Below are 57671 nucleotides of genomic sequence, written 5' to 3'. Positions count from 1 at the left end.
TGGTTTACAACCGTCTGAAGGTTCAAACATTGCCGGTATTCGCCGTTGGCCACAAGAATATCTTCCTACGATTTTTGACCCTTCACGTGTTGATCGCATTATGGATATTCCGCAAATTGAAGCGGAAAAAACAGCTCGTCGTTTAGCACGTACAGAAGGTATCAGTGCAGGTACCTCATCGGGTGGTGCGGTATGGGCTTCAGTTAAATTGGCTGAAGAAAATCCGGATGCCGTGATTGTTTGCATCGTATGTGACCGTGGTGACCGATACTTGTCTACTGGTCTATTCTCTGTTGTTGATCCTGAATAATTACAGTGGCCGATCGGCACTGGTGAGTACTTATGCGTTTACCTGTTTTAATTTTTGATATCGAAACACTGACAGATTTGAAGTCAGGTGCGCATTTGTATGGACTGGATCTGCCTGAGGTGGATCTAGATGCTGCGCTGACTAAACTGCGTCGCCAAGAGGCGGGCACGGATTTTCAGCGTTTGGCCTTGCATGAAATTGTCTGTATCTCTGGACTATGGATTGATGAAAAGGGCATGAAGTTGTTTTCATTTAGCCGTGAAGACAATAGCGAAGCTGAAATTTTAAAAAAATTCGTTTCTATTTTTGAAAAGCGTCATCCGACCTTGGTCAGTTGGAACGGTTCACAGTTTGATTTGCCTGTGATTTTGTTCCGTGCCATGTATCACGGACTATCTGCACCAAGTTTGTTCGATCAGGGCGAGATTGATACGCAAAAGCGCTATAATAACTACCAGAATCGTTATCATCATCGTCATGTAGATTTGATGGATGTCATAGCCATGTTCCATGGTCGTCATTTTCAAAAGCTCGACGATGCAGCACATTTACTTGGTTTCCCCGGTAAACGTGGTGATGGTGGCTACCATGTGCCTGAATATGTGCGTGAACAACAGTGGATGGAACTGACCAGCTACTGTGAAGGTGATGTGCTCAATACATGGTTGATTTATTTACGCTGGCTGTTGCTGAAAGGGCAGTTATTGTTGAATGATCATCAGCACTTGATTCAAAGTACGATTCAATATTTACAAACTCAGCCGCAACACGCTGACTTTTTATTGGTATGGCAGCAAACCTCGCAACGTACCGAATTCACCCAATCTGATTTCCCATCTTCCACACATTAGGTACGCATGAAACACAAAGCCAAACCCCAAAAAGCCCAACAACCCATTTATACATTTCAGGTTGAATCGCTTTCACATGAGGGGCGAGGCATAGCGCACTTTGGGACGCATCCAGATCATCCTGCGGAAAAACACGGTAAGAAAGTATTTATTCGTTATGCATTGCCAGGTGAAACGGTGCATGCGCGTATTACTAATGTCGTTAAGCGTCTCGAAGAAGCAGATAGTCTGGAATTGCTGAGTGAAGAGTCTGCTCTACGGGTTAAACCGGCCTGCCCACATTATGGGGTCTGTGGTGGGTGTAGCATGCAGCATATTCATCCCGACGAGCAAATTCGTTTAAAACAAGATGTTTTACAATCACATTTGCAACATTTTGCTGGGATACAACCTGATCAATGGTTAGCTCCTTTACGTTCATTGCGTGAAGATTACCGTCGTAAAGCGCGTATCGGTGTGCGTTACTTACCTGCAAAAGATAAGCTCGTGGTCGGCTTTCGTGAAAGCCAGTCAAATAAACTGACTTCGATTGACCGTTGTATGGTGTTGGATCGTGAGTTTGGCTCAATCACCACACTCAAACAACTGTTACAAGGTTTGCAAGGTAAAGCAGATATTGGGCATATGGAACTGGCCATGGGAGATCAAGAAATTGCCCTCCTGATTCGTCATACGGCGGAACTTTGCGCGGAAGATGTCAACCAATTAGTAAAATTTACGTTACATAAAGAGTGGCAACTGTACTTACAACCTGAAGGGCCAGACAGCTTACATCGCGTGGATCATCCCGATGCACCGATGCGTCTGCACTATGGTCTAAGTGACTTTGCTGTGGAATTTGGCTTTAATCCTCAGGACTTCACGCAAGTGAATTCCACGATTAATCCGCAAATGGTGAAACTGGCATGTGAATTGCTTCAGTTACAACAGGGTGAGCGAGTTCTAGATCTGTTTTGTGGCTTAGGAAACTTTTCTTTACCACTTGCTCAATGTGTGGGTTCAACGGGTCAAGTCGTTGCAGTTGAAGGGAGTGAAGAAATGGTTCAGCGTGGTGCAGAAAATGCACAAAACAATGGCCTTTCGCAACTGAAATTTTATTCACAAGATTTAACAAAAGATTTTTCGCATCATTCTTGGGCAAAACAAGGATTTGATGCATTATTGATAGACCCTCCACGTTCTGGTGCAGAAGAAATAATGCGTTATGTGCCCAAATTTAGTGCAAAAAGAATCGTTTATGTGTCATGTAATCCTGCAACACTAGCACGCGATGCTGGAATGCTGGTACAACAAGGCTACCGTTTGAAAAAAGCGGGTGTCATGGACATGTTTACCCATACAGGGCATGTCGAATCGATTGCTTTGTTCGAAAAAGAAAATCAGATAAACGATTAAAAGTTATGAAGCGTAGAAAACTAGGAGTAGGGTATGGTCACAGTACGTGAACAATTACCTGGACGTCTCAATGAGCTGTCTCAGGAAACGACTGTAGAACATGCCGAGCAAGCACAGCATGATTTGGCTGAATGGCTAGAGCGTGTGAGTGGCATGTTTGACGGGGCTCCTCTAAAGCAACTCGAAGAAGTTGCACATCTGACCTTACAGAATGAACTTGAAACAACGGTCAACCATCGCTCGAATACCTTCTATACGGGTATTGAAATGGCGGATATTCTTGCTCATCTGTATGCGGATGAAGATACGTTATCAGCAGCCATGCTGTATCGAAGTGTTCGTGAAGGCGTAACCAGTTTAGAAGAAGTCCAAAGCAAATTTGGCGATCAAGTGCATGCTTTGGTGAAAGGCACGCTTGCCATGGGTAAGTTGTCTGACCTGATTGAGCAAAATAAACGTTTAGAAGATCATTTTAATAATAACCAGCGTGAACATTTGACCGGCATTTATAAAATGCTGATTTCGGTGACCGAAGATGTTCGCGTTGTATTAATCAAACTTTCTGAACGTACCTATGCATTACGTGAGTTAGCGCATTCAACCAAAGAGCGTCAAGAGCGTGTCGCACGAGAAATTTTAACCATTTACTCGCCGCTCGCGCACCGTTTAGGGATTGCACAGTTAAAGTGGGAACTGGAAGATTTAGCGTTCCGCTATTTAGCGCCTGAACGTTATAAGGAAATTGCATCTTTATTAAATGAAAAACGTCTAGAGCGTGAGCAATATATTCAGTTTGTAACCGATAAATTACGCAAAGAATTGCTTGATCATGACATCGTGGCCGAAATTAATGGTCGGGTGAAACACATTTATTCGATTTATCGAAAAATGAAAAGTAAGAACCTGAGTTTTGATCAGCTTTACGATATTCGTGCAGTTCGTGTATTAGTGGATAGCGTACCTGAGTGTTATCACACATTGGGTATTGTGCATCAAATTTGGCGTCACATCCCGCATCAGTTTGACGACTATATTACTAACCCTAAAGCTAATGGCTATCGTTCGCTTCATACCGCAGTCATTGCAGAAAATAAATCGCTAGAAGTGCAGATTCGTACCAAGAACATGCATGAAGAAGCTGAGCTAGGGGTATGTTCGCACTTTAACTATAAAGAAGGTTCGAAGACGACCGATTATTCATTTAATCATCGTCTACACTCGCTTCGTGCGGTACTTGAACATTATCAAGAACGTAATGATGCCAGTGCACATAAGGATGAAGAAGACTCGGAAAACTTTGAACAAATACAAGAGTTCGAAGATTTTGAGAAAATCTATGTGTTTAGTCGTGATGGTGATATTAAAGAACTACCACGTGGCTCAACTGTTTTAGATTTTGCATATCATGTACATACTGAAGTGGGTAACAAGTGCTATGCAGCACGTGTAAACCAACGCTATGTTCCTTTGACTTATACGCTAAAAACTGGCGAGCAAGTTGAGATTTTAACCAAGAAAGACCGTGAGCCGAACCGTGATTGGTTGGTGAATTCACTGGGTTATATCAAGACAGCACGTGCTCGTGACAAGTTACGCCATTGGTTCCGTCAGCAAGACCGTAGCAAGAATTTGGAAGTGGGGCGTGAAATTCTAAATAAAGAATTATCACGTCTTGCGATTCATCCAAAAAGCATTGATTTGAATGATTACTGCAACCATTTCAATGTGAAATTAGGCGAGGATATCTTAATTGGTTTGGTGAATGGTGATATTAGCCTGCATGCCTTAATCAATCAGGTAAACCGTCATATGCATCTGGATCAGGATGAACCTGAGCTGGTGCTTAAACCAACATTGAATCCGCGTGCGAGTCATACCTTATCTGCGCATGGTATTTTGATTGATGGACTGGATAACGTGGAATTACACGTTGCACAGTGCTGTCAGCCCGTACATGGGGAGTCGATTGCGGGATACATTACTTTGAATCGTGGTGTGAGTATTCATAAAGTCGCTTGTCCTGACTATGTGCGTATGATTGGTCAAGAACCCGAACGCGCTGTCGAAGCCGATTGGGAAATGCAGCCAACCCGTGGTCAAAGTGTACAAATTGTGGTTGAAGCTTATGACCGCCGTGGTTTGTTAAAAGACTTAACCCAAGTTATTTTCTCTGATCAAATCAACATTCGTCAGGTGAATACAATCTCTGAAAGTGATGGTATTGCTAATATGAAGCTGTTGATTGAAGTAAAAGGTTTGGCACAGTTGTCTAAGTTGTTAGCACGTCTTGAACAGCAACCAGGCATTATCAGTGCACGCCGTTTGGTGCAGGGCAGTTGATCAAGCATTTTGTTTATAAGTAAAAAGATTGAATAAAAAACCCGCGGCATGCGGGTTTTTTATTATATTGGAGCAAGGCTAAAATAAAACTCGAATGCTTATGTTGCCAACAGAACTTTTTGAAAAACGTCGACAGAATTTATCTCATGCAATCGATCGATGGGTCGCAACTGGCCAATTTAAAAATGGCAAAGCGGTTTGTGAACATCATGATTTAGACATCCCTTTAATTACTCAATTGTTGAATAGTCACCGCCAAATTGGTGAGAAATTTGCCCGTGAATTAGAGTCACAATTGGGACTCATTAAGGGAAGTTTGGATGATGAGGTTCAGTTTATAGAACAAGACAAGTGCACTGAGGAGCAAGCAAGCTTGGTCCTTTTTGAAATGCAGGTGGTTGAGACACAGGCATTTTCTTTAAAACCGATTTCAAATGATTCATCTCAATATTCAGCATTATTTAAAAACACTCAAGACCTGTATTTGATTCGCATCACAGCATCGTATTATGCCCCTGTATTACAAGAGGGTTGGCTTGTGGTCTGTGATGAACGGCGAGGGGTAGAGAGATCGGATCTAGCCTGTGTATATTTGCGAAATGGCTTAAATTTAATTTTAAACGTGATACAGCAAACAGATGATACATGGCAATTTGCAAGTCTAGACCAAAAACGACAGGTAGAATTCCTGCAATCCGATATTAAAAAGTTACATCCTATTATTGCGATTTTGCCTAGCTCATTTATTTAAGGTAGTCGCATAAAAAAACCCATCCGAAGATGGGTTTTGATCTGAACTATAAGTTGAAAAGCTTAAGGAATCTCTTCTTCTTCAAACTCAGGCTTCACTTGAACAATGAAGTCCTGACGGTTCAGACCACGCCATAACGCGAAAGCCGTACCAATATAGATAGATGAGTAAGTACCCACAAACACACCCACAAACATTGCAACAGAGAACCATTTCAGACCATCACCGCCCAATACCATCATTGCTACGACAACAAGTAATAGTGTCATAGAGGTATGAATGGTACGGCGTAAAGTTTCTGTTAATGCGCTGTTTACAACTTCAACAGGTTCAGCCCCGCGAATCTTACGGAAGTTTTCACGAATACGGTCAGAGACCACGATGTTATCGTTCAGTGAGAAGCCGATAATTGCCAATAATGCAGCCAAGACAGTTAAGTCAAATGGCCATTGCATCATGGCAAAAATACCAATCGTTACCACGATATCGTGGAATAACGAAAGTACTGCACCTATCGCAAGTTTAAATTCGAAACGGATGGTCACATAGACCAACATGAGTAGTAGGGCAAGGCCGACAGCACCAGCTGAACGCACATAGAGTTCATTACCGACTTGACCACCAACCACATCAACTTTATGTACTTCTGCTTTATTGCCTGGCAATTGAGCAGCAGTCGTAATGGCTTTGGTTAAGTCTTCAGCTTCAATGTCTTTTTGAACTGGCATACGAACCATCAGGTCGCGGTCAGATCCTAAGGTTTGTACTACAGGATCTTTAAAACCAGCTTTTGTCAGCGCTGAGCTCACATCGGTAGATTTTACTGGTTGACTATAGTTCAACTCTGCTGCTATACCGCCAGTAAAGTCCAAACCGAGGTTTAGACCTTTGGTGCAAATAAAAAAGATACTTGCGAGCGTTAAGACAATCGATATCAAGGCTGCCGGTTTGGCAATCTTCATAAACGGAATAATGCGCTCGTTGTCCGGACGGCCGTATTGTTTCGGTTGAGTATTTTCAGTCATCTTCGATCTCCTAAATGCTCAACTTCTTCAGGTTACGTTTTTTACCATAAATGATTTGTACGATTGCACGTGTCACGGTAATCGCTGTGAACATCGAGCACACAATACCAATCATTAGGGTAACCGCGAAGCCTTTAATCGGGCCTGTACCAATTGCAAACAGAATGAAAGCAACCAAGAATGTGGTTAAGTTGGAGTCAAAGATGGTGTTATACGCACGATCATAACCCGCAACAATCGCCTGTTTCGGCGAGGCACCCCATTTAATTTCTTCTCGTATCCGCTCACAGATCAGTACGTTGGCGTCGACCGCCATACCAATGGTAATCACGATACCTGCAATACCCGGAAGGGTGAGGGACGCGCCAATCCAAGACATGATGGTTAAAATCATGGCAAGGTTAACCACGAGAGCAAAGTTGGCAATCAAACCGAACACACGGAAGAAGACCACCATCCAAATCGCAACCAATAAGAAACCGATTTGAGTTGATAATACGCCTTTGTCGATGTTTTCTTGGCCGAGACTCGGACCAATTACACGTTCTTCAACGAAGTACATTGGCGCTGCCAATGCACCAGCACGTAACATCAATGCAAGTTCAGATGCTTCTTGAGGTGAATCCAGACCAGTAATACGGAACTGAGAACCCAATACCGCTTGAATAGTTGCAGCATTGATGACCACAGACTCTGTATAAGGCGTACGAACTTCAGTTTGTGTACCTGTTGCAGGATCTGCAACATAACTAATTTTTTGTTTGTTCTCGATGAACAAAACTGCCATTCGTTTGCCTACAGCATTACGAGTAGCTTCAGACATCAACTTACCGCCCGCAGTGTCCAAAGTAATATTTACTTCAGCACCACCTGTATCTTGGCTAAAGCCTGATGATGCGTTTTGTACACGTTCACCCGTTAAGATACGGTTACGGTTAAGCAATAATTGACGACCACTGTCCAAAGATTCATAAGCAAAAGCTTCTGTACCCGGCGGTAATGAGCCTTTGGCTTGGCCTGTGTATGGATCGATGTATTGATCATTTAAGTCAGAAACCAAGCGGAACTCTAGGTTTGCCGTACGACCAAGTACACGTTTTGCTTCAGCAGTATCTTGCACACCCGGTAATTCAACCACAATACGGTTGCTACCTTGGGTTTGTACTAATGCTTCCGCTACACCTAACTCGTTAATACGGTTACGTAAAGTTGTTAAGTTTTGGTTGACAGCATAAGACTGAATTTCTTGTTTACGTGTATCTGTGTAGCTTAAACGTAGTGTTGAACCTTCAGTTGTTGCAACCGCTTGTTGAGTATATTCATTGCCGTTACGACGAAGGAAATCCATAGCTGCAGAACGATCATCATTATTTGCAAATTGCATCGTAATGGTGTTGTTGCTCAAAGATAAGCTATTGAATTTTAATTTATTGTCACGAAGTTGGCGACGTAAGTCAGCCGCAGACGTTTCCATACGTTGTGAAATGGCTTTATCCATATCCACTTCAAGTAGGAAATGTACACCACCACGTAAATCCAGACCCAGCTTCATTGGTTTAGCACCAATTTTTTGTAGCCATTCTGGGGTAGTAGGCGCAAGGTTCAGTGCGACGACATAATTTTCACCGAGCCCACGACGCAGTGCTTCTTTCGCTTTTAATTGTTGTTCGCTCGAATCAACACGTAATAAAGCGGCATTATTGGTGAAGCTATTGTCATGGCTGGCAATATTTTCAGATTTTAAAATCTGCTCTGCTTTTTGTACGATGCTTTGGTCAATCTGGGTACCGGCTTTGGCACCTGAAATTTGAACAGCAGGTTCATCAGGATACAAACTTGGCAGGGCATATAATGTACTGATGACTAGTACCACTAGAATCAGTAGATATTTCCATGCTGGGTAACGCATTCGTTTTCTTCTTAAAATGAAAAAAGCCGTGCGAGTGCACGACTTATTTTTTGATTAAAGGTTATTTAGAGTGCCTTCAGGCAGAACTGAAATCACACTTGCGCGTTGTACTTTTACTTCTACGCCACGGTTCAGTTCAACAACTGCAAAATCACCTTCGATTTTTGTGATTTTACCCATTAAACCGCCCGCAAAAACAACTTCACTACCAACACCTAGGCTTTCAATCAGTGCACGATGTTCTTTTGCACGTTTTGATTGAGGGCGCCAGATCAAGAAGTAGAAGATTGCGACAAATACCGCAATCATCAACAGGTTTGCCATCATGCTTGGTTGCTGTGCAGCTTCACCTGCCGCGTGAGCAGTAGAAATAAAAAGGCTCATTTCATTTTCCTAAACTAAAAAAACTGGTTATCAATACTTTGATAAATAAATTGGACTTGTTCAGCAATTTACCTTGTCTTTTTCTTCAGCGCAAATGCTGAAAGAATTAATCTTGAGGACAAGGTGGCACTTCCATGCCGCGACGACGATAAAAGTCTTCAACAAACTCATCAAAAGTGCCATGATCGAGAGCATCACGCATCGCTTCAGTCAGACGCAGGTAATAACGTAAGTTATGAATAGTACCGAGCATCGAACCGAGCATTTCGCCGCACTTCTCAAGATGGAAGAGATAAGATTTGGTGAAGTTTGTACATGTATAACAGTCGCAATGTGGGTCAAGCGGACTTTGATCATGACGATATTTGGCATTGCGAATACGCACTAAACCGTCGGTCACAAAATAATGACCATTACGTGCATTTCGAGTTGGCATCACACAGTCAAACATATCGACACCGCGACGAACCGCTTCTACGATATCTTCTGGTTTACCGACACCCATCAAGTAACGTGGTTTATCCGCAGGCATTTTCTCTGGAAGATAATCCAATACTTTGATCATTTCTTCTTTTGGTTCGCCAACGGACAAGCCGCCAATCGCATAACCATCAAAATCAATTTCTTTCAGACCATTTAAAGATTCATCACGTAAATCTTCGTACATGCCGCCTTGGATAATACCAAACAGGGCATTACGGTTTTTCAGCACGTCATGATGTTGAGTTTTACAGCGTTTTGCCCAACGCAAAGAAAGCTGCAATGATTTTTGCGCTTCTTCATGTGTCGCAGGATAAGGCGTACATTCATCAAAAATCATCACGATGTCTGAATTCAGCGTGTGCTGAATATCCATCGAAATTTCAGGAGATAAAAAGACTTTAGAGCCGTCAATCGGAGAGCGGAAAGTTACGCCATCTTCTTTAATTTTGCGCATAGCGCCAAGGCTGAAGACTTGGAAACCGCCTGAATCTGTTAAAATCGGGTTATTCCATTTCATGAATTGGTGTAAGCCACCATGTTCACGAATAACATCTAGGCCTGGGCGTAGATATAAATGGAAGGTATTGCCCAAAATAACTTGGGATTTAATTTCTTTAATGTCACGTGGGAGCATGCCTTTTACAGTACCGTAAGTACCGACAGGCATGAACATAGGTGTTTCAACAACACCATGTTCAAGGGTTAAACGGCCGCGACGAGCACGGCCCGATTGCGCCAATTTTTCAAACTTCATACAAGGTCCAGATCAAGGCGAAAAAACAGTTCGCTGATGGTAAGAGTGCTAAAAGTGCTCTATTTTCCTTGATTCTGCGGTTAAACGCTAGCTTTGTCGGGTGTTAAGTCTGTAAATTTATAGATCGCATCTTGTGACAAGGCTTCATCTGAACTCTTGGCATTAAAATAGAACTGGTTAATTCGCTGCAAAATTTCTTCTTTTTCCATCGCAAATGTGCCTTTCGGGTCCGATGTCATGGCCACGATGCTGTCAATGAGTTTTTGAATATAGGGGTTCGTGCTTGCATAGCTTTTTTCTAAGCTTAAAAGATAGACTTCATTGGCTACATGTAAATAGTTATAAGGTTGTATTTCAACGATTTGAGCCAAATCAATCAACAGGTCTTTATCATACTGAGACAACTTCATACGCTTGGGTAAGCTGTCGAGTTGGAAGGGTTGTTTGGATTTAAGAAAATCTTCAAGTTGTGTACTTGGTGTATTTAAAACCTGAGCTGAATAAATCTCTATTTCGGGCTGTGTAGGCAACGTGATAAAAAATAGGATGTTGTCCAATTCAATGCCGTAGGACTGAGCCAAGTCGACTTTTGTTTGTTGTATGGCATTGAGCAAGATTGAAAGATGGTTAGTTGACTCAGACTTCATTGAGCTTTCGATCGAAGATGGATCAAGGTCTAAAAGACCCACTTCATTTACCGATGTCAGTTTGAACTGCGCCAAGTCTTGACTTAAAGCCAGTAGGCTACGATAGCGCCATTTCGACACATTCCATCGATCATGCGCTGCAAGATATTGAGCAGAATCTTCATCTTCGGCAAAAATACTACGCTGCGTAGAGACTGCGATATAGTCTATGGATAAATAGGGATTGAACGCCAATGTACATGCGTAAATATGGTCGTCTTGGTGCTGCTCATAGAGTTTGAAAAACGCCTGAATCAGCACATTTTTCAGTGCATTAATTTGATTTTGCATATTTTATTTTTCTTTCTAGTTTTGGAGGTGCTTGATCACCTCATCATTATTTTTTTTACTTTTGTGCATTAAAGCCCGAACTTAAAAGTTCGGACGATAATCAAAATTTTGGCTGGCAGCTTGATCGCGGAAAGGGCGAACCGCTTTTTTACTCAGCAATAGCGTATTAATAATATTGTTAGGAAACACTTGAATGTGGTTGTTGAACAACTCAACGTTGCGGTTAAAAATAGTAATCGCCGCACCGACATTTTCGTTTTGTTCTTCAATTTCATTCATCATTTTCAGATAAATTTCATTGGCTTTGAGCTCTGGATAGTTTTCAACCACAACATTCAGGCTGCGCATTAGATCTTGATTTAAGGCTTCAATACGCTGTAATTGGCTGACATCAGTACTGTTTACGTTCAAATTCATAATATTTTGACGGAGTTCAGTGACTTTTGCCAAAGTCCCTTGTTCAAAATTGGAATATTGCTCAACCAAAGGCTGTAATCCATCTAAAATTTTGATTTTTTGACGTTCATAGCTAGCTACATCTGACCATGCACGAATGGTTGCATTGTGATGTCGGACAATGTTGTTGCGAATCATGATTGCGCCAATCACCAATGCAATGATGATTAAAACAAAGATCAAAAGCCCCATAAAATTTTATCCTCAAGATAAAAGGTCGTAATTTAAAGCATTATTGTATGAAATCTATTTTAAAAACTGCGTTAAGTCGTTTTTCAAATTTTCTAAAGCATTTAATTTAAAGGTTCTGAGATGTCCACGCAATGCAGAAACATCCTGAATTCGTTTTGCTTTACTACTGACTTTAAATAAATCTGTAGAGCCAAGATAGCACATTATTCGGTGGCTCGGATGAAATAGCAGATCACCTTCACGGTTTTGAAAAAAATCCGCCAGTCGGAGGACAAAGCCCGGGCTGAGCAATTTAGCGATTTCCATTTGGTTATCTCCATAAAATTTTAATTTTTGATTGGTTTGAATATCGCTGCTGTGCCAAGGAAAACTATAGGGATAGCCAAAGTTTTTGCCTGTTGCAGATACGGCAAGTCCATGGATGCCAATATCAAAAACGAAGACGCCCCACAGGTCTTTATGAATTTCTTTCACCGTGACTTCATCACCGTCTTTGTCACGTACTTTCAGTTCATTCACATAGTGATAATGAAAGATCATGACCTGATGCTGTTGCTGATTTTCATCTTCCCAAACGGTGCTTGCAAAGGTCTGAATGTCATTCGAAAGGCTGCCTTGCTTAAACAAGGGAAACATGCGTTTAAGATTGCCAATAAATTGCAGATTATTCAGCGGCATCGAAATGTATTGAGGCTGTCGGTTAAAAGCCAGTTGGTATTTTCTAGCAATGCATTCAGTTTCTAAAAACGCAATAACTTCTTTGAGCGGATCATCTTTTTCATAGCTGATATAGGCCCAGAACACCATGGCCAACCCAGCAGCAAAGCAGAGCTGTGCCCAGCCATGATCGGGCTGAATTACAATAAACAGCATGAATCCGATACCCAGTGCGGCTAAAGCTAGGGGGAGTAAATTTTCAAATTTGAGCGTAATGGGAGCATTCCATGGATGCAGTCCATCGAGGAGTTCTTGGTGAGTTTTTGCGTTTCGGCCTATATCCCAAAGCCGAGCGATATTCTGAAAAACCACAGCATTCTTTTTTCGACGAATATGGATGGAGTGCTTTACAGAATCTATCGGCATAGGGATGATTTCGGCGTAATTTTATTTGTGGTTAATATTATCAATTAACATTGCATCACCATAACTAAAGAAGCGATATTGGCTTTCGACGGCATGGTGATAAGCATTCAAAATATTGTCTCGATTAGACAATGCTGAAACTAACATGAGCAGGGTAGACTCAGGTAAATGGAAGTTGGTAATTAAACGATCGACCACTTTGAACTCATAACCAGGGTAGATAAAGATTTGTGTATCACCTGTCCAACCCTTGAGTTCGCCGCCATTGGCTTGAGCTGCACTTTCAGTCGCGCGAGTCGCTGTAGTACCGACAGCAATGACTTTATTGCCACGTGCTTTTGTCTCACGGATTAAAGCCATAGATTCTTCTGATACGTCACACCATTCGCTGTGCATGATGTGATTTTCAATGTCATTGGTGCGCACGGGTAAGAATGTACCAGCACCCACATGCAAGGTAACAAAGGTTTTATTTACGCCTTTGTCTGCCAATTTTTTGAGTAGCGCTTCATCAAAATGTAAGCTTGCTGTTGGTGCTGCAACTGAAGCCAATTTGGTTGGGTCATTAAACACGGTTTGATAACGTTCGGTATCAATCGCTTCTGCTTCACGGTTAAAGTAAGGCGGAATCGGTAAAGCACCGTATAAATCTAAAACTTGTAAAATAGGCTGTGAAAATTCCACAACAAATAAGTTTTCATGACGGCCTTGAACGGTCACTTTAACTTCGTCTGGACCAATAAATAATTCCGCACCTTCTTTAGGCGTATTGCTGGCTTTAATGTGGCAATGTGCGGTTTTTGGGTCAAGAATACGTTCAACCAAGACTTCAACTGCACCACCTGTAGCGCGTTTGCCTTTCAAGCGGGCTTTCATCACTTTGGTATCGTTCAGTACCAATAAGTCACCTTCATTGAGCAAGTCTAAAATGTCAGTGAAATGATGGTCGTGATATTCGCCATTTAGATCGAGATGGAGCAGGCGTGATGCACTACGTGTTTCAAGCGGATAGCGGGCAATGAGTTCGTCAGGGAGATTGAAGTTAAAGTCAGAAAGTTGCATGTTAAGAAATCTGAAAAGGGGATAATGAAATTTGGCTTAGTATAAGCTTTTTTAGGTTTTAACGCTGAAATTGATGGATTATCCATCTAAAAATTCTTATACGGTTTATTTTTAATCAAATGAGAACATCATGCGTTGACAAGTTTTTGAAACAGTTTATTATACGTTTCAACACCTTCCCGAGGTGGTGAAATTGGTAGACGCGGTGGATTCAAAATCCACTATCAGAGATGATGTGTCGGTTCGAGTCCGACCCTCGGGACCAAAATTCTAAAAAACCCCCAAGCTTATTAAGACTTGGGGTTTTTTATGTCTAAAAGTAATGAATTATATAAAATTCCTAGAAAATTTCCAATGATTTCACTAGCCACGTTTCAGGTGGTCACTTCGTAAAATGAGTACCTGAATTTTGTTTGGGTACTCATGGTGGAATCAGATGCTAAGCTTAAATTATTAGATCAATACAATAATCAAATGTGATTGATCGGGTGTATTATAGGGCTTGTAGTATTTAAAAGATTTATTAACTATCTAAAGCTACTTTGAGGACATCTGCAATTGTCTCAGTGTTGACACCTCTTTTTCGAGCATTCTCAGAGTGGAACCAAGTTGCTAAGTCTTTATTGCCTTTAGATGCATTGCAGCCAACACAGCACAATGCAATATTGGTTAAGGTTGTAATTCTTATATCGTTGATAATGTGTTCCCAAGACTTCTTGTTGGCTCTTTCAGTGCCAAACTTTTTGCCGCAATATACACAGCACAGGTCTCGCTCCGAGACCGCATCTTCTATGTGCTTTGGTATTCCCCATGAATTTGCCATTTTAGGTTTTCCTTATTTTAGGGCTGTAGTTGAATGAAAAATCCTAACCTTTGATAAATCACATTCATAAAATTTAGAGCAAAGTATTAAATGAAAGAGTTGTCATAACACTATATAAATGAGGGTATAAAAAAACCAGCGCCGAAGCGCTGGTTTTTTACATCACTAACTTAAGTTAGTTTTGCATCAACTTATTGAGCAGCCTCAAGAGCAGCATTTAAAGTTGCGCTTGGACGCATTACAGCATTTACTTTTGCTGTATCTACAGCGTAGTAACCACCGATGTCCGCGGCTTTACCTTGAACTTCAGCAAGTTCTGCAACGATTTTTTCTTCGTTTTCAGCAAGTGCTTGAGCAAGAGGAGCGAATTTTGCTTTAAGCTCTGCATCTTCGTCTTGCGCAGCAAGTTCTTCAGCCCAGTATTTAGCAAGGTAGAAGTGGCTGCCACGGTTGTCAAGTTCGCCAGTACGACGTGATGGAGACTTGTCGTTATCAAGTAATTTGCTGGTCGCTTGATCAAGAGTTGATGCAAGTAATTTCGCACGAGTATTATCTTCTTTAATACCCATTTCTTCTAAAGAAGCAGCAAGCGCAAGGAATTCACCTAATGAATCCCAACGTAAGTGGTTTTCTTCTACAAGTTGTTGTACGTGTTTAGGCGCAGAACCACCCGCACCAGTTTCGTACATGCCGCCACCAGCCATTAGAGGCACGATAGAAAGCATTTTCGCAGAAGTACCCAATTCCATAATCGGGAACAAGTCTGTGAGGTAGTCACGTAGGATGTTACCAGTTACAGAAATTGTATCTAGGCCACGAGCAACACGTTCAAGTGTATAACGCATTGCACGGACTTGTGACATGATCTGAATGTCTAAACCGTCTGTATCGTGATCTTTCAAGTAAGTTTGAACTTTCTTGATGAGTTCGTTTTCGTGTGGACGGTACGGGTCAAGCCAGAAGATCGCAGGCATTCCTGAGTTGCGTGCACGAGTCACAGCAAGTTTCACCCAGTCACGGATTGGAGCGTCTTTCACTTGGCACATACGCCAGATATCGCCTTCTTCCACGTTTTGTGACATCAACACTTCACCAGTTTCTAGGTCGGTGATGTTTGCAACACCCGCTTCAGCGATTTCGAAAGTTTTGTCGTGTGAGCCGTATTCTTCAGCTTTTTGCGCCATCAAACCAACGTTAGGTACAGTACCCATAGTGCGTGGGTCAAAGTTACCATTCCATTTACAGAAATTGATCATTTCTTGGTAGATACGCGCGAAAGTAGATTCAGGCATTACAGCTTTACAGTCGTACTGTTTGCCGTCAGCACCCCACATTTTACCGCCACCACGGATCATTGCGGGCATAGATGCATCTACAATTACGTCATTAGGTGAGTGGAAGTTAGTGATGCCTTTTGCAGAATCAACCATTGCAAGTGCAGGACGGTGTTCTTGGCAAGCATGTAAGTCAGCAATGATTTCTTCACGAAGAGAAGTCGGAAGAGTTTCAATTTTTTCGTAAAGACCAGACATACCGTTGTTGATGTTAATACCTAACTCATCAAACAATTTGCCGTGTTTTTCGAATGCATCTTTGTAGTAAATCTTCACACAGTGACCGAAAACGATTGGGTGAGACACCTTCATCATGGTCGCTTTTACGTGTAGAGAGAACAAAATGCCTGCTTCTTTACAATCATCTAATTCTTTTTCATAGAAGTCGCAAAGTGCTTTTTTGCTCATGAACATTGAGTCGATGATTTCGCCGTCTTGAAGCGCAACTTTAGGCTTAAGAACAATAGTTTCACCAGACTTAGTGATCAATTCCATTTTTACATTGCGAGCGCGGTCTAAAGTCATAGACTTTTCGCCGTGGTAGAAGTCACCTTCGTCCATGTGAGAAACGTGAGTTTGTGACCACTGTTTCCATTCGCTCATAGAGTGCGGATGTTTCTTCGCGTAATTTTTTACTGCAGTAGGCGCACGACGGTCAGAGTTACCTTCACGAAGTACAGGATTTACAGCAGAACCTAGGCATTTGCTATAACGTGCCTTGATTTCTTTTTCTTCCTCAGTCGCTGGATTTTCTGGGTAGTTCGGAATTGCAAAACCTTTAGACTGTAATTCTTTAATGCAAGCAGTTAATTGGCCAACTGAAGCACTGATGTTCGGAAGTTTGATAATGTTTGTGCTTGGATCTTGGGTTAATTGTCCAAGCTCTGCCAAGTTATTTGGCACCTTTTGTTCTTCGCTTAGATAGTCTGAAAATTCAGCGAGTACACGTGCTGCAACTGAGATATCGCGTTTAACGATTTCAACGCCAGCAGGTTTAGTAAAGGTTTCAATGATCGGCAGCAGAGAGTAAGTCGCCAATAATGGCGCCTCGTCGGTCAGTGTGTAGATGATAGTTGACTTTCCACCAGCCATATATAGCCCCTTGCTTTAGATTGTGTCTTTGAGGTCCGAGCTTGTGGCTCGCCTCTATGAACCGATTTGCTTAAATAAAACTATGAAAGTATCGGGGTTCATTGCTTTTCAGTCAACGCAAGATCCTGTGATGTGGTCATTTCGTAGAAAAATGATACAAAAGAAGTGCAGTTTGACGCCCAATTTTAGCGCAAAACCGAGAAGGGAAATATTGAAAGCTTGTTATTCATAGCTTAAAGCTATTGAACAATTAAATTTATATCATTTTTTTGGGGCTGATCTGTTCTTTATGGCTCGTTCAAGTTTTAGTTGTAAAGCAAAGCGTTTGATAGGTCAAACCGAATGCCTTAACTTTTAGGTGTAGATTTGGTGCGGAAGTTCGAAAATTAGTCAGGATTGGGGACTTTATTAAAGAACGACGTGAGTTTGATGCCCCGTTTGACTTTGAAAGGTCGCGGAATGTTTATGCGATAACTTATATATCTGATGAATAAGGCATGGCACTTTTTCAGCTTCAGTCATTTGGGTGAATGAGTTCATGTGCATTAGAAGCATGAAACGAATCTTTAGCTCAGTTTAATAAAGTAAAAGCGAGCAAGTATGGTTTAATGCTCAAATGACACACACAACTGATAAAAACTAATAAATTAGTCTAATAGAAAGGATTAATAATAGATTCATTTAGTGTAGCTGACTGAAACGAGCATCCTGATGAGTAATCTGGTCATAGAATAGTCATAAAACTCACTATTTTTTGTGATGTATTTAAAGAAAATTAAACCCAGTTTTTTAGGTCTTATGTAAATGAATATTTCTTTTGGTCATGTTTTTAGTTTGAATAAAACGCGAAAAGTGCGATTTAAAATAAACAGTCAATAAAATTTAAATTAATTTAAGTTTCTAATTTTATTGTTTTAATTTTTGTTTTACCTTTAATGTTATGTTCTTTATAGATATTTTTATTTTCTAATTGGATGAAAGTTCGATTAAATAGCGTATTCGTAAATAATGTTTGTTTTTTTGTTGGGTTTTGTTATTGAGTGTTTGGGCTATTTTTGCTATTAATCTTGAACATAACAGTTGGTTTTTATCTTTAAGATAAACCCTGAGGAGAGCAACGGGATGGCTTTACGTTTACTGGATATTGGTACACAAACCGAATTATTAACTTCCTGTCGTTTGTCTTTATTGATGGGGGTTTATACGGACGACAACCGCATTGCAGAATTTTTAAAGTTCGCGCGTGGTATTGTGCAAGTCGATAATGCTGTCCTCGCATTTAAAAATGAACCTTATATATGGTATGCGTCAGAGCACATATTTAAGGCCTTTATGGCCGAAGCTGATGATGATCGTCTAGATCAGTTTTTTGCTGAACATTCCCGTATAGATCGCGACACTGAAAATTACCAAGCTTACTGCGACTATATGCAGGAACTGGGTTTAGGGCATCAGCGTTTAGTCGCTTTCGATTTAAAATATGATCAAGACTCTATTGGTAAAGTGATTTTGTTTGATGATCAAGTCACTGCATTTGAAGCCAAACAATTAAAGATCGTTGAAGAATTTGTACAAAGTCTAGTCAACATCATTCAACTCCGTGTTGAAAATGCCGAATTAAAAGAAGCCTATGAACAGCAGTCGGCACTGAATTTTAGTAAGACTAAATTTTTCCAAATTATTGCTCATGATTTAAGAGCACCTTTTCATGGTCTATTAGGTTTTTCTGAAGTTTTGGCGCAGGAGCGCAGTACCTTAGATGATTCAAGTGTGCAAAATATTGCAGACTATTTATATGACACCACACAGTCGACGTATAACCTCTTAGAAAGCTTATTGAACTGGGCTATGGCAGAAGGTGGTCGCTTTGTTTATCACCCGATTAATTTTGATTTGCATCAGTCTGCAAAAATTGTGAGTGATGTCTTAAATAGCTTGGCCGTGAAGAAAAATATCCGACTGATCAATGCCGTGCCTGAAGGCATTAAAGTCAATGCAGATATCAATATGATCACATCAGTGATGCAAAATTTGGTGTCAAATGCATTGAAATTTACTCATACCGATGGACGAGGTGTGGTGACGATTTCTGCCGAACAAGATGGTGAACGGATTTTATTCACCATTCAGGATACTGGATTGGGCATGACCCAAGCTCAGATTGACGATTTATTTCAGCAAAAACTGACGGTTAGTATTAAAGGTACGGCAGGAGAACGTGGTACGGGGTTGGGTTTAGTCCTTTGTAAGCGCTTTGTGGACTTAAATCAGGGTGAAATTGTGGTGAACTCGAAAGAAGGTGAAGGCACACAATTTAAAGTCTGGTTGCCAAAGGCGACGAGTCTGCATCAAACCTTAAGTACCGAGAGTAGCAGTGCACAGAAAGATGCGACCTTAAGCGAACTTTAAAGTCCGTCTATTGGTATAAAAGCCTAAAAATACTTTTCCCTAAGCGTTATCAACTGTTATAACTAGAAAAAAATCACGCTAGGGTTTGTGAAATGAATGCGGAGCAATTGCAGAAAACATTACGTGCCAGTCAATATGCTGAACAGGTGCTCGGAATCCATCAGGCCAGTTTAGAACAAGACTATGCAATTGATCAGTTTCAAACCTCGCTCAGTACAGCACAAATTCAACATTTTGTCGCAAGCAGCCTTGCCGATATCCAAGATGAAAATAGTTGGATGCGTGCAATTCGTGTGCTGCGCGCACGCCTCATGTTCCGTTGGATTTGGCAAGATGCCAATCAACTCACCGATGTCGTCACCTTAACTCGAGAGCTTTCAGACTTTGCCGATGCGTCCATCTGTGCGGCAAAAGATTTTGCACTGAATCCGTTGATTGCGAAATATGGCGAACCGCTAGGCTATAAGGGGAAAGTTCAAGACCTGATTGTGGTTGCCATGGGAAAACTTGGCGCACAGGAACTTAATCTTTCAAGTGATATTGATCTTATTTTTGCCTTTGATGAACAGGGCGAAACCAATGGTCGAAAATGTATCGATGTACAGCAGTTCTGTATTTTGTGGGGACAAAAATTAATTTACCTGCTTGACCATATTACTGCAGACGGCTTTGTCTTCCGTGTAGATATGCGTCTACGCCCATGGGGTGATGGTTCTGCCTTGGCAATCAGTCATGCTGCATTAGAAAAATACTTAAGCCAACATGGCCGAGAATGGGAACGCTATGCCTGGATTAAGGCACGTATCGTCACGGGGGGTAAAGAAGGCGCTGAGTTGCTGGAAATGACCCGACCTTTCGTCTTCCGCAAATATGTCGATTACACTGCTTTCGAAGCTATGCGTGAAATGAAAGCCATGATCGAACGTGAAGTGCTGCGTCGTAATATCGAAGATGACATTAAACTCGGTGCAGGCGGAATTCGTGAAGTAGAATTTATTGTTCAAGTCTTTCAGCTCATCTATGGCGGTTCAAAACTCGAGTTGCAAGACCGTCAATGTTTAGTGAGTCTGCATCATTTAGGTGAAGTTGGATTATTAGAAAAAACCGCAGTTGCTGATCTAGAAGATGCATATTTATTTTTACGTCGCATTGAACATGCGATACAAGCGCTCAATGATCAGCAAACCCAATCGTTGCCACATGAGCCTGAACCACGCCAACGTATTTTAGATACTTTAGGTTTTGCATCTTGGGTTGACTTTTTGCATGTACTCAATCAGAAGCGTGCCAAAGTCATTTACCAATTTGAACATCTTATTAAAGAAAAAGAACCCGATCCGTTATTGGAAAGTTATAGTCATTTAGAAGCCCAGTTGAACGATGTTCTAGATGATGATGCCAAAAATTTAATTCACGAATTTTGGTATGGACATGCGCTGAAAAAATTACCTGCCAAAGCTGTACAGCGCTTAAAAACCTTTTGGCCACATCTCATTGAGGCGATATTACAGTCAGATAAACCTCAGGTGGCCTTACTACGTCTCATGCCTTTGGTGGAGTCGGTGCTGCGCCGTACGGTCTATTTGGTGATGCTGATTGAGAGCAAAGGGGCATTACAACGATTAGTGAAAATGGCAACAGTGAGTCCGTGGATCTGCGAAGAATTGACGCATTATCCCGTGCTGTTGGACGAGTTTTTGTCGATGGATTTTGAGCTGCCAAAGCGTAAAGATTTAGAAGACTCTCTACGTCAGCAACTGCTTCGAATTGAAATTGATCAAGTCGAAGACCAAATGCGTGTTCTTCGATTATTTAAAAAATCCAATGTCTTAGCAGTAGCTGCTAGTGATGTTTTGGCAGAAAGTCCGTTGATGAAAGTGTCGGATGCATTGACCGATATTGCTGAAGTGTCGGTGAATGCAACCTTGCATTTGGCATATCAAATTGTTGCCAAAAAACATGGCTATCCAATTGATGCAGAAGGGCAGCGTTGTTCGATTGATCACATGGCTTTTGCGGTGATTGGCTATGGCAAGGTGGGTGGCATCGAGCTGGGTTATGGTTCGGACTTGGATTTGGTGTTTATTCACTATATGGACGAACAAGCCGATACGGATGGACAGAAACCAATTAGTGGCTTTGAATTTGCTATGCGGGTGGCACAAAAATTTATGTCCTTAATGACTACGCAAACCCTAGATGGTCGAGTGTATGAGGTGGATACACGTTTACGACCTTCGGGAGAGGCGGGGTTATTGGTGACCAGCTTAAAAGCCTTTGAGCAATATCAACATAAAAATGCTTGGGTCTGGGAGCATCAAGCTTTAGTACGTGCCAGAACCATTGCAGGCGAGCACAGTTTACGGATTGAAATTGAAAACTTGCGCTGCAATATTTTGACGCAGCCACGAGATGAGAACAATGTTCGTGCAGAAGTGCTAAAAATGCGCCAAAAAATGAAAGACCATCTAGGTTCTTCTAAAGAGCAGCAAAAAGATGGAATTTTTCATTTAAAACAAGATGCAGGTGGTATCGTTGACATCGAATTTATGGCACAGTATGCAGTATTAGCATGGAGTGGGTCGAATCCCGATCTCGCCCATTACTCTGACAACGTACGAATCCTTGAGGATGCCGCAAGAACGGATTGCTTATCCAGCGCCGATGCGACAGCATTGATTCAAGCTTATCTCCGTGAACGAGCCGAGAGCCACCGTTTAGCACTTGCGAATCAATCCATGCAAGTTTCAGCTGACGATTGGCACGATACCCGAGTGGTCGTTTGCAAGCTATGGCAAAGATTAATTGATCCAACTGCAACGTTTGCATTGGATAAAAATGACTGTGTGTAAAAATTTGGAGTGTGTGCCATGAACTTGGCTGATCGTGATGGTTTTATTTGGCAAGATGGACAATTGGTTGACTGGCGTGAGGCGAAAACTCACGTATTAACACATACATTGCATTACAGCATGGGTGTGTTTGAAGGCGTCCGTGCTTATGAAACTCCGAATGGAACGGCTATTTTCCGTTTAAAAGAACACACTAAGCGTTTATTAAATTCTGCAAAAATTTATCAAATGAAAGTCCCATTTGATCATGCAGCATTAGAACAAGCTCAAATTGATGTGGTTCGTGAAAACAAATTGGCTTCTTGCTACCTACGTCCAATTATTTTTATTGGTTCAGAAAAATTAGGTATTGCAGCAACTGACAATACCATTCATGCCGTTGTTGCTGCATGGAGCTGGGGTGCTTACCTTGGTGATGAAGCGATGGCGAAGGGTATCCGTGTTAAAACGTCTTCATTTACGCACCATCATCCAAACGTGACCATGTGTAAAGCAAAAGCATCTGGTAACTATACTTTGTCCATTCTTGCACACCAAGAAGTGGCACATGCTGGCTATGACGAAGCAATGTTACTCGACCCACAAGGTTATGTATGTCAAGGTTCAGGCGAAAACGTATTCTTAGTTCGTGATGGCGTGATTCATACTCCTGACATCGCGGGTGGTGCACTTGATGGTATTACCCGTCAAACCATTATTACGATTGCGAAAGACCTTGGTTTTGAAGTGGTTGAACGTCGTATTACACGTGACGAATTCTATATCGCTGATGAAGCATTCTTTACAGGTACTGCTGCTGAAGTGACGCCAATCCGTGAATATGATGACCGTCAAATTGGTGAAGGTTGTCGTGGTCCAATCACTGAGCAAATCCAAACTGCATTCTTTAATGCGGTTCAGGGTAAAGACCCTAAATATGCGCACTGGTTAACTTACGTAAAATAAGCTGATCGGTTAAGATGAAAAGGCGAAACTAAGTTTCGCCTTTTTTATTGGCTTGAAGACATTGAATTTTTGGGAAAGTGACTATGCATATTGTTTATGTCAGTGATGGTAAAGCAGGACATCGCTCACAAGCTTTGGGTTTATTTAAAGCCATGCAGCGCCAATCTCAGGAAGCAGTCACTTTTCAAGAAATTTCAATTGATGATTTGCCTATAGTGACACTTATTTCTGCGCTATTTAGCCATCAGCTTCATGCCGTAGAACACGAGCCAACTTATATTTTTGGCGTCGGCAGCCATACTCATTTTCGTGTATGGTTATTCGGACAAGTTTATCGACAAGCTAAAACCGTTATTTTAATGAAACCAAGTCTACCTTTTGCTTTGTTTGATTATGCGGTGATTCCAGAACATGATGGGGTTACTGCATCCAAAAAAGTGTTGGTCACTCAAGGTGCATTAAATCCAATTGTGAATGAACAGCGCCATCAGCAAGGGCGAATTTTGATTGCCTTAGGTGGCTCGTCGAAACGCCATCAATGGAATGATGCAAAAGTACTTAACTCAATCCAACACATAACCGCAGATAACCCAGAAGCAGAAATTATATTAACCACCTCTCGTCGTACACCGAAGGCATTTTTGAACGTATTGGAACAACAAAATTTTTCTGCGCAACTTCAGATTTATCCAGTGGAACAAACGCCGCAAGGTTGGATTTTTAAGGAAATGCAAAAAGCCGAAGCCGTCTGGGTGACAGGGGATAGTGTGTCGATGATTTATGAGGCACTGACTGCGGGGTGTAAAGTCGGGGTGATTGAAGTGGATCGTTTGAAAGAGGACCGTATTACAGGTTCGGTGGATTTGATTTTGCAAAAGGGTTTGGTTTCTTTATCAACTTCAAGTTCGGAATTGACTGAACCTAGTGCTTTTAAAGAAGCGGATCGTGTGGCAACATATCTTTTGACAAAATAACTGGTCGTAACCGTGATTTATATATTCATTTTTCTGTTGGTTTTGATGATTGCATTTAGTCTTAAATATGCATGGTGGAAACCAGCGGTAGATTGGAAAAGACCGCGCGTCTTAATGTATCACATGGTACGCGAACACATTGATGGTGCAAAATTTAATAAGTTGAGGGTGAAACCTGAAGAGTTTGAGAAGCAAGTGGCTTGGATGAAAGCCGAGGGTTTTTATTTTGTGACGATGCATGAGTTGCAACAAAACTGGGGACAGCATCCGGAAAAAACTGTTGCCATCACATTTGATGACGGTTATCTGGATAATTTGGAAAATGCTTATCCAATCTTAGAAAAATATCAAGCTAAAGCGACGATCTATGTAGTGGTGGATCGTCATGACCGAGACTGGTCAACCTATAAAAAAGCTCATCACAATAGCGGTGAGTTAGCGCGAGAACCTAAACTGAATGATGAGCAAGTTCAGTATCTGGCACATAGTGGTCTTGTTGAAATTGGTTCGCATACTTTGACACATGCCAATTTGGATAAATTGGATGATGCAGGATGCGTGTTTGAACTTACAGAATCTAAAAAACAATTAGAGCAATTAATTGGTACGTCTGTGAGTAGTTTTGCTTATCCTTTTGGTATTTATTCGAATCGTGATGTATGTCTGGCAAAGGAAGCAGGTTATAGTAATGCTGTGACCACCAAAGAGGGGATTGATGGTCTCAGTCCTGACTTTATGCAATTACAACGGATCAAAATTAGTGGTAAAGATTCGATGTTGGCAGTGAAATGCCGTTTGAAACTTGGTCAGCGTGGATTATAACAGAGAGAAGAATCATGCATATTTGTTTGGTCATGGCCGGTGATGAAGAGGGTGGTTTAGAAAAACATGTAGTTGAATTGGCACAGGGCTTAACTCAACATGGACATGTTGTTACAGTAATTGCGCATGAAAAATACCGAGCACGTTTGGTGCCGCTTAATTTTATTGCAGTTGATCTGAGCAAAAGTCGCCGTAATCTGTGGGTTTTATATCAACTATATCAAGCCTTAAAAACATTAAATCCCGATATCGTTCATGTGCATGGTAACAAGGCAGCTGTCATGGTTGGGGGATTGTTGCCATTCCTTAAACAAAAAAGTGTTGCAACGCTGCATAGCCGTAAGAAAAACACAAAAATGTTTAAGAATTTTGATGCGGTGATTGCCGTTAGCCCAAATGCAGCAGAAGTATTAAATCATCCAAATAAATGTGTTGTCCTGAATGGGATTGTTCCGCCTATTTTAAATCCTACGATCAAAAAACCTGCACAGCCGATTGTTTTGGCTGTGGGACGATTGGTGCCTGTTAAAGGTTTTGATATTTTAATTCAGGCGTGGAAAGGTATCGAAAATGCTGAATTATGGATTGCTGGAGAAGGTTTTGAGCAGGAAAAACTGGAACGGCTCATCAGTGATAATCATTTGAATGATACTGTTAAATTATTAGGTTATCGAACGGATATCACCAGCTTAATGCAACAGGCTTCGCTTTATGTTATGTCTTCTCATTATGAAGGTTGTCCTTATACCATGGTGGAAGCGTTATTGTGTGAAACACCCATGATTTCAACTGCAGTTGGAGCAATGGCTGTTATTTTACCGCAGCAATATTTATGTCCTGAAAATGACGTCCCGGCATTGCATTTGTTAATACAGAAAGCTTTGAATGATTTTGGACAAATTCAAATGGATCACCAGCCTGTATTTGAATTTGCTAAAGAGCAATTGGTACTGGATGGTATGATTGATAATATTGAAAAAGTTTATGGATCAGTACTTGATGAATGAAGTGAAGCCATTCATATTGGCGATCTCTGATGGTAAAGCGGGTCATGAAACACAGACGCAGGGTTTGGTACAGTTGCTTAATGCATCCAATGAATTCGAAGTAAAATGGATTACAATTAAACTTCCTGATAAATGGCTTTACCGTTATTTAAGATTTTTACTCAAATTTTCCTGTAATACTGCTTGGCTCAAATACTTTATAACTCAGGAAGAATGGTCTCGGCTTCATAATCGAACGATACGTTATATTGTTTCATCGGGTGGAAACACGCTTGTGGTAAATGCTTTATTGAAACAGTATTTCTGTGAACAGAATAAAACTCAAAATATTGTTGCAAGTTCTTTACATGGGATCCCAGCACGATTGTTTGATGTTGTATTTACTATTCATAAAGAACAAAAACAATTTCCTCATTATGTTTATTATCCGATTGCGCCCAACAAAATGACAGCATTGCCATTAACACAAACTCAGTCACGTCAGCACCTGGGGATTGAGGAAAATGAACAGGTAATTACTGTTTTACTGGGGGCAGATACAAAAACTGTAAAAATAGGATCGGTGGAAAAATGGGGACAGGCTTTATTGGAAATTCGCGCACAATATCCACAGGCAAGAATTTTATTGAGCTCCTCCCGGCGTACTCCAATCGTCTTTGAAAAATCTTTGGAACAAGTATTGCAGCAAGCAAACATTATCCATAAGAATGATCAATTTGTATGGGTCGCACAAGGGCAGAGCTGTGATGTAAAAGACTTTATTAAAGCCGCAGACTGGGTTTTGGCAAGCCCTGATTCAACTTCCATGGTCGCTGAGGTGATTATGGCTGAACAAAATTTGATTGTTATGGAAGCCGAGAGCATATCAGATGCAGATATTCAGCAGCAACTGGATTTTTTGCAACAACAGAAGCAACTTATTTTATGGCATTTAGCCTCTCCGGTTGTACTACGTGATTTGCTTAAACAGCTGGATTTAAAATCACATACCCAATTATTCAGTCAAATTTTAAAAAATGGCTTAAAATAATCAATAAAATAAATTAATTCTTCTGAATGTGAGTGATTTATGCAGGAGCCTGCGATGCTCGACCATGTAAATGAAAATACGATCGTTTTCGTAGTGGGGTCCCCGCTACAGTTATTAAATGCAATAGAAGCAAGAGATCGTTTTCATTTACAGGATAAAACACATATTTTTGTGATTTGGGCAAAATCGGTTGAATATCAGCAAATGTGTCAGATGCTTGATGCCGAATGGTCTGAAACCTATATTTATCAGCACACCAAGGCTTTTAAATTATTTTACTCATGGATGTTGTCATCTGTACTGACTACGTTGGGAAGTGTTCATCGTTTATATTTGGGCTACCCATTTAAAATACGGGCACACTTTGCCAATCAGTTGAAAGCGGAAAAAACTATCTTTCTTGATGATGGTAATGCATCATTGATTCTAGCTCAGGAACTCAGTGGTCAGGTGCTTTATCAAAAGCATCAGCCACAATGGTACGACCACGTATTGCTTAGAAAGATTGATTTGCAGTATGCAAAAAATGCTTATTTCTTTACAGCATATACAGAAATGCAATGGCCATTAGAAAAAGTCATTCCGAATGATTATCGTTGTATTAAACAGCATGTAGATAGTGTTAATTGTGGTGTGAATACTGAGGTGATGTTTATTGGTTCAGCAATAGCTGGTGCCGTTGTCAACACAGAACAAGAAAAACATCTGATTCGGGCTATGGCTAATTATTATCAGGAAAGTCAGGTTTTATATGTTCTACACCGGTTTGAAGATTTTGCATATTTTCAGTCAGAATTTAAAGAATTGAACATCACATTTGTGCAATTTGACAGTGCAGTGGAACTCGCTTTATTTCAGAATAAAATTTATCCAAAAAAGATATCGAGTTTCTGTTCTTCTGCTTTAAACACCTTGGCAATGCTGTATGATTGTCACTTTGAAGTCTTGGCAATTCCTCAGCCCTGGATGGAAACGAGTGTGGCTAAACGATTAGAAATCATTTATGAGGACTTTGCTCAACGGGGAATTTTCATTCAGGATATTACTAAGGAAATTAACAATGTCGCTTAATGCGAAATCTATTTTAATCACAGGTGGTACAGGTTCATTTGGTAAAGCGTTTGTGAAGCGTATTCTTACGGACTATCCAGAAATCAAACGTGTTGTCATCTTTAGCCGCGATGAGCTCAAACAATTTGAAATGAGCCAGACTTTTAGTGAAGCTGAATATCCAATGATTCGTTATTTCATTGGTGATATTCGTGATGAGGCCAGAATTCGCCGAGCATTGGAAGGCATTGATATTGTTGTGCATGCAGCTGCTTTGAAGCAGGTTCCTGCTGCTGAATACAATCCATTTGAATGTATTAAAACAAACATTCTTGGCGCTCAGAATCTGATTGAAGCCTGTCTAGATTCCAACGTAAAAAATGTTGTTGCACTCTCTACAGATAAAGCCGCAGCACCAATTAACTTATATGGTGCAACAAAGTTGTGTTCAGATAAGTTATTTGTAGCAGCAAATAATATTAAAGGCCCACGTGAAATGCGTTTCAGCGTTGTTCGTTATGGCAATGTTATGGGCAGTCGTGGTTCTGTTATTCCATTTTTCCTCGGTAAGAAGAAAAGTGGGGTGTTACCGATTACAGATACAGCAATGACACGTTTTAACATCTCTCTAGATGATGGTGTGGATATGGTGTTGTGGGCAATTCAACATGCATTGGGCGGCGAGGTTTTAGTACCCAAAATTCCATCTTACCGAATTACTGATGTCGCAGAAGCCATTGCACCTGAAGCAGAACATCCTGTTGTTGGTATTCGACCTGGTGAAAAAGTACATGAAGAAATGATCACTGAAAGTGACAGTTTCAATACTTATGATTTGGGACGTTACTTTGCAATTTTACCTTCTGCTGATCAAGTGCTAGGGAAAAAATATGCAGAGAAAGAAGGTGTGGTCAAAGTTCCTGAGGGCTTCTGCTATAACTCTGGCACCAATACTGAGTTTTTAAGTGTAGAGGAAATTCGTGAATTAATTGTTCAACATGTTGATTCATCATTTAAAATTTAAAATTTATTCGCCTGATTTCATGTGCTGAGTCAGGCACCATTTAGAGTCCAGAACATGATACCTTATGGTCGCCAAACCATTTCTGATGAAGATATTGCGGCGGTTGTCGCTGTTTTAAAATCTGATTTTCTGACGCAGGGCCCAGCTGTTCCACAGTTTGAGCAAAGTATTGCAAATTATTGTGGTGCCAAATATGCGGTTGCAGTCAATAGTGCAACCTCAGCATTGCATATTGCCTGCCTAGCATTAGGTGTCAAGGAAGGAGATTATGTTTGGACGACACCAAATACATTCGTTGCAAGTGCAAATTGTGCCCGTTATTGTGGGGCAAAAATCGATTTTGTTGATATAGATCCACTGACATTTAACTTGTCGCCTGAAAAACTTGAAGAAAAATTAAAGCAGGCAGAACAGAAAGGTTGTTTACCCAAGGTGGTGATTCCTGTCCATTTTTCAGGCTTATCCTGTGATATGGAAAAAATATACGCATTATCAAAACAATATAATTTTAAAATTATTGAAGACGCATCTCATGCGATTGGTGGTCGATATCAGGACACAATCATAGGGTGCGGAAAATATAGTGATATTACAGTCTTCAGCTTCCATCCTGTTAAAATTATTACCACCGCAGAAGGTGGGATGGCAGTCACCAATGATCCGGAACTCGCCACACAGATGCAACTGTATCGTTCACATGGCATCACCCGTGATGCAGATCAATTGCTTGAAGAGAGTCATGGTCCCTGGTACTACGAACAACAGCAACTGGGTTTTAATTATCGTATGACCGAATTGCAGGCTGCTTTGGGTACAACACAATTGACTCATTTGGATGAGTGGGTTGCACGTCGCCATGAACTCGCGCACAGATATGATGCGTTGTTGGCAGATTTACCGGTCATTTTACCGCAGCATTCTGGGCGTGATTATTCGGGATTACATTTATATGTGATTCAATTGGATGAATCCAGGACATCATTGGACCGTAAATTTATCTTTGGTGAATTACGACGTTTGGGAATAGGGGTAAATGTACATTATATTCCTGTACATACCCAACCTGATTTCCAGGCGCTTGGTTTTAAATGGGGAGATTTTCCTCATAGTGAATATTATTACAAACGCTGTATTTCACTACCTTTGTATGCAACTTTGACAGATGCTCAGCAAGACCAGGTGGTGAATACCTTATCTCAGATTTTGACAGGAATTGCTCAATGAAACTGGGGTTGGGAACTGTTCAGTTTGGTTTGAGTTATGGCGTTGCCAATGCTTCTGGACAGGTCAGTCTGACTGAAGTTAAAAATATTTTAGCTTTGGCTCATACAGTGGGTATTCGAACTTTGGATACAGCAATTGCCTATGGCAACAGTGAAGCGTGCCTAGGGCAGGCAGGGGTAGAACAGTTTAATATTGTTTCCAAACTCCCTCCATTACCTGAAAATGTAGACGTAAATGAATGGGTGGAGACACAAATTCAGGCCTCTTTACAGCGACTAAACTTAAAACAGCTTGATGCATTATTATTACATCGCTCATTAGACATTGTTGAGTCACAAGGTGTGGTGTTGCAGCAGGCTCTGCAGCATGCTGTTGATCGAGGTTGGCTAAAAGCAGTGGGTATTTCGATCTATAATCCTGTCGAACTTGAGCAGATTATTCCAATATGGAAGCCCGATTTAATTCAAAGCCCTTTGAATATTTTTGATCAGCGTTTGATTCAGTCTGGCTGGTTACAAAAGCTTAATGAGCTGGGTATTCGGGTACATACTCGTTCGGTTTTTTTACAAGGTTTGTTGTTGATGCCTGAGGAAAATATTCCTGCATATTTTCAACCGTGGACTAAATATTTGTCTGCATGGCATAAATGGTGTAATGAAAAGAATATTGAGCCGATTGCGGCTGCAATTGCATTTTTGAATGGAATTACAGAAGTTGAAAACATTATTGTTGGAGTGGACAGCGAAGCTCAGCTGCAACAAATTGTGGAAAGTGCCCGCGTACAGATCGATACCGATTGGCAACACTGGGCAATTTCAGATAAGGCACTGATAGAGCCTTCACGTTGGCAACTGAATAAATAAGTTGGAAAATATGTCACAGGTTCACTCATTACGTATTATCGCAATTGTACAGGCCCGTATGGGTTCCACCCGTTTACCCAATAAAGTGATGTGCCCGATTCAGGGTGTTCCAATGATTGAAATACTTTTGAAGCGTTTGTCAGCATCAAAATATATTAATCAAATATGGCTTGCCACTGCACAAAATCAAATAAATGTGCCCTTGGCGGAACATGTGATGGGGATGGGATATTCGGTATATCAAGGCGATGAAAATAATGTCCTTGATCGCTTTTATCAGACAGCTGTGCAAGCTCAGGCAGATGTTGTTATCCGGATTACAGGTGATTGTCCTTTAATTGATGCACAACTTGTCGATCAGGTGATTGATAAATATCTGTCAAGTCATGCCGACTATGTGAGTAACTGTTCACCTGCAAGTTTTCCTGATGGACTTGATACAGAAGTATTTTCATTTCAGGCACTTGAAAAAGCATGGCGACAGGCTGAAAGCCCGTTTGACCAAGAACATGTTACTCCGTTTTTACGTAATTCAGGCTTATTTAAAGTTGATAGTTATTGCTCTACAACAGATTATTCTGATGAGCGTTGGACAGTCGATGAACAAACCGATTTTGATGTTGTAGAAAAAGTTTTTCAGCATTTTCATCCTCGTATTGAATTCAGTTGGACTGAAGTATTGGAACTGCGCCAGACTCAGCCTCAAATTTTCGCAGCAAACCAGCATTTGATTCGAAATGAAGGAGCAACGATGAGCACAGGTCAAAAACTTTGGAAGCGTGCTAAAAGTGTCATTGCAGGGGGCAATATGTTGCTCTCTAAGCGACCAGAAATGTTTTTGCCAGAACAATGGCCAGCATATTTCAGTCGGGCCGAAGGTTGTACAGTATGGGATCTTGATGGTATAGCCTATACGGATATGACCATTATGGGTGTAGGGACCAACACCTTAGGTTATGGTGATCCTGAGGTGGATGAGGCAGTGCGTCAAACCGTAGCAGCAGGAAATATGTCTACTTTAAACTGTCCTGAGGAAGTGTATCTCGCGGAAAAGTTAATCGAGTTACATCCTTGGGCTGATATGGTACGTTTCGCCCGTTCAGGCGGTGAGGCCAATGCATTGGCGATTCGTATTGCCCGTGCAGCAAGCGGCAAAAGTAAAGTTGCTATTTGTGGCTATCATGGCTGGCATGATTGGTATCTTGCCGCAAACCTGGGTGATGAAAAAAATCTGGCGGGGCATTTATTACCAGGCTTGGAGCCTAATGGTGTGCCTGAAAATTTACGCGGTACTGTTTTTCCTTTTAATTATAACCGTTATGATGAGTTGGAAGCCTTGGTGAACCAGCATGATATTGGTGTGATAAAAATGGAAGTATCACGTAATCATGGTCCTGAAGATGGCTTTTTACAAAAAGTTCGGGATTTAGCGACAGCAAAAGGAATTGTACTAATTTTTGATGAATGTACTTCAGGATTTAGACAAACCTTTGGTGGATTACATAAACTATATGGCGTAGAGCCTGACATGGCCATGTTTGGTAAAGCGTTGGGTAATGGTTATGCAATTACCGCAACCATTGGTCGTAAAGAAATTATGGAAGCTGCACAGACTACATTTATCAGTAGTACCTTCTGGACAGAACGTATAGGACCAAGTGCTGCGTTAAAAACATTGGAAGTCATGGAAAAAAACCATTCGTGGGATATGATTACTCAGACAGGCTTAAAAATTAATGAGCGATGGAAGCAGTTGGGTCAAAAGCATGGCTTAAATGTTTTAACAAGCGGTTTACCTGCATTGACGAGCTTTTCCTTAAATAGTGATAATATGCTTGCCTATAAGACGCTGATTACTCAGGAAATGTTGAAAAAAGGGTATTTGGCTAGCAATGCCATTTATGTTTGTACCAAACATACTGATGATATTGTAAATGGCTATTTTGAGGCATTGGATCCAGTGTTTGCATTAATCAAAGAGTGTGAAGATGGTCGTGATGTACATTCTTTATTGAATGGCCCTATTTGTCATGCTGGTTTTAAACGATTAAATTAATAGGTTGATTATGCAGGTCGTATTTCGTGCTGATGCTTCAGTGCATATTGGTTCTGGGCATATCATACGGTGTCTGTGTCTGGCCGATGCTTTGGCACAGCATGGTGCACAAATACGATTTGTCGTCAGACATATTACCGATTATTTAAAAAAACTGATTGTGGACAGAGGATTTCAGCTGAGTATGCTGAAAGAACAGTCTGCAGCCAGTGATGAATTATTTCATAGTGCCTGGTTGGGGGTATCTCAACAGGATGATGCTGAGAAAACACTACAGATCCTTCAGGATTATCATCAAACAATAGAATGGTTGATCGTTGATCATTATGCATTGGACCAGCGCTGGGAGAGAATACTACGTCCAGCCGTGGATAAGATCATGGTGATTGATGACCTTGCAGATCGTATTCACGATTGTGATCTTTTATTGGATCAGAACCAATATCTGGATTTAGCAAATCGCTATCACAATAAAGTTCCGGTAAAAACCCAATTATTATTGGGTGCGCGCTATGCATTATTAAGAGATGAATTCCGAATTGCTCGTCACAAAAAACAGCTAGCTTTTACAGTGAAAGTCAAAAAAATCATGGTTTTTTTTGGAGGGATGGATAAGGATAATTACACCGGAAAATTATTAAGAAGCCTTGATCATTCAAATTTTTCCTTACAATATCAATTGATTGTTGTCGTGGGGGCACAGCATCCTGATTTATTGTATATTCAGGGCGTGTGTAAACAGTACCATTATGAGTGTCATATCAATAGCACTGAGATGGCGACATTAATGCTACAGGCCGATATGGCGATTGGAGCAGGAGGTTCAGCAAGTTGGGAACGTTGTGCTTTGGGACTGCCTAGCCTAGCCATAGCAGTGGCAACAAATCAGCAATTGTTGACTAAACATGCAGCATTACAGAGCCTAATTGATTCGCCTATTATTGACTGGAATAATGTAGTATCCATTCGTCAGGCTGTTATGGGAATGATTGATAATCCATTGGCACGCCAACGTATAGCCCAAACATCATGGCAAACAGTAGATGGGCGTGGTGTACAACGGGTGTTACGTGCCATGGGAATATATTCCGTTCAGGTGCGCAAGGCTGAGTTATCTGATAGCCATTCGCTTTGGATGTGGCGCAATCATGATTCAATACGATTGGTTTCACGTCATACTGAGATTATTCCACTAGAAAGTCATCAGCAGTGGTTTGAACAGACTTTGCTGAGTACGGATCGGATTATTCTGATTGCAGAATTAGCTTCTGAACCTGTGGGTGTGATTCGATTTGATTTTAGTGGAATAAGTGCAGAAATTTCCATTTATTGTGTTCCCGATGCTAAAGGTAGTGGAAATGCACTTGAAATGCTGCAGCAAGCTGAGCATTATCTTCAGTATAACCATATACAAATCAAGCTGATCAATGCGGTAGTACTTGCTGAAAATCAGTCATCCCATCATTTGTTTATCAATGCGGGCTATCAAAAAAAATCAACGACTTATTTGAAAAATATAGAGAGATCTTGATGAATTCAGTGATTCATATTGGACACCGTGCAATTGGTGCTGATCATACACCATTTATTATTGCTGAAATGTCTGGCAATCATAATCAATCATTGGAACGGGCATTTGAAATTGTGGATGCAGCCGCCGAGGCAGGCGCACATGCATTAAAATTGCAGACCTATACCGCAGATACAATTACTTTGAATGTCCGCAATAAAGATTTTTTAATAGAAGATAAAAATAGTCTGTGGGATGGCAGTAATCTGCATGATTTATATCAAAAAGCATATACGCCATGGGAATGGCACAAGCCAATTATGGAGCGTGCTGAAAAGCATGGCATGCTGTGTTTCAGTTCGCCGTTTGATGAGAGTGCTGTTGATTTCCTTGAAAGCTTGAATGTTCCTGCATATAAAATTGCATCATTTGAAAATAATCATTTGCCGTTGATTGAAAAAGTGGCGAAAACAGGTAAACCAATGATTATTTCCACGGGTATGGCAACTTTATCCGATATTGAGGAAGCAGTGAAAACAGCGCGAGCTGCGGGCTGTAAAGATTTGATTTTACTCAAATGTACAAGTACTTATCCTGCTTCTCCAAACAATACCAATGTCTTGACGATTCCACATTTAAAACAAATGTTCGATTGCCAAATTGGTTTATCTGATCATACGATGGGGGTTGGAGTATCTGTTGCAGCAGTTGCACATGGTGCTACAGTTGTTGAAAAGCATTTTACTTTAAATCGTGCAGATGGCGGTGTAGACAGTGCATTTTCGCTTGAACCCGCTGAGTTAAAATCGTTGGTGGTTGAGTCTGAACGTGCTTGGCAAAGTCTGGGGTCTGTTCAATATGGACCTACAGCAGCTGAACAAAAATCTTTAATGTTTAAGCGTTCTGTATATTTTTCGGAAGATGTTAAGGCAGGTGAAGTGCTGACAGTAGACAATCTACGTGTAGTACGTCCAGGTTTTGGTTTGCACCCGCGGTTTTATCAGAACCTGATTGGCAAAAAAGCACGCATTGCTATTGAGAAGGGAACACCAGCAGCTTGGGCTTTGATTGAATAATATTGAATTTACAATTTGATAGGGGGAATAAGAAAAATTTCTTTTTCCCTCAATATTACATACAGAATTCGATATTTTAGTTTATTCAGCTTTATCCGCATTACCTTTCAATACCATATAAATCAAACCAACAAAGATCAACAAGGCGCCAGCAAGACTACTCACGCAGAACAAAACAATACGGTTATAAGTAGTTAAGTTAAATAATTCGTTGGCTAAAATGTAGCGCATGAACAGCCATTGTACGACAGAAAAAACAATCAATACGATTGCACGACGACGGACTTCAGGACGCATAGCCATAGGAGAATCACTTAAAGTGGAAATTGAGGCTATTATGCCACTGTCGATAATCGATCTCAATTGAATAAGATTAATCCAAGCGCGTGATACACAAATCTTAAGGTTGAGTTCTGTTTAGATCGCCTTTATTTGCGGTACATATTGATGTTGCCAAAGCAGACCCGAAAGCGTTTATAAGACCAGATATACTGTTCTGGTGCTTGGTTAATGATGTCTTGCATCGCGATGTTCAGCGCGTCGACAGACGATTGTAAATCTTTAGATAAAATCTCGTCTGCTAAGGGGTGGCAATGCACATCAAAGTGCCTTAAGTTGGGTTGTCGGATACAACTTAAGCCGATGACATTACATTGTATTTTTGCAGCAAGTTTGGAAACCAGCGTGATCGATAAAGTATTTTGCCCAAAAAAATTGGAATAAATACCGCTAGAAGACTTCGGTAAATGGTCTGGTAAAATGACCGTTAGGCCACCTTGTTTCAAATGTTTAAAAATGGCACGGACCCCCGTTTCATCTGTCGGGACTAAGGTTGCATTGAACTTCTCTCGTGCTTCTAACAGATAACGATTGATCCCTTTATTTTTATTCGGTTTATACATAATCATCGGTTCTGTATACAAGTTCAGCCATGCATTGAGTAGTTCCCAACAGCCAAAATGCGGAACCACAACAATGACACCTTTTTTATTTGCCAGTGCTTCCGTGAGGATATTTTCACCATAAATATTTTTCAATAAGCTCAGGCTATAACTCGGCGGCATACCCCAACATTTAATAAATTCAATATAGGTCAGGCATTGGCTACGGATACTTTGACTGACGAGCTGTCTCTGAGCTGTCTCTGACAAATCTGGGTAGGCCAGTTGAATATTGATGCTAGTGATACGTTTGATCGATGAATTAAACAGATCAAGAATACACGCAATCATCAAAGCCAAGTTTTGTAACAGCCAAAGCGGCAGTAATGCGATGATTTTGAATAGAAAGTACATGGATCACAAGGTCTCAAAATTTACAGCATGGAATAAAATAAATTTTGTCAAGAGACCGGACTTATTCAGTGAAAAAGTACAAAATGATCTGAATCTAAAAACAAAATAATCGGAAGTAGAAAATTGAGCTATCCATCGCTCAAAGGATGTGGTGCAACATCATAACGCAGTTGAAGCATTTTGATATTAGCAAAGTCAATCAAATCTTTAATTTATGTTTTGTAGGTTTTCCACGACTTTTTGTTGGTCGAAATAAAAAACCCTGCATAGAGCAGGGTTTTTTGAACCTTAAAATCTAAATCTTAAAATATAAGATTATTTAGATTCTTCAGCTTTTGGTTTTTCACGTAAGCGAATACCTAAGTCACGTAATTGGTTCGCTTCAACTGGCGCAGGCGCTTGAGTTAAAGGACATTCTGCAGTCTTAGTTTTCGGGAATGCAATCACATCACGGATAGAAGATGCACCAGTCATCAACATCACTAAACGGTCAAGACCGAATGCCAAACCACCGTGAGGAGGCGCACCGAATTTCAACGCGTTAAGCAAGAAGCTGAATTTCTCTTCTGCTTCTTCTTCACCAATGCCAAGCGCTTCAAAGATCGCTTTTTGCATTTCTAGGTTGAAGATACGTAGTGAACCACCACCGATTTCAGTACCGTTCAATACCATATCGTAAGCAACAGAAAGTGCAGCACCTGGGTTGTTCTTCACTTCTTCAACGCTTGATTTTGGCAGTGTGAATGGGTGGTGAACAGATGTCCATTTGCCGTCATCAGTTTCTTCGAACATTGGGAAGTCAACAACCCAAAGTGGCGCCCACTCGCAAGTTGCAAGTTTCATGTCGTGACCGACTTTAATACGTAAAGCACCCATCGCATCATTGACGATTTTCGCTTTGTCCGCACCAAAGAATACGATGTCGCCATTTTCAGCACCAACGCGTTTCAATAGATCAAGCACGATTGGCTCGATAAATTTAACGATTGGAGATTGAAGACCTTCGATGCCTTTTTCAAGTTCGTTGACTTTGATGTAAGCCAAGCCTTTCGCGCCATAAATGCCAACGAATTTAGTGTATTCGTCAATTTGGCTACGTGGAAGCGCGCCAGCACCTGGTACGCGAAGCGCAACAATACGGCCTTTAGGATCTTTTGCAGGACCTGCGAATACTTTGAACTCAACGTCTTGCATCATGTCTGCAACATCAACAAGTTTCAAAGGAATACGTAAGTCAGGTTTATCAGATGCATAGTCACGCATTGCGTCTGCATAAGTCATGCGAGGGAACTTGTCGAACTGAACGTTTAGAAGTTCTTTGAACATCTTAACCGTTAAACGTTCCATCAAATCCATAATGTCATCGTCACTCATGAACGATGTTTCAACGTCGATTTGTGTGAATTCAGGCTGACGGTCAGCACGTAAGTCTTCATCACGGAAACATTTAGCAATTTGGTAGTAACGATCAATACCGCCAACCATCAACAACTGTTTGAACAATTGCGGAGATTGTGGAAGCGCGTAGAAACTACCGTTAGAAACACGACTTGGTACTAAATAGTCACGCGCACCTTCAGGAGTAGCACGAGTCAAAATCGGTGTTTCAACGTCTAGGAAACCATTTTCTTCGAAGTAGTTACGAATCAGGTTGGTTAATTTAGAACGGAAACGTAAACGATCTAACATTTCTGGACGACGAATATCGAGGAAACGATATTTCAAACGTACTTCTTCAGAAATATTGGTATTTTCGTCATTCAATGGGAATGGAGGAGTTTCAGACGCAGCAAGAACTTCAATTTCTTTGCCTAAAACTTCGATTTGACCACTCACGATATTCGCGTTTTCAGTACCTTCGTAACGACGACGCACACGGCCTGTAATTTTTAATACGAATTCTGAACGTGATTTATCAGCAGTCGCGAAAGCTTCAGGAGTATCTGGGTCAATAACCACTTGAACAAGACCATCACGGTCACGCATGTCAAGGAAGATGACACCACCGTGGTCACGGCGACGGTGAACCCAACCGCATAATGTAACGGTTTGGTCGATTTGGGCTTCAGTAAGTGAGCCGCAGTAATGAGTTCGCATCATAGCGTTAGAAATCCAACTATATGGGTTAAGGTCAGCGAATACGTAAACAGCGTACCGCTTTTATTCGAATAGGGGATTATGCCTCTTTTTGGCTGTTTTGTCACAAGGACTTATTGCTAAAACAGCCAAATTTACAGCAAATTTTTGCTCAATGAAGGGCTTAAGCCGATGACGTAGAAAAAATGTTAGTGCTCTTGCTTAAGATCAGAAATATCAGACTACCAAGGCTAAACGTGGCCAAAAATGCACGAAAAAAATAATTAATGGCTTTGCCGACATAGGCATACAGGTCATGCACAAAGGCATCTGAGTAAATACTGTCAGCAAAATAAAAATAACTTGCGATTCCCGCAGCTAGAGACAGGGCCGCTAAACCATATACATAGACTTTGATGGTTGTGGGGACGTTTACAGTACTTCGATAGTGAAGATGATGACGATAAATCATCCATGCCAAAACGGGGAGTGCCAAGCCAGATAATCCAATTTGCAACACGCGATGTAGGGGATATGAATGACCAAAAAATTGAATCGGTAGACTCAATAGATCCTTAAATGCAAAGGTACGAAAGTCAACATGGGTCAAGCCATCCCAAACAATATGCGTCGAAGTTCCAATGATGAGTGCGAGGATGAGGCTTAGGATAAACCCACAGCATTGATTGAAATTCTGTAGATGCAGCGGCTTATTTAAACCAAAAAAAGCAAATAACATCGGGCGATAAAGCACATACCACAGCACACAAAACAGCAAACCTAGGATTAAGTTTGGAACAATTAACCCCGACCATTGATGTGAACCTACATAGTCAGCATTAGTAAATAAACGGAATAAATCCGGCACCATGCTACCAATTGCGAGTGCTGCAATAGACAGGCGGTTTCCGCTTAACTTGGAAATAGGCGGTGCGAGTACAGCATGGGATATGGTAAAAGGCATTGAACTAAAATAAATATATGAATAAATACAATGTGGTATAGGTGAGTGTATATGATTTGGGCAGATTAGAATGTTTTTTATTGCAAAATAAATGAAATGTTATATTATAACATTATTCAAAAATAGCCTGATTTGAGTCTCTCCAACATGTCTTTTCATAAGAATTTAATAACTGTTTCGATTTTTGCAGTGATTGCACCCAACCTTTATGCCGATGATCCAGAACAACAGGTACAAAAGCTCGAAGCTATTAATGTTCAGGTCCATCCTTTAAACCAAAGTGCGGCAGATTTTGCTGTTGCCGATAATGTCATTCAACATAAAGCCCTTGCACAAGGTGGCGTCACAATTGGTGATGCGTTAGCCGGACAGCCCGGTGTATATTCAAATCAGTTTGGTGCAGGTTCAAGTCGTCCTGTGCTGCGTGGTCAAGATGGCCCTCGTGTCAAAGTCTTAGAACATGCCTCAGAGACTGCTGATGTTTCGACCTTATCTCCTGACCATGCGGTTACGGTAGATCCGATTTTGGCCAAACAAATTGAAGTGATCCGTGGACCATCAACACTGTTATACGCGGCAGGCACAGTTGGCGGTTTGGTCAATGTGACGGATCAGAAAATTCCAACGGCGATTCCTGATAAAGGTTATGAAGGGCAAGTTGGGGTTCGTTATAACTCAGGCAGTGATGAAAAATTGGCGAGTGCCGGTGTGACGGCTGCTTTAGGTGAGCAATTTGCCATCCGTGTAGAAGGTTCGAAACGCAAAGCCAATGACTATATTGCACCCAATTATTTCCATGATCATGATGGTGAATTAGAAAAAGAACGCCGCGTTGGCAACACTTTTGCAGAAGGGCAAAATGTCAGTGTGGGCGCGTCATGGATTCATGATCGTGGTTTTGCTGGACTGTCTTATAGCAACCGACAAGACCAATATGGCCTGCCGGGTCATAGTCATGAATATGAAAGCTGTCATCCACATGATGACCATCTATACTGTGATGGTCATGATAACCATGGGCATACCGATGAACATGATCATTCAGCGCATGACGAACATGATCACGATCATGATGCCGCAGGCCCATGGGTCGACTTAAAGTCAGAACGTTATGATTTCCGTACCGAACTTGCGAATCCGTTTGCGGGCTTCCAAAAACTCCGTGCACATGCAAGTTATACCGATTATCAACATGACGAAATTGAAGGTGATACAGCGGCAACGACCTTTAAAAGTCAGGGCTATGATGGTCGTTTAGAGTTAGTGCATAACCCGATTGCGGATTGGGAAGGGGTGATTGGCGCACAATACAATCAGCAAAAGCTCAATATCAGTGGTGAAGAGTCACTGATGAACCCAAATAAAACCCAAAAATGGAGTGTGTTTGGTTTAGAGCATAAACAATTTGGTGATTTTCATGTCGAGCTGGGCGCCCGTGTCGATCAGCAGAAAATTCAAATCGATTCTGCACAAAAAGATTATGATGATTATGGCATCTCTTATTCAGGTGCTGTGAACTGGGCGTTTGCACCCAATTATAAATTATCCTTGGTGGGTTCTCATCAAGAACGCTTACCATTGGCACAAGAGCTTTATGCCAACGGTAAGCACTTTGCGACCAATACCTATGAACGCGGAAATGAAAATCTGGATGTGGAAAAATCCAATAATCTAGAACTGGGTTTCCATTACGAAAAAGATCAGTTGGATTATCACGTTCATGTTTACCACAACTGGTATGACAACTACATTTATGCTGCAACCAAAGATAATTTTGAAAACTTCCGCTTAGTTGATTACACCCAAGACAAAGCCAAGTTCTATGGCGCGGAAGCTCAAGTGGGTTATGCCATTAATGATATGTATAAACTCAGTGTCTTTGGTGATTATGTTCGCGGCAAAATTGATGGTGAAAATGCGCCACGTGTGCCTGCAGGGCGCTTAGGAACCAAGGTCGATGTTGACTTTGCCGATGGTTGGTCAGGTCTTGCAGAATATTCACATGTATTCAAACAAGACAAAATCACTGCATTTGAGCGTGAAACAGATGGCTACAACATGGTGAACTTGGGCGTGGCCTATAGTGGCCAGTTGAAAGATCAAAATGATTATCGGGTTTATTTCAAAGCCAATAATTTATTGGATGAAGATGTTTACTCTCACACGTCATTCCTTGCCAATATTCCACAAGTCGGTCGTAATTTTACAGTTGGTCTTGAATTTGGTTTCTAATTGAATTTGCACAGACTTTTCTAAGGAAGTCTAGGTGAAGTCACAGAAATCCTCTTGAAAAATCAATGAATAAAACCTAGTCTGAGCGCATTAGACTAGGTTTTTTCTTATGCGCATCATTCAACGAATACATCACAAGCTCAATTGGTCACGCCGTCGCTATGTGGGTGTGGTCATTGGTTTATTGGTTTTAGGTTATTTGGCATCGGCAACCTATCACACGCTAAAACCACTCCCTGAAGGGCTGAACTACACGGGGAAACTTCGCCATGCTGAAGTGAACTTTTTAGTGGATGAAACCTATATCGATGCGCAAGGAAAGCAGCAACAGGAACATCGCATTTTTAAAGAAATGCTAAAAATGATCGAAGAAGCACAGTCGACCATTGTGTTGGATATGTTTCTCTTTAATCCGCAAGTTGGCGACTCTCAATTAAAACATGAACAATTAACACAGGAGCTGACCGATGCGCTGATTTTGAAGCGTCGACTATCTCCTCAAGTGGAAATTTTTGTGATTACTGACCCGGTCAATTCGGTATATGGCGGCATTCAACCCGAGCATTATCGTCAATTACGACAAGGGGGCATTGAGTTGATGGAAACCAATTTGGTACCGCTTCGTGCATCCAATCCTGCATGGTCAGGCTTTTGGTATATCTGCTGTCAAGATATTGGCAATAATCCTGAACAAGGCAGGTTACCGAACCCATTGGGAACCGAGAAAGTGACGATTCGAAGTTATATGGATCTGTTTAACTTTAAAGCGAATCACCGAAAAACTTTGGTGGTGGATACCATCGATGGCTGGAAAGGTTTGGTCACCTCTATGAATCCACATGATGGTAGCTCACGACATTCTAATGTTGCTCTGACTGTGAAGGGAATGACTGCAATTGACCTATTAAAAACCGAGCAAGCAGTCGGCATGATGTCGAAAGGCAATATACCATTTGTCGTGATTAAAGATGTTGAAGCCGCGAAAACTCAGCCACAGGTTCAAGTGCTGACTGAAAAAGCCATTTATGATGCCACACTCGACTTAATTGATAGTGCGAAGAAAGCTGGAACTGAAATTGATATCGCGATGTTCTACTTGTCAGAACGTAAAATTACCAAGGCACTCATTGCTGCGCATGAACGTGGCGTGAAAGTTCGTGTATTACTCGATCCGAATAAGGATGCTTTTGGGCGAACTAAAAATGGCATTCCAAATCGACCTGTAGCATCCGAATTACATGATGCGGGTATTGATGTACGTTGGTGTAATACCCAAGGTGAGCAGTGCCATAGCAAGATGATTTTAAAACGAACTGCTTATCAAGCCGATATGATTTTAGGTTCGGCAAATTTCACGGCGCGTAACTTGAAAAACTATAATTTAGAAACGGATTTACGCGTGATTGGTCTGAAAGACGCGCAAGTTTTTAAAGATGCATCACAGTACTTCAATACGGCTTGGTCAAATCTGGATGGTAAACAAATGAGTGTCGATTATAGTAAATATGCGGATGAATCGACCTTGAAATATGTGTTGTATCGCTTTATGGAATGGAGCGGAATATCTACTTTTTAGAATTGTCTTAATCTCCCAAATCCCTCTTTTTTAAAGAGGGACTTTCCTCCCTTTTTTAAAGGGAGGTTAGGAGGAACTTAATCAGTTTTAATTCTTCGGTACAGGATTCGGCGGAACGATTTGATCTAAATCTTTATCCGTCATTTGATCCAATTCTTTAATATCGGTTTTGATTTTCCATTTATCGGCATCATCTACTGGTTGTGGCAAACGAGCTTCTAACCAGTCACAGATGACATCTGGTGGAAAATCGGCGTGGTTACATTGAATCACCCAAGACAAGAATTGTTTTGCTTCGCCATTCATATATGGTGGCGGAGAAACCGGTAAAAATTGAGTCGGTAAGCGTTCATTTTTAGAAATATAGTTCAATACATGGCCCAATTCTTGAACAGTTTGCCATGCTAAAGGGTGATCTACATTAATTTGAAATTTAAACCACCAAGCAGTTTTACCATCGGTGCCGTAGGAGTCGATTAAGGCTTCTTGGATACTTGGTACTTTCGAAAAAAATTGATGAAGTCGGTCAAAACTTAATTCAGACACAGCATTTGATCCACTACGAAATAAAATCAATCTTAGCATAATTCAATGAAAAACAGGCTAGCTTGAAGGTGCGATCAGCTTGGTCGGAAAATTAACAAATTCTTGCATTTGATGGATTTTTATTCATTTTTTCTCCTAAAATGGGTTTTATACTTAATCTATATACCGTGAAGGAGAGCTTGAGTGAAAGCAACATTATTCTATGCAATGGCAGGTGTGATGCTGATAATGACTTCAGCCAGTACTTTTGCGGAAAACAAATGGTCAAACTATCAAGGTGTGGATACCACTAAGCGTCCACCTACTATGAATCGGCCTGGTTATCCCCAACATGGTCAAAGCTATCCACAGCATGCTCCCAATTACCCGCAGCATTACCCGAACTATCCTCATCGCCCTCAATATCCCAATTATCCAAACCGTCCATATCCACCACAGGTGCAAAATGGCATAAGTATTCAATATCAAGCACCGACTACGATTATCCAAAATTCACAAAGTTATAGCTGGGTAAATGGTGATCCTGCCAGCGCGAGTATTTCCAGTTCAACCTATACTTTTATCAGTGATTGGCAGCGTTTAGGTTTACCAGCACCACCCAATGGAATGTACTGGATTTTTGAAAATGGTCGCTATGTATTGGTGCCTAATCGATAAGGTTTATAACCTCTCTCTTGCGTAGTAGTGCTACTCGTCTCCTAAAAGGAGAAGGAACGAATTAGTGTTTAAGCCAATTCATCATCTTGCGGACGTGGGGTTTTTCCTTCAGGCAGTGGCTTCTCGGAATGCTTATCTCGAATAACCGAAGGATATGTCCAAGAGGCATAGCGCACAATCAAAATGGCCACAGCAAGGATGAGGATCGAACCTGTAGTAATGACCAAGCCCATATCCGCTTTATGGTCATGTTGAATGTCCGAAATCAGTAAACGGGTCAGGGCAGTAATAGCAATATAAATCAGGAAGCGTACCGGCATGTGGTTAGTTTTAAAATAAATACCGACCATGGCACCGAGTTCGAGGAAAATAAACAATAATAAAATATCGTCAATCGTGGCGAATTGTTTAACTGTAATAATTTCAAAAATGGTATGACCCGCAGACCATAAAATCATACAGCCGATGACAAACAGTGCAAGATAATGAAAACCTTCTACAGCAAGGTTGCCAAAACGGTCAAGGAGGGCTTCAACTTTTTCTACTTTGGGATCACGGTGTGTCATATATATTCCTCCTGTGTAAATTGCGTGAATATTCAATGATGAACTAGTCATTAAATACCAAGCAAATTTCATGCACATGAAGCGCATATGACAAAAATATTTTTTAGGTTTAATAAAGTTTTTAATGTTAAGTTTGAGCTTAAATTTTGTCCTATAAGAATGAAGCGACGATGTATCAACCAACGCATTTTAAACATGATGAACTCCCTGATCTGATTGATCTTATGCGTAAGTATGCTTTGGCGACAGTAATACTGACTGCACCCAATGGTGAGTTGGAAGTGAATCATTTACCACTAGAATATGACGCTGAGTCAGGCGAATTAGGTGTATTACGCGGTCATATTGCTAAGGCCAATCCAATGTTTGAAATATTGAATCAGTCAGCACATGTCTATGTTATTTTTCAGGCTGAAGATGCTTATATTTCGCCAAATTGGTACGAAGGAAAACAAGAACATCACCGTGTCGTGCCGACATGGAATTATCGTGTAGTCCATGTTAAAGGCAAGATACGTAAAATTGCAGATGAAAAATATTTACGTGGAATTTTGGCTTGTTTAACTCGTACTCATGAAGCGACGCAACCCATGCCATGGAAAATGGGCGATGCGCCTCATGATTTTATTGCGGAACAACTAGAAAAAATTATAGCGATTGAAATCGATATTCAGTCGATGATCGGGAAATTTAAAGTCAGTCAAAACCGAAGTGTTGTAGATGCGATGAATGTGGCAAAAGCTTTGGAAAGGTCGAATGCTGAAATGGTGTAGTCGATCAAAAAATTTTATCCCATGAAATAACAGGCTAAATAATCATGCCCAATATGATTGAAACTGAACGTTTATGCCTGAGAAAGTATCAGTTAGGAGATGAAATTTCATTATTTGATACATATTTTTCGAATATAGAAGCAACTCGTTATCTGCAGCGGTTGCCACATTTAACGATTCAACAGACTAAGAGTGTTTTAGAAAAGTGGGCAGATCATTATTGGTCGATACACAATCCTGATTTTGCATGGGTGATTAGTGATAAGAATACGCATTTAGCGATGGGCTTACTGTATTTCTTCAATCAAGAAAACCATGGAGAAATACATTTTGGGTTAGGGGTGAATTTTCATAGTTGTGGTTATATGACTGAGGCTTTAATTGGAGGAATTAAGTATTTAAAGCAGAATCATGTCACGAAGGTTGTTTCATCTTTTTGTGCTGAGGAACATCTAGCATCACAAAATGTCTTAATGAAGGCAGGATTTAAACAAGATAAAGATAAAACGCATTGGGCGAAATTTCCAATGCTAGACGATCAGTTCCATCCTTGTTTTACATATCGAATGGAATTGGAAGATTATGAATAAGTTGGTACGTTTATTATTTTTGCTTAAAGAATCCTATTCATTGGTTATGTATGAAGAGTAATAAGTAAAAAATGCCCGATAAATCGGGCATTTTTGATTTTGTGTATTTAATTAAGCTTGGTTGGTAAAGTAATCTTCAGAGAAGTTCATGATCACTTCAGAACCTGCTTTTACTTTAGCAATGCGTAATGCCAATTCAGGTAAAATACGCTGCGTGAAGTAAAGAGTCAGTGCAAGTTTGTTTTGGTAGAACTCGCCATCTTTGTCTTTTGCTGCATCTGCAATGCGGGCAAACATATAGGCAAAGCTGAGTAGGCCTACAGCATGTAGGTAATCAACTGCTGCTGAGTTCGGGAACTCAATGTTTTCACGAGCAGCTTCAAGTACATATTGAGTCACCGCTTCAACTTCAGCTGCTGCATCTAAAGTGGCATCTTTGATGTAGTTCAAGCTGGCATCTAAGTTATTGGCAAAATCACGGATTTCTTGAATATATTCAGCAATGAATTCACCATTGCACTTAATGGTTTTTCGACCAATTAAGTCTTGCGATTGAACACCGTTGGTCCCTTCGTAAATCTGTGCGATACGCAGGTCACGGATACATTGTTCCATACCCCATTCACGAATAAAGCCATGACCACCGAAGACCATTTGAGCATCTAGCGTTGCTTGGAAAGCTGTATCTGTTAAATACGCTTTCGCAATAGGTGTTAACAGCGCAACACGGTTATTGGCTGCTTTGACTGCTTCTGGGTCAGTAGAGAACTTGGTAATGTCCAGTTGTTGACCAACATAAACCGCAAATGCACGAGACGCTTCATTGTTGGCACGTGCGTTCAGCAACATACGACGTACATCACCATGAACTAAGATGCTATCTGCAGGTTTTGCAGGCGATTGAACGCCAGAAGCGCTACGGCCTTGTAAACGATCAGTCGCATATTGCGCTGCATTTTGATAAGCAAATTCAGAAGCACCTAGGCCTTGAATACCCATAGACAGACGTTCGTAGTTCATCATGACGAACATCGCTGCAAGGCCTTCATTTTCTTTACCAACCAGGTAGCCTTTCGCGCCATCAAAGTTCATTACACATGTTGCAGACGCTTTGATCCCCATTTTATGTTCAATAGAACCAGGGCCTACAGCATTACGCTCACCCAATGAACCATCTGCATTCACCAAGAATTTAGGTACGATGAATAGTGAAATTCCGCGTGAGCCCGCAGGCGCATCAGGCGTTTTCGCTAAAACTAAGTGGATGATATTTTCAGAAAGGTCGTGGTCACCGCCAGTGATGAAGATTTTCGTACCAGTAATGTTATAAGTACCGTCTTCATTACGTTCGGCTTTAGTTTTGATAATACCTAAATCTGTACCTGCATGCGGTTCAGTTAAGCACATGGTGCCTGACCATTCGCCTGTATACATTTTTGGTAAATAAGTTTCTTTTTGCTCTTGTGATGCATAGCTGTTTAATGCCATGCCTGCACCTACAGAAAGAAGCGGGTAGAGCATGAAGGATGGGTTGGTTGCAAACAGCATTTCGTCAGACAGAACAGTCAGCATTTTTGGCATGCCTTGACCGCCCCATTCTTCATCTGCGCCTAGACCAATCCAACCGCCTTCTGCATATTGTTTGAATGCTTCTTTGAAACCAGCAGGAGTCGTGACATTGCCATTGCTATAGGTTGCGCCCTCTTCATCACCTGTGCGGTTTAAAGGATGAGTGACGTTTTGCGCAAATTTTGCCATTTCTTCAAGAATGGCTTCTGCAGTTGCAGCATCAACGTGAGCAAGATTTTCGTTGTTTTGCCAGAATTGTTCTGCTTTAAAAACATCATTTAAGATGAATTTCATATCTGCAAGAGGCGCATTATAAATTGGCATGTTCGTTCACCTGTTTATTGTTTGAATCTGTGGACTTGGGGCAATTTGTATCGACACAAAACGTGGAGAAAATTGACCAAAGTAAAATTATGGGACTATTTATAAAGAAAAAGGACTGCCAATGCTATGACCGTCCTTTCTCTATTTCTGCACTCAAGAGTACAATTTTTTGAATATGTTTTAGATATTCACATTAGAATGCAAAGTGTTCTGCATCCAATGCCATAAGAGGATCTAGGCCACCTGCGATCACTTCTACATGAGAGCGAACGCGCGGTAAGATTTTCTTGAAGTAGAAGCGAGCAGTCGTTACTTTCGCATTGTAGAAATCAACATCTGTTGTTCCTGCAGCTAAAGTTTCTTGTGCAACTAACGCCATACGAGCCCATAGGTAAGCAAGCGTTACATAACCAGAGAAGTACAGGTAATCGACCGCAGCAGCACCCACTTCTTCTGGGTTTTGCATTGCTTTCATACCAATCTGCATAGTTAGGTCGCCCCATTCTTTGTTTAGCGCAGCAAGCGGCTCAACAAATTCTTTCATAGCGGCGTTGTCTTTGTTGGCTTCAACAAATTTATGAATGATCTTGGTGAAGTCTTTCAACATTGCACCTTGAGTACCCAATACTTTACGACCTAACAAGTCAATCGCTTGAATTTCAGTCGTACCTTCGTACAAGCAAGAGATACGTGTATCACGTACGATTTGCTCCATACCGTGTTCTGAAATGAAACCATGACCACCGAATACTTGAACACCGTGTTTAGCAGATTCAGAACCTGTTTCAGTTAAGAATGCTTTAGCAATTGGTGTCAATAGAGACAAAATGTTGTCAGAGAATTTGCGTTCTTCTTCAGTTGCACCTTGTTCCACGATATCGGCATGGAAAGACAAGAAGTAAATAAGTGCACGACCCGCTTCAGCAAATGATTTTTGCGTCATCAGCATGTTGCGTACAGCAGGGTGAACGATAATTGGATCTGCTTCTTTTTCGGGAGCTTTAGGGCCTGAAAGTGAACGCATTGCCAAACGGTCTTTTGCATAAGCAAGCGCACCTTGGAAAGCACCTTCAGAAGCTGAAAGACCTTGTACAGCAGTACCGATACGTGCAGTGTTCATGAATGTGAACATGCAGTTTAGACCGCGGTTTTCAGGGCCAATCAAGAAACCTTTTGCGTTATCAAAGTTGATGACACAAGTCGCGTTACCATGGATACCCATTTTGTGTTCAATCGAACCACAACGTACAGCATTGCGCTCACCAATTGAGCCATCAGCATTTACATTGAATTTAGGTACGATGAATAATGAAATACCTTTCGTGCCTTTTGGTGCACCTGGTAGACGAGCAAGGACGATATGGATGATGTTTTCAGCCATGTCGTGTTCACCAGCAGAGATAAAGATTTTCTCGCCAGAGATTGCGTAGCTACCGTCTGCTTGTGGTTCAGCTTTAGAACGGATAATACCTAAGTCAGAACCTGCATGAGATTCTGTTAAGCACATCGTACCTGTCCATTCACCTGAAACAAGTTTAGGCAGGTAAGTGTCTTTTTGTTCTTGAGAACCGTGATGTTCTAATGTACGGACAGCACCATGAGATAGACCAGGGTACATACCCCATGCCCAGTTCGAAGTACCCACCATTTCTGAAATGATGTTGCCTAAAGAAACCGGTAAGCCTTGACCGCCGTATTGTTCTTCAGCAGATAAAGATGGGAAACCGAGTTCGATATATTTTTGATACGCTTCTTTAAAACCAGTTGGTGTTGTTACAACGCCATCATTCCAAGTACAACCTTCACGGTCGCCGACTTGGTTAAGAGGAGAAAGTTCATTTTCACAGAAGTCAGCAGCAGCTTCTAGATATTGGTCAACCAACTCACGGCTTACGGTATCAGAAAATGCAGGCAATTGTGCATAGTGATCTTCTGCTTTTAAAAGTTCATGCAGAACAAATTGCATATCACGTAAGGGCGCTTTGTATTGTGGCATATCGTTTTCCTCAATACTGGTTTCTACCAGCGTTAGTAATCCTAAATAAACATTTGAACGTGTCTTCAATGACACGTATTGGAATGGTTCTAATCGTGCAACATCTTCTTATTGGGTACAAGCATTTCAGGGCGATTTGTTGGTGACTGTAAAGTCAAAGAAATATCCCTTGAAAATGCTAAGTGCATTGAGTGTAAACACTTTTGGCTGAAAATGAATGACACAAATAGTCAAAAAGCGTAAAAAGATATGTCCAATAAAAAAGGCACTCATGGGAGTGCCTTTTTATACTCAATGATATTGCGAGCTAACTTTGACTTATTTTACTGGTGCTGGCGTCGGGGCAACAGGGGCTTTAGGTTGGAAGCGAACTTCACATTTACCATTGATTTGCTGTTCGCCAACTTTAATCGCAACCGCGCTACCATCAGTCTTGCCTTGGCATGCTTTCATAATCGCTTGTTGCTTCGCTTGGCGTTCTGCTAAACGCTGATCAAATTGTTTAGTCAGCTCTGCACGTTTTGCATCAGTCAGTGGCTCACCGCGTTGCATCTGACCACGCATGTCGCCATGCATTGGACGATGTTCACCGCGCATTGGTTTGTGTTCACCACGTGCTTTTTTCATGTCTTGACGGTCTGCGTTGAACACCATGGTACATGTACCATCAATGCTTTTATCGCCAGCTTTTACTTGAACTGTTGAACCTGTAGTCTTGCCATCACAGGCTTTTTGCATCTCTGCAAACACTTGACGTTGCTCTGCACGCATTTGTTTGAAATGTTCACGTTGCTCAGGTGACATACGACGATCTTGATCACTATGATGTTGTTTCATCATACGGCCATGATCGTTATCTTTTGGTGCGGTTGTTGATTGACAAGCCGTCAATGCACCCATGCTCAATACGCTTGCACCGATTAAAGCCATTTTGGTCATTTGTTTCATAGTCTATACCCCACCAGATTAGATATTTTTTTCGATGGTTAAAGATTAAATAATAAAGATGTAGAAACAATGGAGAGTTTTTTAGTTGCGTGTTCGCTACAATAATGAATATAGAAGAAAAATGAGAGTTCTCTTTTGAAAATACGTCGTATCCCGATTGCCCTACGCTTGTTTCTGACTGTGCTGTTGACGACGCTCGTCATCACAACGGTAAGTCTTGGCGTGTTGCATTGGAATATGCAGCGTAATTTCACTAAATATGTAGCCGATGTCGAGATGCAAAAGCTTGACCATGTCATTGAAAATTTAGCCGATGTGTATACGGTTTATCATGATTGGGGCAATGCGATTCAGGCGCAGATTTTGCAAATTGAAGGGCAGGCAGCACCCGATGACTATGATCGTCTCTCTCGGTGGTGGCTACGTCGTCAATATGACATTGCATTGCAGCAGCGCTATTTCCAAGATCATAGTTTGAATGCAACGTCGATGTTGGCGACACCGCAGCAAACGGCGGAACAAAAAACTGAAGAGCTGAAATGGCTGGAACAAAATTTACCGTCTGAGTTTCAACCCTTTGAAGGTTTAAAATTTCCTTTAAGCGCGAATCAAAATGTGTTCCGCCCCAAAGAAGCGAACGCGGATGAAAAAGATAAAGATAAAGATAAAGATAAAGATAAAGATAAAGATAAAGATACAGGTCAATCATCTCAAAACAATACCAACAATGGTGGTAAAAAACAGTTTATCCAAATGCCTGACCGCTTGGGCTTGAGTTCGCGTTTATCTTTATATGATGCACAGCGCCAATTTGTCGTGGGTGAACCGACAGATGAACAGATTTCTTATCGTCCGATTATGGTGAATAATCAAATCGTGGGGTATCTAGGACTCAAACCTGTACTCGAGCAAGATGATGCGATCAGTATTAACTTTTTTAGTAAGCAAAAACGTTATTTATTATTGGTTTATGTGCTTAGTTTTATTGCGAGTTTAATTGCTGCACTGTTATTGGCGACCTACTTTAAAAAACCGATTCAGCGTTTGTTAATGGGGACACGTGAGTTAACCAAGTGCAATTATCAACATCAAGTCGCGGTGAACCGTAATGATGAACTCGGCGATTTATCAAATGAATTGAACCAGTTGGCCGTGATTCTCGATCAGCATGAAACGTCACGTCGTCAATGGGTTGCCGATACTTCACATGAATTAAAAACGCCATTGGCGGTGTTGCAGGCTCAAATTGAGGCGATGCAGGACGGTATTCGTAAGCCAACGCCAGAGCATTTTGCTTCGATGCTTAATCAAGTGAGTAGTTTGAAAAAATTGACCAAAGATTTGGCGGATTTGGCGCAAGCCGATGCACAACAACTGAATTGTTATTTGACCACGCTCAATCCGTGGGATGTAGTGATGCAAGAAGTTGAAAGCTTTAAGCCGAAGTTTGAGCAAGCAGATTTGAAAATTACCGCAACGGGCGAAGGGACTTCATTACAATTAGATATAGACCGTTTTAAACAGATTATGGTCAACTTATTGGGCAACAGTATTCGTTATACGGAAGCTGGTGGTGAAGTGCATGTACATACTGAGCAGGATGAAACCCAGTGGACCGTGTATGTCGATGACAGCCCATTTGGTCTAACTGATGAACAGTTGGCACGTTTAGGTGAGCGTTTCTATCGCGTGGATGATTCGCGCACGCGTGCCACTGGTGGTACAGGATTAGGATTGGCGTTATCCGTAAAAATAGCTAGAGCATTGGGTGGAGAGTTGAGTTTTGATCATTCTCCATTGGGCGGTTTGCGTTGCAAATTGACATTTCCCAAACAGATGAAATATTAAAAGGAAGCATGCATGAAACATATCATGTTGGTTGAAGATGAAGTGGAACTTGCACAGCTAGTGCGTGATTATCTAGAGGCTGCAGGCTTTGAAGTCAGCATGTTTCATGATGGGCAAGAAGCCTATGAAAGCTTCACACAACGTAAACCGAGTCTGATGATTTTAGACCTGATGGTGCCTCGTATGGATGGCTTAACCATTTGCCGCAAGGTGCGTGAGCAGTCTGATTTGCCAATTATTATGGTGACTGCACGTACTGAAGAAATTGACCGTGTATTGGGGCTCAATATGGGTGCTGACGATTATGTCTGCAAACCGTTTAGTCCGAAAGAGTTGGTGGCACGTGTGCAAGCGGTATTACGCCGTTTAGAACGAAAAGCAGAACCCGAAGTCAATGATTTATTCCGTATGGACAAAGCACAGCAGCGCATTTGGTATCAACAAAAAGCGCTGAGCTTAACGCCAACGGAGTTCCGTTTACTAGAGTTGTTCTTGGAGCATGTGGGGCAGGTATATTCACGTGCGCAATTGCTAGATCATATCAACCCAGACAGTTTTGAGGTGGCTGACCGTGTCATTGACAGTCACATTAAAAACCTGCGCCGTAAAATTTCGGATGCTGCTGAAACTGGCAACCGCCATGAGTGGATTCAAGCTGTGTATGGCGTTGGCTACCGTTTTGAATATCCAGAGGATTAATGTTACTTTTTGTTCTTGAATATTTTTTTAAAAGCCTTTAATTTTTAAAGGCTTTTTTATTTGTATTTTTAAGAGGGAAAAACATAATGATTTTAAAAAAAACCTTATTAGCAATAAGCTGTTCTGTAATTTTAACTGCATGTGGCGGTGGTGGCGGCGGGTCTTCTAGTAGCGGTGGGACTTCAGATAATGGCGGTTCAAATGGGGAAACAGCTAACCCATCAAATCCAGCAACAGATTTAGAGAAAGCTAAAGTATTAATCAAAACTACGAACAATATTATTGCCTATTTTGACAGTTTTAAAGGTTTGCAGTCTCAGTATGAGCCTGCATTTGATGCTGTAAGTAATGCAGGAAATGATATTAGTAATGCTTCTGATCTCATCATTACTTTAGCTTCATTGGCGCAGAAAGATGCTCAAGGTTCCACAAAAGACTATACCGCTGCAGAATTAGAGGCACTTTTAGAGGATGATGCGACCTATGGGGGGATATATTATCCAGATTATATTTTGAGCAAAAATGGTCTTAAAATCAGCGTAACACCGACTTCAGTTTCTGTTAATGGAAGTGTATCGGCTAAATATTGGATGGACTATATTTGGGATAGCAGTACTTTTACTGGAAAAGATGTTTTTAGCGATGCGGTTTTGATTACTGTAAGCAATTTAAAGTTGGATGCGCCATTCACAGCATCTGCAAAACAGCATGATTTTAAAATAGTTTCAGGCGGTAAAATCACAGCTAAAAATGCGGATGGATTAGAATCAAGCTTAGGGTTTAATAGCAACAGTACCGCTCAAGTTGTTTATGATACAGCTATCAAGCTGGAAGACTCAGAAAGTGAAAATGCTCCGGTTACGGCACAATTTAAATTTTTAAATGTTTTGTTAACAACTCAAAACGCGAAGCTGAATTTAACTGAACTTTCAAGCAAAGCTGCTCGAGTTAAATTCAAAAATGGTACTGAAACATTTAATCAAATTATTCCATATGAAATTATTTTGAAAGGTGAAGCTTTAAGCGGAGCAGAAAACTTAGGCTTAGATGCAAATATTAAGCTAAAAAATGATCTGACTAAAACCTTTGATATTACCCAAGGCGAATCTGCGGCTGCATTTATTAATGCAGATTTGACAGTTAATCTCTCTGGTAACGTAAAAGGTGGGGGGGCTGCTGTGAAGCCATTCAGTTTACTGCTTAACGCTAAAAGGAATGATTACCAAAAAGGGATAGCAAATCTTAAAGTTACAGTTGATCAAAATACATTAAATATAGATGTAAAAACTGACAATCTGATCGCGCAATCTCCAATTATCTGGTCAAGAGTATCTCATGCGAATGGTGCATTTGTAGAAATTCCAGATTTAGATCAATTCAGTTCTGCTGATATTAAAGTCGGTACTGTTAGCTACGGTACGATCAATAGAGTATCGAATAGCATTTATTCTGCGAAATTTACCGATAACACTGTGCTAATGATTGCACCATAATAATGAATTAAGGAGAGGGGGTAACGATGTTCCCCCTTTTTTCTATGTTGAAAAAAAAATTAGTATTATTGGGATTATCGCTCCCGTTTTATAGCTATGCACAAGAGGCTATCTATTATCAAGTGCAAGCAGATGTTTATAGTGAACCGTTAGCGATTCATGCATTTACAGATGATTGGGGTGATTCTAAGTTTAAATCAGGAAAAAATGCATTTGCTCATGGTTTAATGCAATTGGGCGTAAAGCAGGGTAATTGGGATTTTAGCTGGATCTGGCGATATGACTATGCGCTCAATTTCAGTGAGGATACAGCAAAGCTTTATTATCAAATACAGAATGAACTGCCTATCGATGCAAACTCAACGTATGACTTGAGGCTTGAAGCACAGCATATTGATACTGTTGGGTCTCGGGCTGCCTATACATGGCCCATTAGTTCGAATTGGAATTTAGAAACGGGTATAACCGCGTTAATTGGGCGTCATTATATTGATGGTCATATTAATGCGCTAGGGGTAACGACAGATCAGCAAGAGCTTATGGACCGCGTCAAATGGCTGAATGGGAGCATAGATTACAGTTATGATCATCCTGCTTTGAAAGAAGATGAAATGGGCTGGAATGAGCAGGCGCATAGCGGGTATGGCTATGCCCTAGATGCGACTTTAAGAGGTGCTATTGCAAAAAATTGGAATTTAAAAATTAATATTCAGGATGCATTGGCATATTTATATTGGCAAGATGCTCCATACACACGATATAACATCAGCTATGATCAAGATAAGCGTCCACGGTTTGATATTCAGGGAGAGTTTGATAAAGATAAGACCTATGCGCAAAAGCTGCCATTTAAAATTTATACGGATTTAAATTATGACTCAGAGCAGGCTTGGAGTTTAGGACTCAGTTCAATCTCAAATGAGTATATAAGTCTTTGGCAGCTCAATGCATATTGGAATACAGGGCTAATGTGGGGAATCCATTTTGAACCCCAAACCAATTCGTTTGGCCTTTCCGTCAAACATGAAAACTTTGGTTTTAAATACATAGCAGATTCATTCAATACCAACCAAGCAAAACGTATGGGCGCGCAAATATATGCGCAATATCTATGGTAAGTGCTGTTGGACCAGCGACTGTAAACAGATTAGCTTCTTTAGAATGTGTAAAGTTTTAAGCAGTTGTTTTATTTAGCCGTATTGATATGTATTAAAAAAAGCTTTGCATTGTCATAATGGAATTTAAATTGTTCGGTTATGGATAAGTTTGAATTTATCTATAACCGATTTTTATTTATATCGTAAATTTTTTATTTTTTAAAGTTTTTATTAGGGTGTGTTGACATTTACAGCCGATAAATTGAGCTAAAGAGGCAACCATATAAATATACAAGCTAAAGCAACAGCGCTTTGATAGTTACGTTTTAGCTTATCGTATCTTGTGGCAATTCCTCTAA

The 57671-nt window shown here is 41.0% G+C and carries 47 protein-coding genes, 1 tRNA gene and 1 pseudogene (1 of these 49 running past the window's edge); 29 read left to right on the top strand and 20 right to left on the bottom strand.

What is annotated here, in order from left to right:
- From cysM to FTU05_RS08045, 5 genes are all read left to right on the top strand, one after another.
- Positions 1–310, top strand: the final stretch of a protein-coding gene (gene cysM / locus FTU05_RS08065) for a cysteine synthase CysM (protein WP_180055878.1). It extends 611 nt beyond the left edge of the window; only the last 310 of its 921 coding nucleotides appear in the window; its start codon lies off the left edge, out of view; the stop codon is at positions 308–310.
- Between the two features lie 32 nt (positions 311–342).
- Positions 343–1161: a 3'-5' exonuclease gene (locus FTU05_RS08060; RefSeq protein WP_180164904.1), complete on the top strand. Its 819-nt coding sequence runs from the start codon at positions 343–345 to the stop codon at positions 1159–1161.
- Between the two features lie 6 nt (positions 1162–1167).
- Complete coding sequence (gene rlmD / locus FTU05_RS08055) at positions 1168–2556, top strand: 23S rRNA (uracil(1939)-C(5))-methyltransferase RlmD (RefSeq protein WP_180164902.1); 1389 nt, start codon at positions 1168–1170, stop codon at positions 2554–2556.
- Between the two features lie 33 nt (positions 2557–2589).
- Positions 2590–4896, top strand: a complete 2307-nt coding sequence (locus FTU05_RS08050; protein WP_180164900.1) for a bifunctional (p)ppGpp synthetase/guanosine-3',5'-bis(diphosphate) 3'-pyrophosphohydrolase — start codon at positions 2590–2592, stop codon at positions 4894–4896.
- Positions 4897–4996: 100 nt separating this feature from the next.
- Positions 4997–5647, top strand: a complete 651-nt coding sequence (locus FTU05_RS08045) for a hypothetical protein (protein WP_180164898.1) — start codon at positions 4997–4999, stop codon at positions 5645–5647.
- 62 nt (positions 5648–5709) lie between these two features.
- On the opposite strand, the gene secF is transcribed toward FTU05_RS08045, so the two are convergent.
- The 8 genes from secF to queA form a co-directional block, all read right to left on the bottom strand.
- Entirely contained in the window at positions 5710–6672 is a 963-nt protein-coding gene (gene secF / locus FTU05_RS08040) for a protein translocase subunit SecF (protein ID WP_180164896.1), read from the bottom strand.
- Between the two features lie 10 nt (positions 6673–6682).
- Positions 6683–8581, bottom strand: a complete 1899-nt coding sequence (secD, locus tag FTU05_RS08035; RefSeq protein WP_180164894.1) for a protein translocase subunit SecD — start codon at positions 8579–8581, stop codon at positions 6683–6685.
- Between the two features lie 54 nt (positions 8582–8635).
- Positions 8636–8965 carry a preprotein translocase subunit YajC gene (gene yajC / locus FTU05_RS08030; RefSeq protein WP_078191271.1) on the bottom strand — a complete coding sequence of 110 codons (330 nt, stop codon included), beginning with the start codon at positions 8963–8965 and terminating at the stop codon, positions 8636–8638.
- Between the two features lie 106 nt (positions 8966–9071).
- Positions 9072–10202 carry a tRNA guanosine(34) transglycosylase Tgt gene (tgt, locus tag FTU05_RS08025; protein ID WP_078191270.1) on the bottom strand — a complete coding sequence of 377 codons (1131 nt, stop codon included), beginning with the start codon at positions 10200–10202 and terminating at the stop codon, positions 9072–9074.
- A gap of 80 nt (positions 10203–10282) precedes the next feature.
- Positions 10283–11179: a DUF4303 domain-containing protein gene (locus tag FTU05_RS08020; protein ID WP_180164892.1), complete on the bottom strand. Its 897-nt coding sequence runs from the start codon at positions 11177–11179 to the stop codon at positions 10283–10285.
- An 81-nt stretch (positions 11180–11260) separates the two neighbouring features.
- Complete coding sequence (locus FTU05_RS08015) at positions 11261–11827, bottom strand: LemA family protein (protein WP_180105892.1); 567 nt, start codon at positions 11825–11827, stop codon at positions 11261–11263.
- A gap of 54 nt (positions 11828–11881) precedes the next feature.
- A complete protein-coding gene (locus tag FTU05_RS08010) occupies positions 11882–12910 on the bottom strand; it encodes a hypothetical protein (RefSeq protein WP_180164890.1) in 1029 nt (342 codons plus the stop codon).
- 21 nt (positions 12911–12931) lie between these two features.
- Complete coding sequence (gene queA, locus FTU05_RS08005) at positions 12932–13972, bottom strand: tRNA preQ1(34) S-adenosylmethionine ribosyltransferase-isomerase QueA (protein ID WP_180164888.1); 1041 nt, start codon at positions 13970–13972, stop codon at positions 12932–12934.
- Between the two features lie 178 nt (positions 13973–14150).
- Between queA and FTU05_RS08000 the strand changes: the two genes are divergently transcribed.
- Positions 14151–14237 (top strand) — tRNA-Leu (locus FTU05_RS08000).
- A 258-nt stretch (positions 14238–14495) separates the two neighbouring features.
- Here the strand turns inward: FTU05_RS08000 and FTU05_RS07995 are convergent.
- Positions 14496–14795, bottom strand: a complete 300-nt coding sequence (locus tag FTU05_RS07995; protein WP_180164886.1) for an HNH endonuclease — start codon at positions 14793–14795, stop codon at positions 14496–14498.
- Positions 14796–14986: 191 nt separating this feature from the next.
- Complete coding sequence (locus FTU05_RS07990) at positions 14987–17221, bottom strand: NADP-dependent isocitrate dehydrogenase (RefSeq protein ID WP_180164884.1); 2235 nt, start codon at positions 17219–17221, stop codon at positions 14987–14989.
- A 1122-nt stretch (positions 17222–18343) separates the two neighbouring features.
- On the opposite strand from FTU05_RS07990, the gene FTU05_RS07985 reads away from it, so the two are divergent.
- The 14 genes from FTU05_RS07985 to pseI all read left to right on the top strand — a co-directional run bounded on the left by FTU05_RS07985 (position 18344) and on the right by pseI (position 36063).
- A complete protein-coding gene (locus tag FTU05_RS07985; protein ID WP_180164882.1) occupies positions 18344–19630 on the top strand; it encodes a sensor histidine kinase KdpD in 1287 nt (428 codons plus the stop codon).
- Positions 19631–19722: 92 nt separating this feature from the next.
- A complete protein-coding gene (glnE, locus tag FTU05_RS07980; RefSeq protein ID WP_180164880.1) occupies positions 19723–22482 on the top strand; it encodes a bifunctional [glutamate--ammonia ligase]-adenylyl-L-tyrosine phosphorylase/[glutamate--ammonia-ligase] adenylyltransferase in 2760 nt (919 codons plus the stop codon).
- An 18-nt stretch (positions 22483–22500) separates the two neighbouring features.
- A complete protein-coding gene (locus tag FTU05_RS07975; protein ID WP_078191262.1) occupies positions 22501–23427 on the top strand; it encodes a branched-chain amino acid transaminase in 927 nt (308 codons plus the stop codon).
- An 83-nt stretch (positions 23428–23510) separates the two neighbouring features.
- Entirely contained in the window at positions 23511–24401 is an 891-nt protein-coding gene (locus FTU05_RS07970) for an ELM1/GtrOC1 family putative glycosyltransferase (protein ID WP_180164878.1), read from the top strand.
- A 12-nt stretch (positions 24402–24413) separates the two neighbouring features.
- Positions 24414–25223, top strand: a complete 810-nt coding sequence (locus tag FTU05_RS07965) for a polysaccharide deacetylase family protein (protein WP_180164876.1) — start codon at positions 24414–24416, stop codon at positions 25221–25223.
- A 14-nt stretch (positions 25224–25237) separates the two neighbouring features.
- Complete coding sequence (locus tag FTU05_RS07960; RefSeq protein ID WP_180163278.1) at positions 25238–26230, top strand: glycosyltransferase; 993 nt, start codon at positions 25238–25240, stop codon at positions 26228–26230.
- Complete coding sequence (locus FTU05_RS07955) at positions 26223–27260, top strand: ELM1/GtrOC1 family putative glycosyltransferase (protein ID WP_180163277.1); 1038 nt, start codon at positions 26223–26225, stop codon at positions 27258–27260. Before FTU05_RS07960 ends, FTU05_RS07955 begins: the two co-directional genes overlap by 8 nt.
- 39 nt (positions 27261–27299) lie before the next feature.
- A complete protein-coding gene (locus FTU05_RS07950) occupies positions 27300–28331 on the top strand; it encodes a hypothetical protein (protein ID WP_180164874.1) in 1032 nt (343 codons plus the stop codon).
- Positions 28321–29334, top strand: a complete 1014-nt coding sequence (gene pseB / locus FTU05_RS07945; RefSeq protein ID WP_180163275.1) for a UDP-N-acetylglucosamine 4,6-dehydratase (inverting) — start codon at positions 28321–28323, stop codon at positions 29332–29334. Before FTU05_RS07950 ends, pseB begins: the two co-directional genes overlap by 11 nt.
- Positions 29335–29388: 54 nt before the next feature.
- The gene (gene pseC / locus FTU05_RS07940) at positions 29389–30558 is read left to right on the top strand and encodes a UDP-4-amino-4,6-dideoxy-N-acetyl-beta-L-altrosamine transaminase (protein ID WP_180164872.1); all 1170 of its coding nucleotides are present in this window, start codon (positions 29389–29391) and stop codon (positions 30556–30558) included.
- Positions 30555–31421 carry an aldo/keto reductase gene (locus FTU05_RS07935; RefSeq protein ID WP_180163273.1) on the top strand — a complete coding sequence of 289 codons (867 nt, stop codon included), beginning with the start codon at positions 30555–30557 and terminating at the stop codon, positions 31419–31421. The genes pseC and FTU05_RS07935 overlap by 4 nt, the downstream gene beginning before the upstream one ends.
- A gap of 10 nt (positions 31422–31431) precedes the next feature.
- Entirely contained in the window at positions 31432–33477 is a 2046-nt protein-coding gene (locus tag FTU05_RS07930) for an aminotransferase class III-fold pyridoxal phosphate-dependent enzyme (RefSeq protein WP_180163272.1), read from the top strand.
- Between the two features lie 10 nt (positions 33478–33487).
- Positions 33488–35008, top strand: coding sequence for a UDP-2,4-diacetamido-2,4,6-trideoxy-beta-L-altropyranose hydrolase (gene pseG / locus FTU05_RS07925; RefSeq protein ID WP_180163271.1), 1521 nt, complete (start codon positions 33488–33490; stop codon positions 35006–35008).
- The gene (pseI, locus tag FTU05_RS07920; protein WP_180163270.1) at positions 35008–36063 is read left to right on the top strand and encodes a pseudaminic acid synthase; all 1056 of its coding nucleotides are present in this window, start codon (positions 35008–35010) and stop codon (positions 36061–36063) included. Before pseG ends, pseI begins: the two co-directional genes overlap by 1 nt.
- Positions 36064–36144: 81 nt before the next feature.
- On the opposite strand, the gene FTU05_RS07915 is transcribed toward pseI, so the two are convergent.
- From FTU05_RS07915 to FTU05_RS07900, 4 genes are all read right to left on the bottom strand, one after another.
- Positions 36145–36366 (bottom strand): hypothetical protein, encoded by a 222-nt coding sequence (locus tag FTU05_RS07915; protein WP_180163269.1) that lies wholly within the window; start codon positions 36364–36366, stop codon positions 36145–36147.
- A 125-nt stretch (positions 36367–36491) separates the two neighbouring features.
- Complete coding sequence (locus FTU05_RS07910; RefSeq protein ID WP_180164869.1) at positions 36492–37358, bottom strand: lysophospholipid acyltransferase family protein; 867 nt, start codon at positions 37356–37358, stop codon at positions 36492–36494.
- Positions 37359–37673: 315 nt separating this feature from the next.
- A complete protein-coding gene (gene aspS / locus FTU05_RS07905) occupies positions 37674–39458 on the bottom strand; it encodes an aspartate--tRNA ligase (protein WP_180164868.1) in 1785 nt (594 codons plus the stop codon).
- 160 nt (positions 39459–39618) lie between these two features.
- Complete coding sequence (locus tag FTU05_RS07900) at positions 39619–40398, bottom strand: DUF4184 family protein (protein WP_180055858.1); 780 nt, start codon at positions 40396–40398, stop codon at positions 39619–39621.
- Positions 40399–40545: 147 nt separating this feature from the next.
- Here FTU05_RS07900 and znuD point away from each other — a divergent pair, with 147 nt between their 5' ends.
- Both znuD and FTU05_RS07890 read left to right on the top strand, forming a co-directional pair.
- A complete protein-coding gene (gene znuD, locus FTU05_RS07895; RefSeq protein ID WP_180164867.1) occupies positions 40546–42630 on the top strand; it encodes a zinc piracy TonB-dependent receptor ZnuD in 2085 nt (694 codons plus the stop codon).
- Positions 42631–42739: 109 nt separating this feature from the next.
- On the top strand, positions 42740–44206 hold the full coding sequence (locus tag FTU05_RS07890; protein WP_180164866.1) for a phospholipase D family protein: 1467 nt from the start codon (positions 42740–42742) through the stop codon (positions 44204–44206).
- 87 nt (positions 44207–44293) lie between these two features.
- Here the strand turns inward: FTU05_RS07890 and FTU05_RS07885 are convergent, their stop codons facing one another.
- Positions 44294–44752, bottom strand: coding sequence for a hypothetical protein (locus FTU05_RS07885; protein ID WP_168378753.1), 459 nt, complete (start codon positions 44750–44752; stop codon positions 44294–44296).
- Between the two features lie 183 nt (positions 44753–44935).
- Between FTU05_RS07885 and FTU05_RS07880 the strand changes: the two genes are divergently transcribed.
- The gene (locus FTU05_RS07880) at positions 44936–45409 is read left to right on the top strand and encodes an RcnB family protein (RefSeq protein WP_373685278.1); all 474 of its coding nucleotides are present in this window, start codon (positions 44936–44938) and stop codon (positions 45407–45409) included.
- A 68-nt stretch (positions 45410–45477) separates the two neighbouring features.
- Here FTU05_RS07880 and FTU05_RS07875 read toward each other — a convergent pair whose 3' ends face one another.
- Positions 45478–45975 (bottom strand): phosphate-starvation-inducible protein PsiE, encoded by a 498-nt coding sequence (locus FTU05_RS07875; protein ID WP_180164864.1) that lies wholly within the window; start codon positions 45973–45975, stop codon positions 45478–45480.
- Positions 45976–46145: 170 nt separating this feature from the next.
- Between FTU05_RS07875 and FTU05_RS07870 the strand changes: the two genes are divergently transcribed.
- Together FTU05_RS07870 and FTU05_RS07865 are read left to right on the top strand one after the other, a co-directional pair.
- On the top strand, positions 46146–46748 hold the full coding sequence (locus tag FTU05_RS07870; protein WP_180164931.1) for an FMN-binding negative transcriptional regulator: 603 nt from the start codon (positions 46146–46148) through the stop codon (positions 46746–46748).
- Positions 46749–46792: 44 nt separating this feature from the next.
- Positions 46793–47338: a GNAT family N-acetyltransferase gene (locus FTU05_RS07865; protein WP_180164862.1), complete on the top strand. Its 546-nt coding sequence runs from the start codon at positions 46793–46795 to the stop codon at positions 47336–47338.
- A 111-nt stretch (positions 47339–47449) separates the two neighbouring features.
- Here the strand turns inward: FTU05_RS07865 and FTU05_RS07860 are convergent, their stop codons facing one another.
- The 3 genes from FTU05_RS07860 to FTU05_RS07850 form a co-directional block, all read right to left on the bottom strand.
- The gene (locus FTU05_RS07860; RefSeq protein WP_078194153.1) at positions 47450–49231 is read right to left on the bottom strand and encodes an acyl-CoA dehydrogenase C-terminal domain-containing protein; all 1782 of its coding nucleotides are present in this window, start codon (positions 49229–49231) and stop codon (positions 47450–47452) included.
- Positions 49232–49424: 193 nt separating this feature from the next.
- Positions 49425–51227, bottom strand: coding sequence for an acyl-CoA dehydrogenase C-terminal domain-containing protein (locus tag FTU05_RS07855; RefSeq protein ID WP_180164860.1), 1803 nt, complete (start codon positions 51225–51227; stop codon positions 49425–49427).
- 318 nt (positions 51228–51545) lie between these two features.
- Positions 51546–52175, bottom strand: coding sequence for a hypothetical protein (locus FTU05_RS07850; protein ID WP_168378758.1), 630 nt, complete (start codon positions 52173–52175; stop codon positions 51546–51548).
- A gap of 135 nt (positions 52176–52310) precedes the next feature.
- On the opposite strand from FTU05_RS07850, the gene baeS reads away from it, so the two are divergent.
- From baeS to FTU05_RS07830, 4 genes are all read left to right on the top strand, one after another.
- Positions 52311–54023, top strand: a complete 1713-nt coding sequence (gene baeS, locus FTU05_RS07845; protein ID WP_180164858.1) for a sensor histidine kinase efflux regulator BaeS — start codon at positions 52311–52313, stop codon at positions 54021–54023.
- A 12-nt stretch (positions 54024–54035) separates the two neighbouring features.
- A complete protein-coding gene (locus FTU05_RS07840; protein WP_111885370.1) occupies positions 54036–54722 on the top strand; it encodes a response regulator in 687 nt (228 codons plus the stop codon).
- A gap of 86 nt (positions 54723–54808) precedes the next feature.
- Positions 54809–56215 (top strand): hypothetical protein, encoded by a 1407-nt coding sequence (locus FTU05_RS07835; protein WP_218946169.1) that lies wholly within the window; start codon positions 54809–54811, stop codon positions 56213–56215.
- Between the two features lie 26 nt (positions 56216–56241).
- On the top strand, positions 56242–57333 hold the full coding sequence (locus FTU05_RS07830; RefSeq protein ID WP_257222989.1) for a hypothetical protein: 1092 nt from the start codon (positions 56242–56244) through the stop codon (positions 57331–57333).
- Positions 57334–57579: 246 nt separating this feature from the next.
- On the opposite strand, the pseudogene FTU05_RS07825 reads toward FTU05_RS07830, so the two are convergent.
- Positions 57580–57671 (bottom strand): annotated as a pseudogene (locus tag FTU05_RS07825) (IS5/IS1182 family transposase); the annotation flags it as partial.

This window comes from Acinetobacter sp. YH12049 (assembly GCF_013419875.1).
Classification (GTDB): domain Bacteria; phylum Pseudomonadota; class Gammaproteobacteria; order Pseudomonadales; family Moraxellaceae; genus Acinetobacter; species Acinetobacter amyesii.
The sequence above is the reverse complement of the archived record's forward strand: the minus strand, read 5'-3'. Positions and strand labels throughout refer to the sequence as shown.

Excerpts from the sequence above, each read along its gene's own strand:
- glnE (WP_180164880.1), top strand. The coding sequence starts at position 19,723 with ATGAATGCGGAGCAATTGCAGAAAACATTACGTGCCAGTCAATATGCT.
- znuD (WP_180164867.1), top strand. The coding sequence starts at position 40,546 with ATGTCTTTTCATAAGAATTTAATAACTGTTTCGATTTTTGCAGTGATT.
- FTU05_RS07990 (WP_180164884.1), bottom strand. The coding sequence starts at position 17,221 with ATGGCTGGTGGAAAGTCAACTATCATCTACACACTGACCGACGAGGCG.
- FTU05_RS07955 (WP_180163277.1), top strand. The coding sequence starts at position 26,223 with ATGAATGAAGTGAAGCCATTCATATTGGCGATCTCTGATGGTAAAGCG.
- FTU05_RS08060 (WP_180164904.1), top strand. The coding sequence starts at position 343 with ATGCGTTTACCTGTTTTAATTTTTGATATCGAAACACTGACAGATTTG.
- FTU05_RS07985 (WP_180164882.1), top strand. The coding sequence starts at position 18,344 with ATGGCTTTACGTTTACTGGATATTGGTACACAAACCGAATTATTAACT.
- FTU05_RS07950 (WP_180164874.1), top strand. The coding sequence starts at position 27,300 with ATGCAGGAGCCTGCGATGCTCGACCATGTAAATGAAAATACGATCGTT.
- FTU05_RS08045 (WP_180164898.1), top strand. The coding sequence starts at position 4,997 with ATGTTGCCAACAGAACTTTTTGAAAAACGTCGACAGAATTTATCTCAT.
- pseG (WP_180163271.1), top strand. The coding sequence starts at position 33,488 with ATGCAGGTCGTATTTCGTGCTGATGCTTCAGTGCATATTGGTTCTGGG.
- FTU05_RS07910 (WP_180164869.1), bottom strand. The coding sequence starts at position 37,358 with ATGTACTTTCTATTCAAAATCATCGCATTACTGCCGCTTTGGCTGTTA.
- FTU05_RS08050 (WP_180164900.1), top strand. The coding sequence starts at position 2,590 with ATGGTCACAGTACGTGAACAATTACCTGGACGTCTCAATGAGCTGTCT.
- FTU05_RS07850 (WP_168378758.1), bottom strand. The coding sequence starts at position 52,175 with ATGAAACAAATGACCAAAATGGCTTTAATCGGTGCAAGCGTATTGAGC.
- FTU05_RS07865 (WP_180164862.1), top strand. The coding sequence starts at position 46,793 with ATGCCCAATATGATTGAAACTGAACGTTTATGCCTGAGAAAGTATCAG.
- FTU05_RS08020 (WP_180164892.1), bottom strand. The coding sequence starts at position 11,179 with ATGCAAAATCAAATTAATGCACTGAAAAATGTGCTGATTCAGGCGTTT.
- aspS (WP_180164868.1), bottom strand. The coding sequence starts at position 39,458 with ATGATGCGAACTCATTACTGCGGCTCACTTACTGAAGCCCAAATCGAC.
- FTU05_RS07930 (WP_180163272.1), top strand. The coding sequence starts at position 31,432 with ATGTCACAGGTTCACTCATTACGTATTATCGCAATTGTACAGGCCCGT.
- queA (WP_180164888.1), bottom strand. The coding sequence starts at position 13,972 with ATGCAACTTTCTGACTTTAACTTCAATCTCCCTGACGAACTCATTGCC.
- FTU05_RS07855 (WP_180164860.1), bottom strand. The coding sequence starts at position 51,227 with ATGCCACAATACAAAGCGCCCTTACGTGATATGCAATTTGTTCTGCAT.
- FTU05_RS07900 (WP_180055858.1), bottom strand. The coding sequence starts at position 40,398 with ATGCCTTTTACCATATCCCATGCTGTACTCGCACCGCCTATTTCCAAG.
- tgt (WP_078191270.1), bottom strand. The coding sequence starts at position 10,202 with ATGAAGTTTGAAAAATTGGCGCAATCGGGCCGTGCTCGTCGCGGCCGT.
- FTU05_RS07935 (WP_180163273.1), top strand. The coding sequence starts at position 30,555 with ATGAAACTGGGGTTGGGAACTGTTCAGTTTGGTTTGAGTTATGGCGTT.
- FTU05_RS07840 (WP_111885370.1), top strand. The coding sequence starts at position 54,036 with ATGAAACATATCATGTTGGTTGAAGATGAAGTGGAACTTGCACAGCTA.
- FTU05_RS07995 (WP_180164886.1), bottom strand. The coding sequence starts at position 14,795 with ATGGCAAATTCATGGGGAATACCAAAGCACATAGAAGATGCGGTCTCG.
- FTU05_RS07870 (WP_180164931.1), top strand. The coding sequence starts at position 46,146 with ATGTATCAACCAACGCATTTTAAACATGATGAACTCCCTGATCTGATT.
- FTU05_RS07830 (WP_257222989.1), top strand. The coding sequence starts at position 56,242 with ATGTTCCCCCTTTTTTCTATGTTGAAAAAAAAATTAGTATTATTGGGA.
- FTU05_RS07970 (WP_180164878.1), top strand. The coding sequence starts at position 23,511 with ATGCATATTGTTTATGTCAGTGATGGTAAAGCAGGACATCGCTCACAA.
- FTU05_RS08010 (WP_180164890.1), bottom strand. The coding sequence starts at position 12,910 with ATGCCGATAGATTCTGTAAAGCACTCCATCCATATTCGTCGAAAAAAG.
- pseC (WP_180164872.1), top strand. The coding sequence starts at position 29,389 with ATGATACCTTATGGTCGCCAAACCATTTCTGATGAAGATATTGCGGCG.
- FTU05_RS08015 (WP_180105892.1), bottom strand. The coding sequence starts at position 11,827 with ATGGGGCTTTTGATCTTTGTTTTAATCATCATTGCATTGGTGATTGGC.
- secF (WP_180164896.1), bottom strand. The coding sequence starts at position 6,672 with ATGACTGAAAATACTCAACCGAAACAATACGGCCGTCCGGACAACGAG.
- pseB (WP_180163275.1), top strand. The coding sequence starts at position 28,321 with ATGTCGCTTAATGCGAAATCTATTTTAATCACAGGTGGTACAGGTTCA.
- rlmD (WP_180164902.1), top strand. The coding sequence starts at position 1,168 with ATGAAACACAAAGCCAAACCCCAAAAAGCCCAACAACCCATTTATACA.
- pseI (WP_180163270.1), top strand. The coding sequence starts at position 35,008 with ATGAATTCAGTGATTCATATTGGACACCGTGCAATTGGTGCTGATCAT.
- FTU05_RS07875 (WP_180164864.1), bottom strand. The coding sequence starts at position 45,975 with ATGACACACCGTGATCCCAAAGTAGAAAAAGTTGAAGCCCTCCTTGAC.
- FTU05_RS07960 (WP_180163278.1), top strand. The coding sequence starts at position 25,238 with ATGCATATTTGTTTGGTCATGGCCGGTGATGAAGAGGGTGGTTTAGAA.
- FTU05_RS07835 (WP_218946169.1), top strand. The coding sequence starts at position 54,809 with ATGATTTTAAAAAAAACCTTATTAGCAATAAGCTGTTCTGTAATTTTA.
- FTU05_RS07915 (WP_180163269.1), bottom strand. The coding sequence starts at position 36,366 with ATGGCTATGCGTCCTGAAGTCCGTCGTCGTGCAATCGTATTGATTGTT.
- yajC (WP_078191271.1), bottom strand. The coding sequence starts at position 8,965 with ATGAGCCTTTTTATTTCTACTGCTCACGCGGCAGGTGAAGCTGCACAG.
- FTU05_RS07890 (WP_180164866.1), top strand. The coding sequence starts at position 42,740 with ATGCGCATCATTCAACGAATACATCACAAGCTCAATTGGTCACGCCGT.
- FTU05_RS07860 (WP_078194153.1), bottom strand. The coding sequence starts at position 49,231 with ATGCCAATTTATAATGCGCCTCTTGCAGATATGAAATTCATCTTAAAT.
- secD (WP_180164894.1), bottom strand. The coding sequence starts at position 8,581 with ATGCGTTACCCAGCATGGAAATATCTACTGATTCTAGTGGTACTAGTC.
- FTU05_RS07975 (WP_078191262.1), top strand. The coding sequence starts at position 22,501 with ATGAACTTGGCTGATCGTGATGGTTTTATTTGGCAAGATGGACAATTG.